Below are 57519 nucleotides of genomic sequence, written 5' to 3' on the forward strand. Positions count from 1 at the left end.
AGGTGTCTGGGGGCGCGCGGGGCCAGGCGGGGGGCGGTGGGGCGGTGCCGGGCGCGGCGGCCGGGGTGGGGGGGGCGCCGGCGCCGGGAGCCGCCCCCCACGGCCGCACCGTCAGTCGACCGGCTGTCCGGGCCGTCCCGGCACCCACAGCGGGACTGGGCCGCCGCGCGGCATGGCGCGCGCCGCGTCCTGCTCCAGCCACCCGTCGACCCGCTGCGGATCGCCCTCGCTGAGCTCCACCAGTGCGGCCGCGGCGATCCGGGCGCAGCCCAGCAGGAGCGCGAGGGTGTCCTGGCGGCGGTGCCGTTCCCGCACGTAGGCCTCACCGCGTTCCTCGATGCGCCGGCGGTGGTCCGGCGCCCCGTCCCCGGCGGTCAGCGCCTGGACGCCGTGCCACACCAGGGCGAGGGCGCAGGGCTCGGCCGGGTGGGCCAGGCCCTCCCGGTCCGCCCGCTCGCGGGTCTCGGCCGAGCGCAGTCCGAGCCACGCCAGTGCCGTGGGCGCGTCCTCCCCGCAGGAGCGCAGGAGCAGTTCGGCGGCCAGTTCCGCGACGCTCGGCAGCACCGCCGACGCCGGCAACCGCAGCCCGGGCGCGGGTATGTCGCCGAACGACAGCCAGGCGTCCGCGAAGGAGGCGGCCTGCAGCCCGCCCGTCCAGCCCGGCGCTCCACCCGTTGCCCCGCCCGTCCGGACCGGCGTCCCGCCCATCCGGCCCGGCGCTCCACCCGCTGCCCCGTCCAGGGCTCCGCCCGGCGCGACGCCCGTCGCTCCGAGCCACTCCCGGGCCCCCAGCCGGACCACTCCCACCGCGACCAGATGTGCCGCGTCCTCGTCCAGTGCCGGCAGCCGTCCACTCCGCACCACGTACCCCCACCTGCGCTCGTGACCCCGTTGATCCCATCCCATCACGCAGGGACGCGGACGAACTAGGCAGGGTCACGTCACAAATCGGAACCGATGGCGGATGCGGCCGGCCCCGTCCCGCCCGGCGAGGACGATCCGGGCGGGACGGGGCCGCGTGGGGGCGGGTGGAGGTCAGTGGCCGCCGTGGATCAGGTGGAGGGAGAAGTCGTCGTCGGTGGGGACGGGTGCCGTCTTGACGTGGGTCACCCCGGCGGCCCGGTCGAAGTACCAGCCGGAGGGGGAGGTGTCGAGCGCGGCGGCCGAGTCCACCCGGGGCAACGGGCCGCCCTGGGTGACGACCATCCGGGGGGCGGACCGGCCGTGCACCGTGAAGCGGTAGGAGCGGGCGTCGGGCTTGCCGCTGTAGCTCCCCTCGCTCGCGCCCACCTGGATGGTGGTGACCGGTCCGTGGGCGTGGACGTCCACCTGCTGGGTGGCCGAGGAGCCTGCCGCGAACTGCCGGGTGACGCCGTCGTCCTCGTAGAGGGTGTAGGAGGAGTCGCCCTGGGGGTAGAGGTCGTAGTCGAGTTCGCCGCGGTCGCGGTTCTCCCAGGACAGCGTGCCCTGGGGCCACATCGGCACGATCGAGCCGCCCTTGACGAACAGCGGCAGGGTGTCGAGCGGAGCGGAGTACCCGTTGACCGTGGTGGGGCCCTGGTAGGTGCGTCCGGTCCAGTAGTCGGTCCAGGTTCCCTCGGGCAGGTAGATGCCGTCGCGGACCGAGGTGTCGGAGTAGACGGGGGCCACCAGGAAGTCCGGCCCGGCCAGGAACTCGTACTTGGCGTTCGGGCCGAGCGCGGCCGGGTCGTCCGGGTACTCCAGGGCGAGCGGACGCACCGCGCCGATGCCGGTGCGGGTGGCCTCGGCGGACAGGGTGTACATGTACGGCAGCAGCCGTTCCTTGAGCTGCAGGTACTTGCGGTTGATCGAGGTGTAGGGCTCGCCGTCCAGCCAGGGCTGCTGGTCGCGCTGCTGCTTGCCGGACATGTCCCTGGCCCAGCCGTCCATGGTCATGATGGTCGGCAGGAAGGCCTTCCACTGGAGGTCGCGGGTGTACATCGCGGGATCGCGGCGGAAGATCGAGCCGACGTCGCCGGTGTCGTAGGCGATGCCGGACATGGTGGCGCCGGCGTAGGTGGGGATCTGCCAGCGGATGTAGTCCCAGGACAGGCTCTGGTCGCCGCTCCAGAGCACGCCGCAGCGCTGGGCGCCGGCCCAGGAGACGGGCAGCCAGACGAAGCCGCGGGCGTCGCTGTTGTCCTCGATGCCGGCCTTCGCCCGGTCGCAGGCGTTGAGCGCGAAGCCGTAGCCGTTGCCGACCCAGGCGACGTCGAGCTTGCGCACCCGGACTCCGGCCTTGACCTCCTCGGCCTGGTTGGGCAGGCCGTTCTGGGTCCACAGGCCGAGCTGGGCGTGGTCCTTGCGCAGGCCCTCGCCGGTCTGCGGGAGGTTCTCGTAGCCGCAGCCGTAGCCGTCGTTGACCAGCATCCAGCCGAGCGGCATCCGGTTCTGGACGTAGCCGTCGGCGACCTTGAGGGCGTCGGTGGTGTGGCGCTCGCCGCGGTTGGCGTTGTGCAGGTAGCAGTCGGAGTCGCCGGGCTCCAGGCCGTAGACCGGCGGCATGAAGGGTTTGCCGACCAGCGAGGTGTACTCGCCGATGACGGACTTGACGTCGCCGGTGAAGTAGTAGGCGTCCAGGCGGCGTTCCTGCTGCCCGGTGCGCACCGGTGAGCCGAAGTCGTAGATGCCGGGCGCGAAGGTGTTGCGGAAGACGCCGTAGCCGGCGGTGGAGACGTAGAACGGCTGGGAGTTGTTGTAGCCGCCCTCGTTCCAGTCGGTGCTGTTGGAGACGTGGACGGTGCGGTCGCGGTGGGAGAAGCTGCCGTTCTGCTCGCCGCCGCCGAAGAACTGCTCGTCGGCGCCGCGGGTCAGGCTCTGCCGCAGGCCGTTGGTGGACCAGCGCAGCGGGGCGGACTCCTGCCAGACGGCGGTCCGGTCGTCCGCCCGGTAGAGGCCGAAGCGCAGCGGGTGCTTGTAGACCCGCAGCACCAGGTGGCCGGAGCGGATGCCGTAGTAGTCGCCGGCGTCGAAGGTGGAGGTGCGGGTCTGGAGTGCGGGCTGCTGGCGGATGATGGCTGCGCCGACGGGGTCGGAGATGTCGCCGTCCGGGGCGGCGCGCAGACGCAGCTGGTCGTCGGCGAGGAAGTCGACCTTGGCCTTGAGGGTGCCCGCGGAGATGTCGTAGCTGCCTGCGCCGCCGCCGAAGGAGGTGAGGTCGCCCGCGTCGGTGGTGCGGGGGAGGTAGGCGCGGCCGGTGAAGGAGCCGCCCTTGACGTCGTACGGGACGACCAGCACGTGGTAGGTGCCGGAGGCCTTGGGGATGACGGTGGCCTCGGGGTCGGCGGTGCCGGCGCTCTCGGCGACCTCCTTGCCGTTGGCGTCGTAGACGTAGAGGTCGAAGTCGTCGGTGGGGTTCTGCCACTGGATCGAGACCGGTACGCCGCCCTCGGGGTTGTCGTCCCAGTAGCCGGACGGGACGTTCACCGTGAGGTCGAAGCGGCCGCAGACCGTGCCGTCCGGGTCCTGGGCGGCGGTGGGGCAGGAGGTGGCGCCGCCGAGGGTGCCCTTGGGGTAGGCGGGGCTCTGCCAGCTGACGTCCTGGTGGCCGCCGTCCAGGACGGCGGCGGGCGGGGCGGCGGCACGGGCCGGTACGACGGGGCCGGCCATGGCGGCGATGCTGGTGAGGGCCGCCGCGAGGGCGGCCCTTCGGAGGTGGGGTCGGAGCAGGCGCACGGGGGTTCTCCTGTCGACTCTTCGGGCGGATCTGCTCGTACGGGCGGCTACTTGACCGATCCGGCGGTCAGTCCGGAGACCACGTGCCGCTCGATCAGGGCGAACAGCACCACCACCGGGACGATCGCGACGACCGAGCCGGCGAACAGGTAGTTCCACTGGACGGTGTAGTTGCCGATGAAGCTGTTGATGCCGACGGTGAGCGGCTGGCTGCCCGGGTCGGTGGACAGGGTCAGGCCCATCACGAACTCGTTCCAGGCGGAGATGAAGGTGAAGATCACCGCGGTGACCACGCCGGGCAGGGCCAGCGGCAGCACCACCCGGCGCAGCGCCCCCACCCGGCCGAGGCCGTCCAGCATCGCGGCCTCCTCCAGCTCCACCGGGATCGAGGAGATGTACGCCGTGAGGATCCAGACGGCGAAGGCCAGGTTGAAGGCGGCGTTGCAGAGGATCAGCGTCCAGACCGAGTTGAGCATGTCCAGCTGGTAGAACTCGCGGTAGAGGCCCACCAGCAGGGAGGTCGGCTGGAACATCTGGGTGACCAGGACCAGCAGCAGGAACAGCCGACGGCCCTGGTAGCGGACCCGGGCGGTGTAGTACGCGGCGGGCAGCGCGACCAGCAGCGCCAGCAGGGTGGAGCCGCCGGCGACCAGCAGGGTGACCCGCAGGTTGCCGCCCAGGGTCGAGTCGCGCCAGACGCCGGTGAAGTTGGACCAGGCGAAGTGCCGTGGCAGGTAGGTCGCGTCGCGCAGCTCGTCGGCCGGGCGCAGCGCGGTGACGACCATCTCCAGGTACGGGAACAGGAAGACCGCCGCCAGCAGCCAGGCCGCCCCCGCGAGGGCCAGGGTGCGCGGTGCGATCCGACGCTTCCGGTGCTTCGTCAACTCTCCTCCTGGTTCCAGCGGCTGACCTTGAGGAAGGCCAGGACCATGAGCACCACGAGGGCGAAGTTGACCACCGACATCGCCGCCGACTCCCCGATGTCGGTGTCCTTCAGCTGGTACATGAACACCGTGCTGGTCGCGGTGTCGCTGCTCGGGCCGCCCTGGGTCATCCCCCAGATGACGGGGAAGGAGTTGAACACGTTGATCAGGTTGATCACCAGGCCGACCAGGAAGGCCGGGCGCAGCAGCGGCAGGGTGATCCGCCGGTAGGCCTGCCACGGCGAGGCGCCGTCCACCCTGGCGGCCTCGTACACCTCGGCGGGGACGGTCTGGAGGCCGGCCAGCAGGGTGTAGGTGGTGAAGGGCAGGGAGACGAAGACCGCGACGAACACCATCCAGGGCCAGGCCGTCGAGGGGTCGCCGAGCCAGTCCCGCGGGCCGTCGACCAGGCCGAGGTCGGTCAGCGCGGTGTTGAGCACGCCCGCCGTCCGGTCGAGCATCCAGCGGAAGCCGATCGCCGTCATCAGGACCGAGGCCGCCCACGGGGCGATCAGCGCCCAGCGGGCGTAACGTCGCCCGGGGAAGCGCTGGTTGAACAGCTGGGCCAGGCCGAGCGACAGCAGCATCGTGAGGGCGACCACGGCGGCGGTCCAGGCGACGGTGGCGAGCAGCACGTGGCCGAGGTCGGCCTCGCCGAAGAGCTTGCGGTACTTGTCCAGCCCGGCGGAGCCGCGGACGAAGCCGCTGGTGCTGACCCGCAGGAACGAGGTGCGGACCATCTCGTAGACCGGCCACAGCACGACGGCGAGGATCAGCAGCACGGCCGGGGCGATCCACGGCAGCGGGCCGAACCGGCCCGGCCGGCGGGCCTTCCGTACGGGGGAGTCGGAGGTCACCATCGGTTCGGCCGTCACTTGTTCGCGACGGCGTCCTGGGCCTTCTTCTGCAGGTCGCCCAGCACCTTGGCCGGGTCGCCCGAGACGGCGCTGCCGACGGACTTCTTGAGTTCGGCGGAGACCGCGTCCCAGGTGGTGTCGCCGAGCGGGTAGAACACGGCGTTCGGCAGCAGGGCGAAGAAGGGTTCGAGGTCCTTGTGCTTGCCGCTGCTGGTCATCTCGTGCAGCACGCTCCGGGTGACCGGCATCAGGTCGTAGGTCTCGTCGAAGGCGAGCTGGTTGTCCTTGGCGTAGGCGAAGTCGAGGAACTTCCTGATCTGGTCGCGGTGGCCGTTCTTCTTGAAGGCCATCATCCAGTCGGCGACGCCGAGGGTGGAGGTGAGCGGCCCGGACTTGCCGGGGATCGGGGCGACGCCGTAGTCGACCTTGCCGTCCTGGGCCATCTGGATCAGCGAGGGATGGCCGTTGAGCATGGCCGCCTTGCCGGCCGCGAAGTCGGCGAACGCGGTCTTGCGGTCGGTGGTGGCGGGGTTGGTGTAGGTCAGTCCCGGGTCCACCAGGTCGGACCTGAGCCAGCGGAAGGTGTCGATGTTCGCCTGGCTGTTCAGGGTGTACGCGCCGTCCTTGCCGGTGGGCCCGCCGCCGTTGCCGAGCTCCCAGATCATGCTCTCGCCCTGGGCCTCCTCCGGGCCGAGCGGCAGCGCGTACGGGGTGACGCCCGGGACCCTGGCCTTGAGCTGTTCGGCGTCCTTGCGCAACTCCTCCCAGCTGGTGGGGGGTTGGGTGATGCCGGCCTGCTGGAACAGCGCCTTGTTGTAGAACAGGGCGCGGGCCGAGGAGACGAACGGTATGCCGTACTGCACGCCCTTGACCTGGCCGGCCCGGGCGAAGCTGTCGATCAGGTCGGCCCGGGTGCCGGGCGACAGCACGTCCTCCGCCGTGTACAGCAGGTCGTCGGCGACCTTGTCGGCGTAGCCGCCGGTCTGCAGGACGTCCGGCACGTTGCCGCTCTGGATCATCGTCTTGACCTGCTTGTCGATGTCGTTCCAGTTCACCACCTGGACGTCGACCCTGATGTCCGGGTTGGCCGCGGTGAAGGCGGTGGCGACCTTGTTCCAGTAGGCCTTCGAGCTGTTGGACTCCTTGTCGCCGTAGTCCGCGGCGACCAGCTTCAGGGTCACCTTGCCGTCGGTGTCGGTCCCGCCGCCACCGCTGCCGCCGCTGCCGCAGGAGGTGAGGGCGAGCGCGCCGAGGGCGCACGCCGAGACGAGGGCCAGCACACGTTTGTCCACCGCAGTTACCGCCTTCGTGCGTGCTTGATCGGATGATCCAAGATGCTTGAAGAATGCTGGTTTTGAGCAGTTTCGAAAGAGCAGCTTGGTGCTTCGGGCGGTTCATGTCAATCGTGAGCGCAGTATCGAGCAAGAACGCGCCCCGTCCGAGGCCCGGCGGGAGGCGCTCTGCGCAGAAACGCTCAAAGCCCGGAGGTCCCGGCCGCACCGGACGCCCTGGAAGCCGCTCGCCCGCAGGTGGCAACTCGGAAGTCCTGGTGAGACCTTGATGATCCCTCTGGAGTCCTGGGGAGTGCCTCGGATGTCCGGCCCCGTAACGGTGGGTGTCCCGGACGTCGCGGTATTGTGGCGCGCGCAGCAGGGGCGGACGTGTGGGAGGGGAACGGCGTGGCCGGGGACGTGACGGTGCAGACGATCGACCTGGGGGACGGCACCACGGTGCGGGCCGAGGTCATCGGTGAGGTCGGCTTCGAGACGGCCGGGGACGAGGACGGCTTCGGGGACGTGGCGCTGCGGGATCGGGCCGCCCGGGTCGGCTCCGCGGTCGCGCTGTCGCTGGACCAGGTGCGCGGCACTGTGCAGGGCATCGGCCGCTGGGCGGCGGAGACGATCGCCCAGGGCGGATCCGGGGCGCCGGACTCGTTCGAGGTCGAGTTCGGGCTCAAACTGGCCGTGAAGTCCGGGCAGTTGCTCGGCATCATCGCGGAGGCCGGGAGCGAGGCGGGGCTGACCGTCAAGCTCTCCTGGGACCTCGCGGCCCGGCGCGAGCGGGGCAACGGCACGGCGGCCGACCCTGCTGTCTCGGAGTGACCGGCCCGCACCTCGATCGGGCCCGCGCCGAGGCGCTGCACCGCTGCGCCGTGCGGATCGAGGTGGCGAGCGGCTTCCGGGGCAGCGGCTTCCTGGTCGCCCCGGGGCTGGTGGTCACCTGTGCGCACGTCGTGCTCGACCGGCTCGGCGTGGCCGAGGGCCTGGTCGTCCGCCACGGGTCGACCGGCTTTCCCGTGCTGCCCGGCGCCGTCCGGGCCGAGCCCGGCACCGTGGGCAGCGGCTCGTTCGAGGCGTTCCCCGACCTCGCGCTGCTCGACGTCCCGGCGGCGGCCGCCACCGGCCACCCCGTCGCCCCGTTGGCGGACGGCGAGGCCGAGCCGGGCACCTGGCTCACCGCCCTCGGCCACTCCGAGGCGACCCCCTCCCCGGGCGCCAACGCCGACACGGTCGCGCTCCGAGTCGTCGGCCGGTCGGGGGAGTTCGTCCGGGTGAGCGGTTTCGTCCAGCCCGGTTTCAGCGGCAGCATGCTGGTCGGTCCGGACGGGCTGGTGCGCGGCGTGCTCAAGGGCAGCCGCTCGTACAAGCAGGACCTGGGCGGCTGGTACGTCCCGCTCGCCGCCCTGCTCGCCTTCCTCGGCCCGGCGGCCCCGGCCCCCGGGCTCGATCCGGCCGCCGGGGCGGGCCCGGCGCCTGAGCCGCCTCCCACCGACGCCGAGTTGGTGACGGCGCTGATGGCCGTCCGGTACACCGCGCGGGCCGACGGGCGCTTCGACCTGCTGGAGCGGATGGGCGAACACCTGGGACTGCCGCACTCCTTCGAGGTCGAGGAGCGCTCCGACCGTCGCGACCACCTGTTCCGCATCGTGCGCCGCTGCCGCTCCCACCGCGACGCCGCGGCCGCCCTGCGCGCGCTGTGCGCGGCGTTGGAGGAACTCGCCCCGGACGACGGCGCGTTGGAGCTGCTCCGGTCCCTGGTGGAACGGGTGACGGGCGGCGCGACGGCGAACGGTGCGACGGCGACCGGTGTGGTGGCGACCGGTGCGGTGGCCGAAGGCAGGGGGAGCGGGCACGGGTGATGGGCGCAGGGGCGTACGGCGGCTGGTCGCCGCGGACCGCCGTCGAGCCGGGGGCTGCCGCCGCGACCCCGTTCGAGGCGGCCGAAGGGCTGCTGGCCGAGATCCTGTTCGACTTCCAGGGGATCTCGCGACGGGAGTTCCGCCAGGGCGTCCTGGAGACGATGGGCCGCAGCCCGTCCTCCCGGCTGTTCCACCTGGACGTCAAGGAGGCCGACACCGCGCGGGAGCACGTCCGGGAGATCCTGCGCAGCATCCGCTGCGCCCGCGACCCCCGGGCCGTGCTCCGCTCGCTCGGCGAGGCGCTCCGGGACCACGACCCGTACGACGGCGCCCTGCCCTGGCTGGAGTTGGCCGTGCTGGCCCTGACCGCCGAGACCGGCCTGCCCACCGCCGTCCTGCTGCGCCTCATCGGCCTGCTGCGCGCGCTCACGCCCACGCCGGGCCCCGAGCGGCTCCTCGGCCACCTGCCACCGCGCGCTCCCGGCCGGAACCTGATCGACGGGCGGACGACCCTGCCGGAGATCCTCGGCCGGCTGCTGGACCACTTCGGCGGCCCCGACCCCGGCTACGCGCTGACCTTCCTGGACGGCCTGGTGCGGGACCCCGAGCTCGCCCCCCGGCATCCCCAACTCGCTGAGATCGGGGTGTTGTTGACCAGCCTCACGGTCGCCCGGCCGGCCCCCCGGGAGGTGGCGGCCGGCCGCCTCGTCGTGCAGATCCGGCTGGACCCGGAGACCCCGGAGCACATCGAGGCGAGCCGCTACCACCTGCGGGCCTCCTACTACCGCCAGCCCCTGGCCGGCGGCCCGATCGAACGCCTCAACGACCTGGTCGCCGGAGACTCCCTCGCCAAGGAGGACCTGGTCACCGAGGGCAGCGCCCGACTGGCCGGCTGGCAGGCGCTGTTCACCGAGATGGCCAGGAGCAAGCGCAGCCCGGTGCGGATCGAGTTCCTGCTGCCCAAGGCACTGCTCGGCCACAGCGCCGAACTCTGGTCCCCGACCCCCGGCGGGTACCGGCTCGGACTGCTGCACCCCGTCGTGGTCCGGTCCCTGGACCGCTACATCAACCCGTGGCTGCAGACACCCGACTGGTACGAACGGTGGGAGCACCTGTTCGCCGAGACGATGGAGTGCGAGGCCGTCGACCGGATCGGCTGGCCGCCCCTGCACCCCGAACGGGCCGCCGACCTGCCCGGCTGGCTCGACGGCCGGCCCACCCTGGCCTGCCTCGGCCTCGACACCCCGTACGACGACCTCGACCCCCGGGTGCGCACGGCGGTGCTCGACGCCATGGTGTTCGACGGCGTCCCGGCCATGCTGTGGCGCCGCACCCCCGGCGCCCCGACGGACCTGGTCGAGGCCCTGCGCCGCGACCGCCCCCGCTCGCTGGCCCACCTGCCGGAGGCCGTCCACCGGCACCGCAAGGTGACCCGGGCGGCGGAGAGCCAGGACGGCATCACCCTGTTCTGGGACGACCCGAACTGCGTGGACCCGGACCAGGACGCCGGGTTTCCGGGGATGGTGTGAGGCGAATGGTTCCGAACGAGCGCGACGACTTCGACGAGCGCAGCGACTTCGACGAGCGCGACGACTTTGACGAGCGCAGCGACTTCGACGAGCGCGACGACTTCGACGAGCGCAACGACCGTAATCACGAGGAGCAGGCGGTAACGATGCCCGAGAACTGGTGGATCTACCGGGGCACCGGCGTGCCCCACGACGGCATCGCCGCCCTCCCGCCGGCCCCGGCCTGGCGCTCCTTCGGCGACTGGGTCGACAGCGAGGAGGAACTGCCGCCGCCCCCGGCCGACGATGCCACCGGCCCCACCGCCCGCAGGCTCGGCCGCACCCGGCAGGCCACCGCCTACCAGGCCGACGAACGCGAGATCCACCTCGTCAACCTGGCCCTGCACCTGCGCCGCCCGCTGCTGATCACCGGCAAGCCCGGCGTCGGCAAGTCCACCCTCGCCTACGCCGTCGCCCACGAGCTCGGACTCGGCCCGGTCCTCCGCTGGTCCGTCAGCAGCCGCTCCACCCTGCGCGACGGCCTCTACACCTACGACGCCATCGGCCGCCTCCACGAGGCCGGCCTGCGCGCCCCCCGGCACGACGGCGACCCGGCCGGCGACCGGCAGCCGCCCGCCATCGGCCAGTTCCTGCGCCTCGGCCCGCTCGGCACCGCGCTGCTGCCCTGGCGCACACCGCGGGTCGTCCTCATCGACGAGATCGACAAGAGCGACATCGACCTGCCCAACGACCTGCTGAACGTCTTCGAGGAGGGCGAGTTCGAGATCCCCGAACTCCAGCGCCTCGGCCCCGGCCCCCAGGAGGTCGCCATCGCCGACCCCGGCCGGCGGGCCACCGTGCGCGGCGGCCACGTACGCTGCGCCCACTTCCCGCTGGTCGTCCTCACCAGCAACGGCGAGCGGGAGTTCCCCTCGGCGCTGCTGCGCCGCTGCGTCCGCCTGGAGATCCAGCCGCCCACCGAGGAGCGGCTGGCCGCGATGGTCGCCGCCCACCTCGGCGCGGACCGGTCGGAGGACGGCCTCCGGCGCGCCGAGCTCATCACCGAGTTCCTGCGCCGCCAGCGCGAGGACGGCGCCGACCTGGCCAACGACCAGCTGCTCAACGCCCTGCTGATGGCCGAACGCGGGCTGTGGGGCAGCGGACCCGGGCGCGACGTCATCCACGACGTCCTGCTGCGCCCGCTCAACGAGAGCTGAGGCGGCGGCCGGTGGGCGGGTTCGGGACGGGCGGAGGGTTCGGGACGGGCGGAGGGTTCGGGACGGCGGGGGAGTCCCCAGCGGCCGGCGAGTACGGTACGGGGGCGGACGTCGCGGGCACGGACGCCGCGGCGCGGTCCGTGCTGCGCCGGGCGCTGGCCGCGCTCGTCGCCCCCGAGGGCGAGCGGCCGGACCCGCAGGACCTCGCCGACGTGCTGTGGATCGCCCGGCTGGCCGGCCTCGCACCCGTGACCGACGGCCCGCCCGAACCGTCCCCCGAACGGCCGCCGGCCCCGCGACCGCCCGTGCCCCCGGAACCCGACCCCGTCCTGCCGCACCAGCGCACCGAGCGCGACCGCCCGCCCGCCCCCGAACCGCCCGCCCCCACGCCCCCGCAGCCCGAGCCCACGGTCGAGCTCCACCCCCGCTGCGCCCCCTCCGGCACCGAGCGGCCCGAGCCCGTCCCCCGCGGCGCCGAGGTCGTCCAGGTCACCCGGCCCACCGCCCTGCCCGGCGCCCTGGCCATCGCCCGCGCCCTGCGCCCACTGCGCCGCCCGCTGACCCAACGCCCGGGCGGTCACCGGCCGTTGCACCTCGACGAGGAGGCCACGGCGGCGGCGACCGCCGAAGCCGGTGTGCTGCTGCCGGTCTGGCACCGGGCCAAGCCCCGGTACGCCGTCGACCTGCTGGTCGACACCGGCGCCACCATGGCCGTCTGGCACGACCTCGCCGGCGAACTCGCCACCCTGCTGGAACGCCACGGCGCCTTCGAGGAGGTGCGCACCTGGTCCCTCGACACCGACCGGGACACCCCGCACCTCACTCCCTTCCGGCGCCGTCGCACCGCCACCCCACCGCCCGCCGACCCGGACCGCAACTGGTCCCGCCCGCTCGCCGACCCGCACGGGCGCCGCATCCTGCTCGTCCTCACCGACGGCGTCGGACCCGCCTGGTACGGCGACGAACTGGTGCCGTTCCTCGCCCGCGCCGCCACCACCGGTCCGGCCGCCGCCCTCCAGGTGCTGCCCCGCCGCCTCTGGCACCGCACCGCCCTGCGCGCCGCCCCGGTCGAGGCCCGGGCCGCCACCCCCGGCCGGCCCGCCCCCGTCCTGCGGACCGACACCGCCCTGCCCGGCATCCCCCGCGGCAGGGCCGGAGCCGCGGCCCGGGCCGCGGTGCGCTGGCTGCCCGTGCTGGAGATCGACGCCGACTGGCTCGCCCCCTGGGCCGACCTCACCGCGGGCCGCACGGCCGGCTGGACACCCCTGCTCGCCGCGCCGCTCAGCGGGGTCCCCCGCCCGCCGCGCCCGCGCGCCCGGGCCTCCGCCCCGCGCACCGCCGCCGACCGGGTCGCCGCCTTCCGGGCCGGCAGCTCCCCGAACGCGTACCGGCTCGCCTGCCACCTGGCGGCGGCACCGCTGAGCCTGCCGGTGATGCGGCTGGTCCAGCGGGCGACCGTGCCGCAGTCGGGGCAGCGGGAGCTGGCGGAGCTGTTCCTGTCCGGGCTGGTCGAGGTACGGGCGAAGGCCGCCGACCCGGACGAGGTGGTGTACGACTTCGTCGACGACGTACGGGAGGAACTGCTCGGGGAGCTCACCCGGACGGAATCGGTACGGGTGCTGGACCAGGTGCTCGCCAAGGTCTCGGGGCGGGTCGCGGCGACCTTCGGCGGGACGCTCGACTTCCGCGCGCTGGCGGCCTCGGCGGGGGAGGGGCGGCACCGGCTGCCGGACCGCAGCCGGCCCTTCGCGGAGGTCGCGGCGCGGGTGCTGGCGGGGGCGGGCGGTCAACACGCCTCGCTGGCAAGGACCCTGAGTGGGATGGTGAGCAACCGGCCCGCGATCCGGCGGAACGCGCTGACACCGGTGGCGCCGGTCGTGAGCCCGCCGGACCCGCCGCGAATGATCGGCCGGGCGCACGAACTCCGCCTGCTCGCACAGGCGTGCGCACCGGGTGGCATGAAGACCCGGGTGACGGTGATCGAGGGCACCGCAGGCATGGGCAGGCGCCGCCTCATTCAGGAGTACGTCCGGCTCCACGGTGACCGCCACTCCTTCATCCACTGGATCGACGCGCGCACCGGCGGAGCCCTGGCCACCGGCGTCGAACGGCTGAGGTACGCCCTTGGCGTGGATCGCTCCGTCTTCCTCGGCGAGGTGGTCGGCGACCACCCGAACTGGCTGATCGTCGTCGACGGTCTCCAGCCGGACACCTTCTACTCCCGTGAGCTCACCCGCCTGATCGCCTCCGAGTCGGGCCGCCTGATCGTCACCACTGATACACGCGAGGGGCTGAGCATCCTCGACTCCGCGACGACGATCACCCTCGGCCCCCTCACCGAGGCGGAACTGCGCGAGGAGATCCGCCACCGCCTCGGCGAGGACTACCAACGGATCGAGCACAACCAGGAGTTCGAGGCCCTGCTCGACCGGATGCCCAGGCGTCCGGACGAACTGGCGACCTGGCAGCTCGACGCCCAGCTGGCCGCTCTGGTGCTGCCTCCGAAGGCCGATGCGGCGAACGACTCGAAGAGCTTCCGGCTGCCCTGCCGGGCAGTGGCCCTGGCGGCAGTGCCAGGGCCGGACGGGCGCAGTGATCTCGCCGTCTACGGTGTGGACGGCCTGGTCCACTTCATCGACGCGGTGGACGGGCTGAAGTTCCGGAGCTCGCTGCTTCTCGACGTGACCTCCGACGTCGTGGCGATGGCCGCCTTCGGCGACGACCGGTTCGTCCTCTGCACCGCGGACGTCGACGGCGTGCTCCAGTTCTGGGACGCGGAGGACGGCTCCCTCACCGACAGCCAGAGCGGCCTCCCGTTCGAGCCGGTGGCGATGGCCGCCCACACCCATTCGGACGGGAGGCAGTATCTCTGGATCTCCGACCTCCAGGGCCGCATGAGCCTCTGGGACGTCCAGAACGCAGTCGAGGTGGAACTGCCGGGCATCGCCGGTGGCTACCGCGCCTGGGCGCTCACCTCCGTGCCCCACCTGGACGGGCAGACGGCCCTGGTCGGCGTCGACCAGTCCGGGACGGTGCGTCGGTGGCGGCCCGACGCGCCCGACAGTCCCGACTTCGTCAGCAGCGACGGGCTCGATCCCGATCTGGCGAGGACGATCGTCGGCATCGCCAGCGACGAGGACCACTGCGTCATCGCCTCGATCGGGGACCACGACGGCCAGGTCCACATCTGGGAGCTGGCGAACGGCCTGCGCGGCGGCGTGGACCAGGAGACCGGACCCCGCACTCTCGCAGGGCGCTTCCGCCTGGTCGAGCGGATCGCCCAGGGGCGGCAGAGCGAGGTCTGGCGGGCCAGGGACGAGCGGGACGGCGTGACCGTCGTGGTCAAGACCGTCGCGAGGGACCGCCTGGCGGTCGCCCTGGACGCGAACGAGTTCCTGGCGCAGGCCGCACGGCTCGCCGAACTCGACCACCCGGGCCTGGTCGCCTGCCACAGCGCCGGTGCCGATGCCGAACACCTCTATCTCGTCCACGAGTTCGTCGACGGACCCGACCTGCGGAGTCTGCTCGACGCGGGACCGCTGCCCCCTGCCGAGGCCGCGGCGATCGCCCACGGCGTGGCCGAGGCGCTGGAGTACCTCCACGGCCAGGGGCTCGCCCACGGCCGGATCGAGCCCGCCAACATCCTCATCCGCCCGGACGGCAGCCCGGCCCTCTGCGACTTCGGGATCCACCTCGGCGGGCCGGCCGTCCCGGTCGACCCGGCCGGTGACATTCACGCCCTCGGCAGGGTGCTTGAGGCGACCGGAGTGCCCGAGCCACTGCACGGGCTCGTCCGTGACCTGCTGCAGCCGGACCCGCGCCGACGGCCGTCCTCCGCCGCCGCGGTGGCCCGACGGATCGCCGACTCGGGCGCCCTGGGGCGGCTCAGGTTCAGGCTGCTGGGCGACGTGTGCGCCTGGCGCGGGGACGAGCCCGTCGAACTCGGCCCTCCCGAGCAGAAGTTGGTGCTCGCCGTACTGCTCAAGAACCACGGCCGGCCGGTTCCTCTGGAGGCCCTGGTTCATGCGGTGCTGCAGAGAGACGACGATCCCCTGGCGCCGACCGGCGGCCGGATGCTCGCGCATGTTCGCGAGATCCAGCGTGTCCTGAACCCGGCCCCGGCCCGGTTCGGAGTGCTGGAGGAGCTCTCCGACGGCCGCACCTGGGTGCTGAACGTCGCCTCCGAGCAGATCGACGCCGTCCTCTTCGAACAGGCCTTGGAACGTGCCGAGGCGGCACTGGCGGCCGCCGATGCGACCGCAGCCCGGCGGCACGCCGAGGCGGCCCTCGCCCTCTGGGAGGGCACACCGCTGGCGGACCTGCCCGGACCGTCGGCGGAACTGGAACGGTTCCGTCTCAACGAACTGCACGAACGCGCAGAGGAGTTGGCCGGGCCGCCGGTACGCTCCCGGCTGCGCTACTCGCTGCTCGGACCACTGCGGGTCTGGCGGGACGAGCAGCCGCTGTCCGTCCTTTCGGCCGAGGAGCGGGCGGTCCTCGCAGCCCTGCTCCTGCACGCCCCGGAGCCCGTCTCGACGGCGAGCCTGGCCCACGCGGTGTGGGGCGATCAGCCGCCGCCCCAGGCGGAGGGCGCGCTGCGCACCCACGTCCTGCGGCTGCGGTCGGCCCTGGGCGACGGCACCAAGCCGCGCGGCGCGGCCGAGACCGTGCACGTGGTGAGGGACGGCTACCGGCTGACGGTCGACCCGGGCTCGGTCGACGTGACCGTCTTCGAGGAGCAGCTCGCCGCTGCCGTGCAGGCGGAGAGGGCCGGCGACATGTCGGCGGCCCACACGCTGGTGCGGTCCGCGCTCGACCTCTGGGAGGGCCCCGCGCTGGACGGCGTTCCGGGGCCGTACGCCTCCTGGGAGCGCTCCCGGCTGAACGAGCGGCGGATGGCGGCCACCGAGGACCTGTATGCCACGGGGCTGGCGCTCGGCCGGCACCGGGAGCTCGTGACGGAACTCGAACCGATGGTCGCCGACAGTCCGTTGCGCGAGCGGTTGTGCGCCCTGCTGATGCTCGCCCTCCACCGCTGCGGGCAGCAGGCCGAGGCACTGGAGGCCTACGGCCGTCTCCAGGCGCGGCTGCGGCAGGAGTTCGGCGTCGAACCGGGACCGGCGGTGACGAGCATCCACCGGATGATCCAGGCGGACGACCTCCAACTGCGCAGGCCCGGCTGGGCGGAGGCACTCATCGTGCCGCAGGGCGGCACCGCCGCGTCCTCCGGTGTGGACGCGGACCGGCTACCGCGCGGCAACGCGCTGCAGGGGGTGGCGATCGGGTTGGATGCGGCCCAACAGAACCCGGTCTTCGTGGACTTCGACACCGATCCGCTGTTCGCCGTGTTCGGCGACGAGGGGTCCGGAAAGACCACGCTGCTCCGGCTGCTGGTCAAGCAGCTGACCGAGCGTTACTCCTCGGACCGAGCCGGCTTCCTGGTGGCCGATTTCCGCCGCACGCTGCTCGACGAGGTGCCCCCCGAGTACCTCATCCACTACGCGTCGAGCGCGACGGGCCTGGAGACGCTGGTGCGGATCCTGCGCGTCACCGCCACCAGCCGTACGCCGGGTGCACAGCAGAGCGCGGCCCGCTGGCAGCGGCACAAGGACATCTTTCTCATCGTGGACGACCTCGACCTCATCGCCGCGACCGTGCGGGACCCGCTGGCATCCCTCATCGAATTCCTCCCGCACGCCCGTGAGCTGGGCCTGCGTGTGATCGTCGCCCGCCGCTCCGAGGGCGCCGGCCGTGCCAGTGTCGTCAACCCCTTCCTGCGCGCGGTGTGCGACCTGGGCGGTCACGGAGTACTGCTCTCCGGCGACGGGCAGGAAGTCCCCCTCCTGGGCGCCGTGGCACCCCAGCCACTTCCCCCGGGCCGGGGAATTCGGGTGACCTCCGAAAATCCGTTCGGAACACTGTTTCAGACCGGCTGGCTGCCCACCAGGAACAGCGGATGATCGTGGTCCCGGAGGAGGAGACCGCAGACGCCGGACGCAGGTCCACCGGCCGATCTGCGGGATGACGCCTGAAGACGACGAAGAGACGGCGAAACACGCCCCCGAGGACTCGGACGAGCCGGCCACGATCACGGCCGGTGGATCACCCGGCGCATCCGCTGTACCTCGGGCCCGGAGCACCGGAAGGGGTGGTACGAGCACACGACGGTTGTGAACGGTTCGGGGACTCGGGTCGGTGGTCCCATCCCGTCGGACTTCTGACGGCCGGGTCGCAAGGCAGGGTTCAGCGCCTCAGGGGCGGACGGCGAAGACCCAGCGGTCGGCGGCGAGGGCGTCGTCCGGTTCGGGCAGCGGGCCGCGGCCGTAGTGGCGGGTGAACTCGTAGGGTGTGTGGACGGTGGTGGACCAGCCGCGTGCGGTGAGGTCGGCAGGGGTGTCGGGGCGGGGGCCGGCGTCGAGCAGGGCGGGCAGGTCGATGCCGGTCCGGTCGCGGAGCGCGGTGTGGAGCGGGTGGTCGCGGACCGCCGTGGACTCGGGGCCGAGCCTGGCCTCGTAGGCCAGGGTGGAGCCGGGGGCGCTCAACCGGTCGACGGCGGCGAAGAGTTCGCGTTCCTCCGGGCCGGGCAGGTGGAGCAGCAGGCCTTCGGCGAGCCAGGCGGTCGGGTGGTCGGGGTCGAACCCGGCGGCGGTCAGCGCCCCGGCCCAGTCGGTGCGGAGGTCGGCCTCGACGGCCGCCCGGTGGGCGGTGGGCAGGTCGGTCGCTGCGGCTTCCAGCCCGTCCAGTACGCGCTCCTTGAAGGCGAGCACCTCGGGCCGGTCGACCTCGTAGAGGGTGCAGTCGCCGGGCCAGTCGAGCCGGTACGCCCGTGCGTCGAGTCCTGCCCCGAGCAGGACGACCTGCCGGGCGCCGAGTTGGACGGCCCGCAGCAGCTGGTCGTCGAACGCCCGTGTCCGCAGCGCGAAGTAGCGGCCGAGTCGCCCCCACAGCGGGTCGGCCTCGCCGTCGGGGACGTCGCGGGGGTGGACGGGCCACTGCGCGGCGGCGGGGGCGGCGCGCACGAAGTGCTCGGCGTACCGGTCCCGGGCGAGGGCGTCGGGGCGGTGGGTCTCGATCGCCCGGGCGGCGGCGACCAGCAGGGTGGTGAGCTCCACGCCCCCGGTCACGCCGGGGTTCTCCGTCACGCCGACACTCATGCGCCGCTCCTGCCGCTGGGGGACGGGCGGTCCGTGCCCGATCGGTTCCCCACTATCCGTCACCGGGCGGAGATCAGCCCGACATGATCACCGGGGTTCACCCGATGGGGGGAACTCGGGCCGGTAGGAGCAACATTGGCGCGGCCGGTCAGTATGCGACGGTCGGCTGCCGGGCACCCGACTGTCAGGCACCCGGCTGCCAGTCGGCCGGCCCGGAGGGCGGCAGGTGGCCGGGCAGGCCGGACGTCCAGCGCTTGGAGCCGTCCGGCAGCACCGCGAGCGCCTCCACTCCCGGCCGGCGGGCCGCCCAGGCCAGCGCGCGGTCGGGGCCCATGGCGAAGGCGGCGGTCGCCCAGGCGTCGGTGCGGGCGATGCCGGTGCCCGGGGCGCCGACCAGGGTGAGCGAGGCCAGGCCGTCCGCCGGGCGGCCGGTGCGGGGGTCGAGGATGTGGGCACCGCGCTCGGCGGTGCCGGAGGTGGCGACGGCGAGGTCGCTGCCGGCCAGGACGGCGGCGAGCATGCCCGGTCTTCCGGGGTGGGCGACGCCGAGCCGCCACGGTCCGCCGCAGGTCTGTACGTCCCCGCCGCCGTTGACGCAGAACTGCCGGGCGCCGGAGGCGCGGAGCAGCCGGGCGGCCTCCTCGATCGCCCAGCCCTTGACCCAGCCGCTGGGGTCGAGCCGGCCGCCGGGCCGCTCGGTGAAGTAGCCGTCGGTCTCGGCCGCCACCTCACGGCAGGCGGCGAGCACCGTGCGCACCTCGGGATCGCAGTCCTCCGGGGCGATCTCGCCGCGCCCGAGCCGGCTGACGTCGCTGTCGGGCCGGTAGGTGGAGAACACCGCGTCGATCCGGTGCAGCCGTTCGACGATCCGCCGTACCGCCTCGGGGGTGTCCGGCCCGGGGTCGCGGACGGCGATCGAGAAGACGGTGCCCATCACGGGCTCGGCGTGCCGCAGCACCGGGGCCTCAGCCCTTCGCCCGGTCGAGGGCGCTCTGCAGCGAGCGGATGTAGCCGTCACTGGTGTAGGTCGCGCCGCTGACCGCGTCGATCCGAGCGTTCTGCGCGGAGATCGCCTCCTGGTTGAGCACGGGCAGGGCGTCGGCGTTGATCTCGCGGTCCCGGCGGTCCTGGGTCGGGTACTTGACCACGTCGACGGTGGTGATCCGGCTGCCGGCGAGGGTGACCTGCACCTGCACCGGGCCGTACCGGGTGTTCACGGTGTCCCCGCTGACCTTACGAGTGGCGCCGCCGCCACCGGTGGCGGGTGCGGGGGAGGCGGACGGGCCCGGCGAGGTGCCGGCGGAGCCGGACCCCGACCCTGAATCCGACCCTGACCCTGACCCTGAACCCGACGCAGATCCCGACCCCGACCCCGAGCTGATCACCGGCGCGGACCCGGTCGCCTCGTGCGGTTTGAGCGAGAGCAGCAGCACCACCCCGGCAGCGGTGGCGGCACTGGTGACGACGGCTCGGCGCATGGCAGGACAACTCCTCCGGAGACGTGGACGTGTAGGCGTGGAAAGGGGTCAGAAGACGAAGGACTCGCGGTGGATGCGTCCCGCCCGCACCCCGGCCGCCCGCAGCGCCCGTACGGCCTCCTCGGCGACGGCCTCGGGCCCGCACAGGTACACCTCGTGCTCGGCCAGGCCCGGCACCAGCCGCGCGAGCGCCGCGCCGAGGTCCCCGACCTGTTCCCGCGAGCCGAGCAGTTCGTGCACCACCCCGCCGCGCCGCCGGGCGACCTCGGCCAGCTCGGCCCGGAACAGCACGTCCTCCGCGCGCCGTGCCCGCTGCACCAGCGTGACCTCGCCCGGCAGGGTCTCGAACAGCGCCCGCAGCGGTGTGATCCCCACCCCGACCCCGAGCAGCAGCACCCTGCGCTGCCGCTGCTGCCGCCCGGTGAACGCCCCGTACGGCCCCTCGGCCCGCACCCGGGTGCCCGGCGGCAGCGCGGCGACGGCGGCGCTGTGCCCGCCGAGGTCCTTGACGGTGAAGCGGAGGAAGTCCGGGCGCGGAGGCGCGGACAGCGAGTACGGGTTGGCGGCCCAGCGCAGCCCGGGCGCCTGGAACTGCAGGCGGAAGAACTGGCCCGGCTCGGCGCGGAGTTCGTCGAGCCGTCGGCCGGAGAGGAACAGCGACACCACGCCGGGGCCCTCCCGCCGCACCTCGGCCACCCGCAGCCCGTGCCGCCGGTCGAGCAGCCACGGCCGCAGCAGCCGGAACCAGCCGATCAGCGCCGCCGTGCCGAAGTAGAGCGCGTACCACGCGGCCTGGCCGGGGCCGCCGCCGAGGTCGGCGCCGGTGGCCAGCTGGTGGGCGAAGGCGAGTGCGACGGCGAGGTAGGTCGCCAGGTGCAGGTAGTACCAGGTCTCGTAGGAGAGCCGGCGGCGGGCCGCCCGGGCGGAGACCAGGCCGGTGCCGAGCATCAGCAGGGTGCCCAGGGAGGCCTTGATCATCTCGGGGTAGTGGAAGACGATCTCCACGCCCTCCCCGACCGGCCCGCGCCCGTCGGTGAGCGCGTAGCCCCAGACCACGGTCAGCACGTGCACCGAGACCAGGGCGACCAGCCAGCGTCCGCCGTACGCGTGCCAGCGGGCCAGTCGGTCGGCGCCGACCCCGCGTTCCACCGGCGGCAGCCGGGCCATCAGCAGGAGCAGGACCGGCGCGGCGTACCCGGCGAGCAGCCCGGTGATCCGCCCGGCACCGGTCAGCCACCCGGCCGCGCCGACCACGGAGGCGGTGTTCACCCACCACAGCCCGAGCACGCCGAGCGCCCCGGCGCCGATCAGCGCGAGCGCGGCGTTCGGGGGCAGGGCGAGCGGCGGACGGGCCGCCGCCCGGCGGTGCGGACGGGCGGGCGCGGGCCGGGACTTCGGTGCGGTGGCAGTGGTCATCGGGGTCCTCCTCGACTCCCGGCGGCGGCACGGCCCCGCCGAGGCGGTCCACGATCGCACCGCAAGCTCTGAGTCACCTCTGAGGACGGCCCGTTCCGGGGCCCTCCTGAAGTGTTGTCGCCGCAGGTCAGAAGCTATGTCCGGGTTCACGAACCAGTTCCGGCGATCTCACGGCTTTCTCATCGCGGCGGGCCAGAATGACCGTTGCCCACCGCCCGACCGAGGGAGCCACCATGGACGACACCGCCGGCCGCCCGGACGACCGCCCCGACTGGCGCGTCCTGGTCGTCGACGACGAACCGGACCTGGTGGAGGTGGTCTGCGGCGCCGTCCGCTACGAGGGCTGGCACGCGCGCGGCGCGACCACCGGTCTGGAGGCCGTCCGGGAGGCGGCACGGTGGCGCCCGCACGCCGTGGTGCTGGACGTGATGCTGCCCGACCTCGACGGCCTGGAGGTGCTGCGCCGGGTGCACGCCGAGCAGCCCGAGGTGCGGGTGCTGTTCCTCACCGCCCGGGACGCCGTCGAGGAGCGGATCGCGGGCATCGCCGCGGGCGGCGACGACTACGTGACCAAGCCGTTCAGCCTGGCCGAGGTGGTGGTCCGGCTGCGCGGACTGCTGCGCCGGGCCGCCCCGCCCGCCGGCCCGGCGCAGCCGCCCGCGCACGCCCTGGTGCTCGGCGACCTCGTCCTCGACGACCTGGCCCGCGAGGTGACCCGCGACGGCGAGACCATCGAGCTCAGCCCGACCGAGTACGCGCTGCTCGCCCACCTGATGCGCCACCCCCGGCAGGTGCTCAGCAAGGCGCAGATCCTGGAGGCGGTCTGGTCGTACGATTTCGGCGGGCAGGCCCACATCGTGGAGCTGTACATCAGCTACCTGCGCAAGAAGCTGGACGCCGGCCGCAGCCCGATGATCCACACCGTGCGCGGCGCGGGCTACCTGATCAAGGCCGCGCCGTGAGCCGCGCCGTGAGCCGCGCCGTGAGCCGTGCCGTGCGCCTCCTGAAGCGGCTCTTCCCCCGGACCCTGCGCGCCCGGCTGATCGCCGGCCTGCTGGTGCTGCTGGTCGTCACCTGCGCCGCCGTCGGCTTCGCCACCGCCGCCGCCCTGCGCCACTTCCTGGTCGACCGGCTCGACCAGCAACTCGCCGAGACCGGCGGCCGCTACGCCGCCAGCCTGGAGCACACGGGCGCCGGCGCCGGCCCGGACACCCGGGCCCAGACCCCCGGCACCCTGGGCGTGCGGCTGCTGGGCGGCCGGGTGACCGCCGCCGGGGTGGTCGACGGGGACGCCGACGACGTCGGCGACCCCGGTGACGAGGACGACCGGGTCTCCTTCCCGCCCGACCGGCAGCGGGCCCTGGCCGCCCTGCCCGTCGGCGGACCGGCCCGAACCCTCGACCTCGGCGGCACCCTGGGCCACTACCGGGTCCGGGCGGTGGCCGGCCGGGACGGCGACGTACTGGTCAGCGGGCTGCCGGTGAAACCCGCCGAGGACACCGTGGAGCGGCTGGAGACCCTGGAGCTGACCGTCTTCGCGATCGCGGTCGCGGCGGCCGGCGCGGCCGGGGCCCTCTGGGTCGGCTTCTCGCTGCGCCCGCTGCGGCGGGTGGTCGGCATGGCCGAGCGGGTCAGCGCGCTGCCGCTGGCCAGCGGCGAGGTGATGCTCGCCGAGCGGGTGCCGGACGACGATCCCCGCACCGAGGTCGGCCGGGTCGGCGCGGCGCTCAACCGGATGCTCGGCCACGTCGGCGACGCGCTGGCCCGCCGCCACGCGGTGGAGGAGCGGCTGCGCGGCTTCGCCGCCGACGCCAGCCACGAGCTGCGCACCCCGGTGGCGGCCGTCCGCGGCCACGCCGAACTGGCGCTGCGCCACCCCGGGGAGGTGCCCGGCGAGGTGCGGCACTCGCTGGAGCGGATCGACGCCGAGGCGCTGCGGATGGGCGCGATCGTGGAGGACCTGCTGCTGCTCGCCCGGCTGGACGCCGGCCGCCCGCTGGCCGAGGACGAGGTGGACCTCACCCGGATCGTGCTGGGGGCGGTGGCCGACGCCCGGGCGGCCGGGCCGGACCACCGCTGGCGCCTGGTTCTGCCGGAGGAACCGGTGCTGGCGCGCGGGGACGAGCACCGGCTGAGCCAGGTGGTGGCCAACCTGCTGGCCAACGCCCGCACCCACACCCCGGCCGGTACCGCGGTCGAGGTGCGCCTCGAACTCACGGGTGGCGGAGTGGAGTTGAGTGTCACCGACGAGGGTCCCGGGATCCCGGCGGAGCTGCTGGAGCGGGTCTTCGAACGGTTCGTCCGGGGGGACCGCGCCCGCTCCAGGGCCACCGGCTCGACCGGGCTGGGCCTGGCCATCGTCCGGGCCGTGGTACGGGCGCACGGCGGCACGGTCGAGGCGGCCAGCCGGCCCGGACGTACCTCGTTCACCGTCCGGCTGCCGGCGGCGTGACGCGGTGCTCGTCCACGGTCCGGCCGGCGGGGCCGTCATGCCGCAGGCCGTTCAGGGGCCGGCCGGCGGCGGGACCGTGCGGAAGCGCCGCCGGTAGTCCGTGGGCGTGGTGTCCAGGCGGCGGCGGAAGGCGCGCACCAGGGTGTCCGTGGTGCCGAACCCGCAGGTGGTGGCGATGCGTTCGAGGGTGTCGTCGCCGGACTCCAGCCGGTGGCGGGCGAGTTCGACCCGGGCCGACTCGACGTAGGCGCTCGGGGTGGTGCCCAGCTCGGTCTTGAAGATCCGCACCAGCTGCCGTTCGCTGACGTTCGCGTGCGCCGCGAGGTCCGGCACAGTGAGCCGGCCGGAGAGGTTGCGCAGGGGTGGCGCAGTTCCTCGATCCGCCGGGTGGTGGAGACCGGCTCCAGCGGAACGCTGAACTGGCTCTGACCGCCGGGGCGTTTGAGGTACATCACCAGCTGCCGGGCGACCCGCAGGGCGAGCTCCTCGCCGAAGTCCTCGGCGACCAGCGCGAGCGAGAGGTCCAGGCAGGCGCTGATGCCCGCGCCCGTCCACACCTCGCCCTCGCGGATGAAGATCGGGTCGGCGTCCACCTCGATCTGCGGGTACTCGGCGGCGAGTTGGCCCGCGGTCGACCAGTGGGTGGTGGCCCGTTTGCCGTCCAGCAGCCCGGCGGCGGCCAGCAGGTGGGCACCGACGCAGACGGAGGCGACCCGGCGGGCCCGGGCGGCCAGGGTGCGGACGTGGTCGACCATCGCCGGGTCGGTGAGCGCCTGGACCCGTCCGCCGTCCACCTCCACCGCCCCCGGCACCAGCAGGGTGTCGATGCCGCCCTCGGCGGCGGCCCGGTCGAAGGTCAGGTCGGGCAGGATCCGCACCCCGGCTGCGGTGGTGACCGGCTCGGTGGTCGCGGCGGCCAGCACCACCCGGTAGCCGACCGCGTCGGCGGTCTCCCGCCGGACCAGCGAGAACACCTCCGGCGGTCCGGTGACGTCCAGCAGGTCGACGCCCTCGAACAGGACGATGACGATCAGCCGTTTCTCCACGCACTGCCCCCTCGATGTCGGAATCTGCATGTTAGACGGCATTGCCGCCATGCCGGGCCCGCCCGTAGCGTTCCGGAGGCAGGCCGCACCCGGCGTGACCTGCGAAGAACCCCTCCATGCGACGAAGGCGGTACAGCCGTGCCCACCACCACCCTGCGCACCCTCAACGGCCTCGACGACAAGCCCGCCGGGCTCGGCGGGGCGACGCTGCTCCTGATCGACTACCAGAACACCTACACCCGCGGGGTGATGGAACTGACCGGCTGGCGCGAGGCCCTGGACGCGGGCGCCGAACTGCTCGCCCGGGCCCGGGCTGCCGGTGCCACCGTCATCCACGTCGTCAACGACGGCGGCCCGGGCACCCCGTACGACGTCCGTGCCGAGATCGGACGGATCCACCCGGACGTCGCCCCCGCCGAGGGTGAGCGGGTGGTCGTCAAGCAGGCCCCGGACGCCTTCGTCGGCACCGGGCTGGGCGAGCTGGTGGACACGGCCGGACACCAGGACGTGGTGATCGCCGGATTCATGACCCACCTGTGCGTCGCCTTCACCACCGCCGGGGCCTTCCTGCGCGGCAACCGCCCCACCGTCGTCGCCGACGCCTGCGCCACCCGCCCGCTGCGGTCCGGCGGCGCGGAGCTCACCGCGGACCAGATCCACCGGGGCGCGCTCGCCACGGTCGGGGACCTCTACGGGGTGGTGGTGGAGTCGGCGGCCGACCTCGGCTGAGGCCGGCCGCCGGCGGTCGGGCCCGCCCGCGGCGGCGGGCCCGGTCCGTCACCCGCGCCCACCGCCGGTGGGACGAGTCTCGTTGTGCCCGTCCCGTTCCGCCATGGATTCGGTTCTCGCCGAACGGTCTTGCGGACCGGGCGCCCGCGGGGTGACGATCGCGACCGTGCTGCGAATCTTCTTCGGTACGGACGACCTGGACCGGATCCGGGTCGCGGAGCGCCCCGACATGTCGATGGAGCTGTCCCTCAGCGTCCACGCCCTGGTCAGCGGCCGCTGCGACCCGCGCTTCCAGGCCTGGCGCAACCGGCTGCGGGCGTCCTGGAACCCGCGCACCGCGCTGCTCTTCGACCTCTACACGCCCTCGGCGATCCCGGAGTTCCTCACCGTCCGGCGGGACCCGGGCGCCACCGAGAGCGCCACCGCCGGGGCCCCCGAGGAACCGCTCCGCGACCACCTGCGATCCGTCGGCGGAGAACGGCAGTTGAGCGCCTTCGCCCGCGGCGTGGCGGCGGGGGACCGGCGGGCCAGGAAGCTGCTCGGCAACGTCACCGCCGAGTACCAGACCCGCGCGATAGACCCCTACCGCCGGCAGATCGAGACCATCGTCACCACCGAGCACGGCCGCCGCCGCCGGATCACCGGACCGGACCAGGTCCTCAACTCGCTGCACCCGTCGGTGTCCTGGCGCCGCCCCGTGCTCAGCTTCCCGCTCGCGAACGGCTGCCGGCACGACATCCGGCTGGACGGCCGCGGACTCCTGCTCCAGCCCTGCGTGTTCGGCCCCCGCCGTCCCGTCATCGCCCGCTTCGAGGACCCGCGCCAACAGCCCGTCCTCCTCTACCCGGCGAGGATCAGCGGCCCCTTGCAGCCCGAGTCCGAACCCACCCCCAGCCGTACCCTCACGGCCCTGCTCGGCCAGACCCGGGCCGCCGCCCTGGCGGCCATCGCCACCCACGGCCCCTGCTCCACCAAGGACCTGGCCGCCCTCCTCGACATCTCCACCGCCTCCGCCAGCGAACACGCCACCGTGCTCGCCGACTCCGGCCTCACCGCCAAGGACCGCACCGGCCGCACCGTCACCCATCGCCCCACCCCCCTGGGCCAGGCCCTCCTCGCCGGCCACCTCCCCGTGCCACCCGTCGGGTAGCGCGCCGCGGAGCTCGCGAGGCGGGCCGACGCCTCCGGTTCCGGCCCGCTCCGGGGCCTGCCTCCGCTCGCCCCCTGCGGGGCGATACCGCGGCCTCCGGGCGGGAGGTGCACCCAGCGCAGCGGCTCCCGCCTCGGCCGGGCGACGCACTCACCCCGACGCCGTCCCGCCGTCCGCTCGGACGACGGGGAGAAGCGCACGGCCCACTGCCCGGGCCACCCGCACCGGCAGCGGGCCGGGACGAGGCGCCGACTACGGCCGTGCCCGGGCGAGGCCGGTACGGGGTGGGCCTCTTCCGCCGAACTCCGCCCCCACTCCCACGCACGGGGGCAGCTGCGGCAGGAATCAGCGGGGCGGGCCGGGGGCGGCCTCGCCCGGGATCAGGCGGGTGCCCCGTGTGTGGGCGCGGGGCGGGATTGGCGGGGGAGGGGGAGGGTGAGGGCTTCGGGGGAGGTGGACGGGAGGGCGAGGGCGGAGGCGGTTTCGGCGGGGAAGGGGTGGAGGCCGAGGAGCGCGGTGGTGAGGCGGGCGGTGGCGCGGTGCCAGTCGGGGATGCGCTGGAGCATCGCGTGGCCGCTGCCGGTGACGGTGTAGCCGCAGACGCGGGCGCCGGCGGCGCGGCTGCGGGCGGCGAAGGCGCGGGTGTCGGCGGGTGGGGTGACGGTGTCGCGGTCGCCGTGCAGGAGGAGGACGTCGCGGCCGGCGAGGTGGTCGCAGGGGTCCTCGGCGGGGCACCAGGGCGCGAGGGCGACCAGGCCGGTGACGGCCGGGTGGCCGCCGGCCCGCAGGGCGGCGCGGCCGCCCATGGAGTGGCCGACCAGGACGGTGGGCACCGGGCCGAGGGTCTCGGCGAGTTCGTCGAGTGCGGCGAGGGCGTCCCGGGCGGCGTCGGCACGGGCGCCGTTCCAGCCGCGGTGGCGGTAGCGGACGGTGCCGAGGGCGATGTCGGTGCCCGCCGTCGCCCTGGTCAGCGCGCGGACGAAGCCGTGCATGCGCAGCAGCGGGAGGTTGAGCGGGCGGGGGCGGGCGAGGTTGTGCTCCTCGCCGCCGTGGAGGACGAGGACGGCGGCCCGGGCCGCCGGGGGGCGCACCCGCCAGCGCAGCGCGTCGTGAGTGCCCGCGCCCGTACTGCTTGCCGTCACCTCTGCACCGTCCAGCTCCGTAACCAAGCGACCACCCGGGCCCGGTGACCCGCGAACCCCCGGGCCCCGGCCCGGACCGCCACTGTACGCGGGCGTACGGGCGGGGTGTTCACCCGAGGGAACCATCCCGGCCGACCGGGCGCGCGCGGGAGTGGCGGGGGGCTGCTATCCACGAAGGGTGGGGGGTCGACCGCGCCGTTCCGGCGCCGTGTCACCGAGTGGAGGACTCCGTGGCTCAGCAGCTCGCACTCTCCGTCGACTTCGGGTCGGGTTTCACCCAGGCCTGGTCCAAGATCGCCAAGGTCATTCCGCAGTTCATCGCCTTCCTGGTGATCCTGGTCATCGGCTGGTTCGTGGCCAAGGCGATCGCCGGGGTCCTGGACCGGGTGCTGCGCCGGATCGGATCGGAGCGGGTCGCCGAGCGGGCCGGGATGGCCCGTTACCTGAGCGGCTCGAAGTACGACATGACCGGCATCATCTGCAAGATCGTCTACTACGCGATCCTGCTGATGGCCCTGCAGCTGGCGTTCGGCGTCTTCGGCCCGAACCCGATCAGCGTGATGATCCACAGCATCGTCGCCTGGCTGCCCAGGGGCATCGTCGCGGTCGCGATCGTGGTGGTGGCGATGGCCATCGCCAACGCCGTGCGCGACATCGTCGGCAACGCGCTCTCCGGCGCCGCGTACGGCCGCACCGTCTCGACGGTGGCCTGGGGGTTCATCGTGGCGCTCGGCGTGATCGCGGCGCTCGGCCAGGTCGGGATCGCGACCGCGATCACCGGTCCGGTGCTGATCGCCGCGCTCGCCACCATCACGGGTGTGCTGGTGGTCGGCGTCGGCGGCGGTCTGATCATGCCGATGCGCCAGCGCTGGGAGCGGTGGCTGGACAGCGCCGAGCAGGAGACCGCCCGGCTGCGCGGCAGCGCGTACCAGGCCGGCCGCTCCGACGCGCTGGCCAACCAGCCGGTGCGGCCGACCACCGAGACCGGCCGGGGCTACCCGCCGGCCCCGGGCATCGACCCCGGTCAGGAGCGCTGAGGGCCGGCGGCCGTCACACCCCCAACAGGCCCTGCTCACGCACCAGCCAGCAGATCGCGGTCAGCCGGGTGACGGCGTAGTCGTAGCCGACCGGCTCCCGCCAGCCGATCTCGGTGAGCGCGTCCAGGAAGCCCAGCGCGTAGTCCGACAGTTCCTCACGGTCCAGGGGCCGGGGCGCCAGCTCCGGCCCCTGCGCGTACAGCAGTTCGCGCAGCATCGCCGCGTGCTGGTCGACCGCCGCGACGAAACCGGGCTCGAAGGCGAACTCGGCCAGCCGGGGCGTGAAGGCGGCCACGATGCCGGGCAGCGGGCAGCCGGCCGGCCCGTCGGGGGAGGGCCGGTAGGACTCGTCGGGGGTCGCGAACATCCGTCCACGGTAGGCGAGCCGCCGAGCGGGCAGGCCGGGCCGTGACGGTTCCGTGGTGAGACCTTGGCCACCTCCGGAACGTTCCGTGGCAAGGCCGGTTCCCTGTGTTTCCGAACCGGCGGTCCGTACCAGAATGGTCCGCATGGATCTTCGAATCTTCACCGAGCCCCAGCAGGGCGCGAGCTACGACACCCTCCTCCGGGTGGCCCGCACCGCCGAGGAGCTCGGGGTCTTCAGCGCCTTCTTCCGTTCCGACCACTACCTGAAGATGGGAGGCGTCGACGGCCTGCCCGGCCCCACCGACGCCTGGATCACCCTGGCCGGCCTCGCCCGCGACACCAGCACCATCCGCCTCGGCACCCTGATGACCGCCGCCACCTTCCGGCTGCCGGGCGTCACCGCGATCCAGGTCGCCCAGGTCGACGCGATGAGCGGCGGCCGGGTCGAGTTCGGCCTCGGTGCCGGCTGGTACGAGGCCGAGCACGCCGCCTACGGCATCCCCTTCCCGAAGGAGAGGTTCGGGCGGCTGGAGGAGCAGCTGGAGATCATCACCGGGCTGTGGCGGACCGAACCCGGCGACACCTTCGACTTCGCCGGGAAGTACTACACGCTCACCGACTCGCCCGCGCTGCCCAAGCCCGTCCAGGAGCGCATCCCGGTGCTGGTCGGCGGTCTGGGTCCGAAGCGCACCCCGGCGCTGGCCGCCCGCTTCGCCGACGAGTTCAACCTGCCGTTCGCCTCGCTGGAGGACACCGCCGCCCAGTTCGGCCGGGTGCGGGACGCCGTCGAGCAGGCGGGCCGTTCGGCCGACGAGCTGGTGTACTCCAACGCCCTGGTGCTCTGCGTCGGCCGGGACGACGCCGAGGTGGCGCGCCGGGCCGCCGCGATCGGCCGCGAGGTGGACGAGCTGAAGGAGAACGGCCTGGCCGGCACCCCGGACGAGGTCGTGGAGAAGATCGGCCGGTACGCGGCGGTGGGCAGCCGGCGGGTCTACCTCCAGGTGCTGGACCTGGGCGACCTCGACCACCTGGAGCTGGTCGCCTCCCGGGTCGCCCCGCAGCTGGGCTAGCGACCGTCCCCGCACCCGCCCTGACCACCGGCCTTTACTCGTTCTTGGGAATGCGCCATGCTCCAGGGACGGGAACGGCGGGGGAGGGACCGGGTGACGGGCGTACGAACACCGCGGGCGGCGGTGCCACGGGTGCCGCCGCCCCGCGACGCCGACGGCCGCGGCGCCGGCAGCCGGGTGGTCCGCAGCGGCGTGCACGGGCTGCGCGGCCCCGGACCGGCCGTCCTGCGCTACCCCGCCGGTGACCTGCTGATCGTCACCGGCCTGCCCGGCAGCGGCAAGAGCACCCTGATGCGCCGCTGCGTCCGCGCCCCGCTGGTCGACTCCCAGCTGGTCCGCGAGGAGTACGCGGCCCGGCTGCCCGGGCGGCTGCCGTACGCGCTCTACCGCCCGCTGGTGCGGCTCGCCCACTACCGGCGGCTGCGCCGGGCCGTCCTGGACGGCGGTCCGCTCGCGGTGCACGACTGCGGCACGCTGCCCTTCGTCCGGGCCTGGCTCGTCCGGGCCGCCGAACGGCAGGGCCGCCGGGTGCACCTGCTGCTGCTCGACGCCGACCCGGCCGAGGCCCGGGCGGGGCAGCGGCGGCGCGGGCGGCGGGTCTCGCGCTACGCCTTCGCCCGGCACCGGGGCGCGGCCGCCCGGCTGCGGCGGCTGCTGCTCGGGGCGGGGCGGGCGCCGGCGGGCTGTGCGTCGGCCGTGGTACTCGACCGGGGTGCCGCGCGCGCCCTGCGGGAGATCGACTTCTCGGCGTCGTAGTCTCGTGCGCGTCCGCGCCGGGCGCCGGGCGCCGGCGGTTGCCGGCGGGCGGGCCCGATGGGCGGCCGAAGCCCCGTCAACTCCCCCGTCAGGAGCGCCGATGCGCCGTACTGCCCGGGTGCGCTCGCGTGCCCCCCGCCTGTTCCCCTGCGCCGTCGCGCTGGTCGCCGCGGCAGGCCTGAGCCAGTTCGCGGCGCCGGCCCCGCACCGCGCGGTGGCGGCGGCCGTGTGCGGGGGCGGCGACGCCGCGGCCCGCAAACCGGCCGGCAGCCGGGCGGGCGGGGACCCGAACGCGGTGAGCGCCGACCGGGCCCGGGCGATGCAGGCGGACCTGGCGGACCGGCTCGCCGAGCTCGGCTCCACCCACGTCCCGCTGGCCGCCGCCCCGACCGGCATCCCGGTGTACGTCCACGTGATCCACGCCGGGGACGCCGGCCGGCTCGACGAGGGCGCCGTCGCGGCCCAGATCGAGCACCTGAACGCCACCTACGGAGGCCAGGGCCAGGGCAACACGCCGACCCCGTTCCACTTCCGGCTGGTGGGCACCGACTGGACCGACAACGCCGGCTGGTACAACGGGCTGATGCCCGGCTCCGCCGCCGAGCAGGCGATGAAGTCCGCCCTGCGCAAGGGCGACCAGGGCACCCTCAACCTGTACACCGCCCACCTCGGCGAGTCCCTGCTCGGCTGGTCGGCCTTCCCCGACGCCTACCGCACCCGGCCGACCGACGACGGCGTGGTCATCCTGGACGACTCGCTGCCCGGCGGCCCGGCCACCCACTACAACGAGGGCAACACCGCCACCCACGAGATCGGCCACTGGCTCGGCCTCTTCCACACCTTCCAGGGCGGCTGCCTGTTCCCGGGTGACTACGTGGACGACACCCCGCCCGAGCGCACCCCCGGCTACGGCTGCCCCGAGGGCCGCCACAGCTGCCCGGGCGGCGGGCTCGACCCGATCCACAACTTCATGGACTACAGCTACGACTCCTGCATGACCCAGTTCACCCCCGGCCAGGTCCAGCTGATGACCAAGTCCTGGACGGCGTACCGCAGTTGAGTCGCCGGAAGAGCGGTGGGGGTACCGGCCTGCGAAACGCCGGACCCCGCGCGGCAATTCCCGACCATTTGTCCGATTTGATCTATGTTCGGCGGGTGGGGACCGAGCAGGAGCAACCGAAGGAGACACGGCATGACTGGCAGCCCCCGGATCGTCGTCGGTGTGGACGGCTCGCCCGCCTCGGAGCAGGCGCTGCGCTGGGCGATCGACTACGCCAAGGCCGTCGGCGGGACCATCGACGCGGTCGCGGCCTGGGAGTACCCGGCCTTCTACGGCTGGGGCGGCACGACCGTGCCGGCCGATGTGTACAACCCGGAGGAGCTCGCCGGCAGGACCCTCTCGGAGAGCGTCCTCAAGGTCGTCGGCCAGGACGCCGGCGTGCTGATCAGGGAGAGCGTGGTGCCCGGCAACGCGGCGGGCGCACTGCTGCAGGTCGCCAAGGGCGCGGCGCTGCTGGTCGTCGGCAGCCGCGGCCTCGGAGGCTTCTCCGGCGTGCTGCTGGGCTCGGTCAGCCGCCACCTCACCGAACACGCACCGTGCCCGGTGGTCGTGGTGCGGGAGGGCTACGTCGAGGGCGGCGCCCACTCCGCGTAGCCGCCACCGGGGGCGGCACCGCGCCGGGCCGCCACGCGGACCAGAATGGAGTCATGCCAGAAGGTGACTCCATCTACCGCGTGGCGGCCCGGCTGCACGACGCCCTCGCCGGACAGCTGCTGACCAGCGCCGAACTGCGGGTGCCCGCGCACGCGACCGCCGCGCTCGCCGGGCGCCGGGTGCTGGAGGTCCGCCCGCGCGGCAAGCACCTGCTCACCCGCCTCGAAGGCGGTCTCACCCTGCACACCCATCTGCGGATGGACGGCCGCTGGGAGGTCTACCGGCCCGGCGAGCGCTGGAGCGGCGGCCCCGCCTGGCAGATCCGCGCCCTCCTCGGCACCGAGCACGGCACCGCCGTCGGCTACCGGCTCCCGGTCGTCGAGCTGCTGCGCACCACCGACGAAGGGCGGGCCGTCGGCCACCTCGGCCCGGACCTGCTCGGGCCCGACTGGGACCCGGTCGAGGCCGTCCGCCGCCTCCTCTCCCGCCCCGCCCGGCCCCTCGTCGAGGCCCTGCTCGACCAGCGCAACCTGGCCGGCATCGGCAACGTCTACGCCAACGAACTCTGCTTCGTGGCCGGGGTGACCCCGTGGACCGAGGTCGGCGAAGTCCCGCACCCCGACCGGCTGGTGGCGCGCGCCCGGCAGATGCTGGAGGCCAACAAGCTGCGCCCCGGCCACATCACCACCGGCGACACCCGGCCCGGCTACCGGCACTGGGTCTACGGCCGGGCCGGGCGGCCCTGCCCGCGCTGCGTCACGCCCGTCCTGACCGGGCGCCAGGGCGACGCCCCGCGCGACCGGGCGGTGTTCTGGTGCCCGTACTGCCAGCGGGGACCGGCCCCGGTGGGCAGGGGCTGACTGACCGGTGCCGGTCCCCGCCGGGACCGGCAAGGATCCGACCGGACCGGCCCTACGCGAGCTCCACCAGGGCGGGGTGCCGCGGGTCGTCCATCCGGACGACGACGTCGGCGGCCTCGGCCGGCCCGGTCTCCGCCTCGTAGCGGGCGAAGGCGGGCAGCGTCCACTGCCGGTCGGCCGGGGTACGGCGGGCCAGTGCGGCCGGGGTGAGCGCCAGATGGACGGTCAGCTCCAGCGGCAGCCAGCGGCCGAGCAGCAGCGCGCCGTCCAGCAACAGCACGCCCCCGGGCGGGAGTCGGACGTACGGCGCACGGGTCGAGCGGTCGGTCGCCGGGTCGCGCAGCGAGGGCAGCACTCGGCCGCTGCCACCCGGCTCCAGCGGGTCCAGCACCTCGCGCAGCAGGGCGCCGTCGTCCAGCCAGAGGTCGTGGAAGGCGTCGGAGTCCTGGTGGCCGTACTCCAGCCGGATCGAGGCCGGGCGCAGGAAGTCCTCCGCGGACACCCGCAGCGCGGGGCGGCCGCGCAGCCGCAGCGGCTCCACCAGGGCGTCGGCGAGCAGCTCTGGCCGGGCGGCCGCGGCGCCGTCCACGGCGATCCTCAGCCACCGCTCGCCGGCGCCGGGCAGCGCGGTGATCCGGTCGGCGAGCAGCTCGGCCAGCTTGTCGGGGGAGATCGGGCGTACCTGCACCAGGCCATCCTGCCGTTCGTCGGGCCGTCCGGGTCAACGGGGGCGGGCGTCAGGCGGTCGGGATCGCGTGCAGGACGTCGTCGTGGCCGGCGTAGAGGCGGGTCCCGTCGGTGGAGACGGTCCACACGTCGCGGCCAGGGCCGGAGTCGTGGAAGGTCCAGCGCGGGCGGCCCGTCGCGGCGTCGATCGCGCAGACCCCGACGGCCGCCGGTCCCGGGACGTACAGCGTGCCGCCGACGACCAGCGGGCGGCTACGGCTGTCAAGCGGGAACGGCAGCTTGCGGGACCACAGCACGGCGCCGGTGGCCAGCTCGTTGCAGGTGACGACGCCGCTGTCACGCGGGACGAACACCCGGGCGCCGTCCGGGACGGGCGGCAGCGCCCGCCAGGACTCGCCCCGGGCGGGGGAGTGCGCCCAGCGGGGCTCTCCGCCCGGGCCCAGCATGCGCACCCCGCCGGTGCCGTCGGGGACGAGGAACCCCTCCCCGACGGCGACGCACCAGCGCAGGCCCTCCGGGCCGGGGGCGGTCCACAGTTCCCGCCCCGTGGCGGCGTCCCGGACGGCCAGCTCGGAGCCGTCGCCGAGCGAGCGGGCGCAGGCCAGCAGGCCCGCGCCGCCCCCGGTGGCGGCGGCGAGCGGCCGCTCCTGGCGCGGAGCGGCGACGGACCAGAGCACGGTGCGCTCGTCCAGCCCGAGGGCGAAGAGCCGGGTGCCGGGGAAGAGCTCCTCCTGACGGAACGGGGCCCAGGCGAAGCCGTAGAGGACGCCGGTCGTCGTGCAGGTGAGCTGGAGCCGGGTGGACAGCTCGTCGGGCAGCGGCAGGCTCCAGTCCCCGGCCGGATCGCTGAGGTGACGGGCGTCCAGGTGGCCCTTCGACTCGGCGCTGAACAGGTGGTCCGGCCCGATCGCGACCTTCCCGCCGGACGGCTCGGCGTCGCTCGGCCAGTCCGGGGGCGTCGGCGGGTCGAACACCAGCAGCCTGCCGGGGCCGCCGCCGACCGGGTCGAGGACCTGCAGGCCGGCCTTCGACAGGAACACCGGGCGCCGCGGCGCGGCGACCAGCCGCTCGGGGGTCATCGCCTGCGCGTCCCGGTACGTCCAGAGCGGCGTCGGCCCGGACAGCGCGGTCGGTACCGGGAGGGGCGGCCGCGGCACCGGCCCGCCGTCCGAGCGGCCCAGCGCCCACACCGCCCCGCCGACCGCCAGCAGCCCGGCCCCGGCCAGCAGCCCCCGCCGGCTCAACCGCGGCCCGCCCCCGCCCCCGGCCCCGCCGAGCACGTCCGCGGGCGCCTCGGCCCCGCCGTCCGCCTCGTCCCACTGCCACGAACCCTCCCGCGCGGCCTCCTCGGACGACGGCGACTGCATACCGCTCCCACCTCCACCCCTGGCGGCCTGGGCGCCACCGCTCGCCGGGAGGATATCGAACGGTCCCCGAACCATCCGAGGACATCGCCGTGCTGCACTAGGCTGTGGCGCAGCACAGGCCCGCGCAGGAGACCGGGGAGGTACGCCGTGACGGCCGAGATGATCGCACCCGAGTGGATGCACCGGCAGATCACCAGTGAGGAGTACGACTCCTGGACTGAGGAACAGTGTGCGGGGATCGAGATCGTCGACGGGATGGTCGTTGTGAGCCCCAGCGCCTCAAGGCGTCACAACCGGATCGGACGCCTTCTGGCGAACGCCCTTGACAGGGCGGGCGGTGAGGAGTGGATCGCGGACACCGACTTCGACGTGCGGCTCCAGGACGTGCCGCTCAACAACCGTCGGCCCGACGTGGTGGTCTACCGTGTTGACGCTTTCGACGCGCCGCTCATCAGACCGGAGCACGTACTGCTGCTGGTGGAGGTTGTCTCGCCGGGCTCGGAGACAACCGACCGGCTGGTCAAGCTCGACCAGTATGCGAAGGCCGGCATCCCCTTCTACTGGCGGGTCGAGCAGGCGGCGGGCCGGGTGCCGGTCGTCCACACCCATCTGCTGGACGCGGAGAGCGGGACCTACCGGGCCGGTGAGGTGTTCACCGGACTGGTGAAGGCCGCGGTGCCTTACCCGGTGGAGGTCGACCTCACCCAGCTGCCGTAGGCCCGTCACCTGCTCGGGGGAGTACGTCCCTCGGGTGTTCGCGGCGTTCGGGCTGGTGCGTTGTGGGGTCCGTGGGCCTTCCGGGGCGGTGGCGGCTCGCCTTGACAGGGTTCCGGGCCGGACGTAGCAAGGGAGCATGCGCCATCCGCAGGCGGCCGGCGGGGCCGCCGAGCCGGTCCGCGGGACGGGCCCGGAGACGGCTTCGGAACCGGTCCTGGAAACGGCTCCGGAACCGGTGCCGGTGGCGCCCCCGGAAGGCGACGCACTGCCCGACGCCGACGCCGACGCCGACGCCGTGCACGAGCGTGACGCGTTGCTGGCGAAGGCCGTGCGGCGGGTGCTGGGGTCCACCGGGGCGTACGCGGCGATGGTGTACCTGCGGTCGCGGGACCGGCGGTCGCTGGTGCTGCGCACCGTCGCGGGCGTGCCGCTGTCGATCATGAGTCCGTTCCGGCGGATCGCGGCCGCCGGGCCGTTGCCGGTCGCGGTGTGCTTCCGGACCGGCCGGAGCGTCACGCTGTCCGATCCCGAGGACACCATGCGGCGCTTCCCGCAGCTCGCGGTCGGGCTGCCCTACGACTTCGTCTCGGCCTTCGTGCCGGTGGAGCACGGCGGGGAGCGGTTCGGGGTGCTGAGCGTGCTGTGGCCGGCCTCGGACGACGGCGTGCCGGCCCACGAGGGCGAGCAGCTGGCGCCGATCGCGTCCCGCTTGGGCGCCGGGCTCTCCGAGCTGGCGGCGGCCGGGCAGTCGGTGGAGCCGGGGGGTGACGCGGTGGTGGTGGAGCTGCCGCCGCCGTCCGCGCCCACCACCCGGGTCGGGCTGTTCGACTGGGACGTGGCCACCGGGGCGCTGGCGGCGGACGCGCAGTTCCGGGCGATCTTCGGTTTCGCGCCCGGTGAGTTCGACGGCACGGTGGGTTGTCTGACCGGGCGGATCGCCCCCGGGGACCTGCCCGAGTTCCGGGCCGCCGCCCGGACCGCCCTGGAACGCGGTGAGGTGCTGGCCGCCCGGCTGCGGGTGCTCGGGCCGGGCGGGCGCCCGTACCCGGTGGAGCTGTGGGCCCGGGTGCCCGGCGCGGTGCCCGGCGCGATGCCCGGGGGCGGGACCCACCTGGTGGGCGCGGTCCTGGACGTGCGCACCCTGACCGCCGCCGCGGCCGCCGTGGAGCGGCTGCGCGAGGGCGTCTTCTCGCTCGACCCGGACGGCCTGGTCAGCTACGTCAACCGGGCCGCCGAGCCGCTGCTCCGGGCGACCCGGGAGGAACTGGTCGGCCACCACCCCTGGGAGGTGCTGCCCTGGCTCGCCGACCCCTTCTACGAGAACCGCTACCGCGCGGCCCTGCTCTCCCAGCAGCCGACCACCTTCCTGGCCGCCCGCCCGCCGGACGCCTGGCTCGCCTTCTCGCTCTTCCCCGACGGGCACGGCATGACCGGCCGGGTGGTCGCCGCCGAGTCCCCACCGGACGCGGTCGAAGCGCCGGCCGGACCCGGACCGGGCGCCGGCCGGGGAGACGTGGGCAGTACCCACCACCTGCTCCAGCTGGCCAGCGCGCTCACCGAGGCGGTCACGGTACGCGACGTGTGCCGGGCGGTGGCCGAGGAGATCCTCCCGGCGTTCGGCGGCCAGGAGCTCGCCATCTACGGGGTGCACGGGCAGCGGCTGCACCTGGTCTCGCAGGCCGGTTACCCGGACGGCTTCCTGGACGGCTTCGAGGGCACCCCGATCGACGCCCGCGTTCCCGGCGCCGAGGCGCTCAGCACCGGCACCCCGATCTTCTTCGAGTCGGTCCGCCAACTCGCCGCCGCCTACCCGGGCCTCGCCCTGGACGAGATGGGCGCCTGGGCGTTCCTGCCGCTGATCGCCTCCGGCCGTCCGGTCGGCAGCTGCATCCTCGGCTTCGACCGCGCGCGCTCCTTCACGCTGGAGGAGCGCGGGCTGCTCACCGGTCTGGGCGGCTTCATCGCCCAGGCGCTGGAGCGCGCCCGGCTCTACGACGCGGAGTTCGCCCTGGCCCGCGGCCTCCAGCAGGCCCTGCTGCCGCACCGGCTGCCGCGGGTGCCCGGCATCCGGACCGCCGCCCGCTACCTGCCCGGCACCCAGGGCATGGAGATCGGCGGCGACTGGTACGACGCGATCGTCACCGGTGCGGACCTCACCCTGGTGATCGGCGACGTCGAGGGCCACAGCGTGGCCGCCGCCGCCGCGATGGGCCAGCTGCGCAGCGCCGTCCGCGCCTTCGCCAGCGGCGGCGAGCCGCCCGACCAGGTGCTCGCCCGTACCAACCGGCTGCTGCTGGACCTCGATCCCGGGCTGCTCGCCAGCTGCTGCCTCGTCCGCCTGACCCCGGCGGACGGCACGGTGCGGATCGGCCGGGCAGGGCACCTGCCGCCGCTCCTGCGCGACCCGGACGGGCGGGCCGAGGCGCTGTACGTCCCCGGCGGGCCGCTGCTGGGCGTGGACGAGCGGGCCGGGTACCCGGTGAACGAGCTGCGGCTGCGGCCCGGCTCGCTGCTCGTCCTCTACACCGACGGGCTGGTGGAGGACCCGGCGCTGGCGATCGACCAGGGAGTGGACCGGCTGCGGGCCGCGCTGGCGCACGGCCGGGCGGGGGAGGAGCTGGAGGAACTGGCCGAGCGGCTGCTGCGCGAGGTCGGCTCCACCGGGCGGGTGGACGACGTGGCGCTGCTGCTCACGGCCTTCGAAGGCACCGGGCGGGCCGGCGGACCGGCGACTTTCGTCGGCGCGGGCGGCGACGAAGGGTGACCGCGGCCGCGCCGGCCGGCCGGTTAGCCTCGACGGGTGGAAGCAATGGCACGGGCCTGGTCGAAGGCGGTACGGACGGCGCTGCCGGGGCCCTGGCGGCCCCGGCGGGTGGTGGGCGAGGCCCTGCTGGCCGTGTTGGTGGGCGTGGTCGCCGCTCTGCTGGAGGTGCTCTCCCGGACCGACCTGGCGGTGCCGTTCGGGCTCGCGGTCGCCGTGTTGTGGGTGCTGCGGAAGGGTTTCCCGGCCACCGTGCTGGTGCTGACCGGCGTGATCGCGGGCTGGTCGCTCGGACCGATCGTGCTGCTGGCGTGCGCCGGTTGGGCGGCCGGGGCGCGGATCAGCCGGGTGTGGCGGCTGGTCGGCGCCTTCGTCCTGAGCTATCTGATGTTCTCCACGTTCGGGATGCTCAAGGACGGTGCCTCGGGCGCCTCCAAGCTGATCATCGGACTGTCGCTGGGCTTCTTCCTGGTCTTCGCCGTCCTGCCCGCGCTCTACAGCCGCTACCGGGCGCAGCGCCGCGCACTGCTGGACGCGCTGCGGGAGCGCAACGACCAGCTGGTGCGCGAGCGGGCGATGGTGGTCCACCAGGCGCGGCTGCGCGAGCGGCACCGGATCGCCCAGGACATGCACGACAGCCTCGGCCACCAGCTCGCGCTGATCTCCGTGCACTCGGGCGCGCTGGAGGTGGACCGCACCCTCAGTGACCGGCAGCGCGAGGCCGTCGGGGTGCTGCGCCAGGCGGCGGTCGCGGCGATGCGCGAGCTGCGCGAGGTGGTCGGGGTGCTGCACGACGAGTCGACGGCGCTGCCGCCGGCCGTCGGCGCACCGGGGGTACCGGGCGTACCGGGGGCCCCGGGCGCGCCGCCGGCCCGCGGCGGGGTGGACGGGGTCGAGGGGCTGGTGGACTCCTCCCGGGCGGCCGGGGCCGAGGTGGCGTTCTCCACCGAGGGCGAGCGCTGTCCGCTGGCGGCCGCGGTCGACCACGCGGCCTACCGGATCGTGCAGGAGGCGCTCACCAACGCGCACAAGCACGCCCCCGGCGCGCCGATAGCGGTCGCGCTCCGCTACGAGCCGGACGCGCTGGTGGTGGAGGTCACCAACCCGCGCGCGCCGGCGCTGGTCGGCGCGCACTCCGGCGCGGGCTCGGTGGTGAGCGGCGGGCAGGGGCTGACCGGCTTGCGGGAGCGCGCCCGGTTGGTCGGCGGCATGGTGCACGCCGGGCCCACGCCGGAGCAGGGCTTCCGGCTGGCGGCCGTTCTCCCGTACCAGGGGGCGGAGGCCGAGGGCGGCGCCGCCCCGGCGGGCGAGGAGGACTGGGAGTTCGGCGGCCTGCCGTCGGGGGACGGGACGGACGGCCGGCGGCGCCGCCCGGCGCTCGGCTGCGCGGCCGGGGTGGGCGCGGTCACCCTGGTGCTGGCGGGCCTGGCGGCCTGGGGCGTGACGGCCTTCGTCCGGGGCGCCGGCGACTCGACGGTGTCGCAGTCGGTCTACGACGGGATCCAGCCGGGCCAGTCGCGGGCCGAGGTGCTGCGCCGGCTGCCGCCCGGCAACGACTTCTTCACCGCCGACTACCAGGACGCCGGGCCGCCCCGGCCGGAGGGTGCGCACTGCCGCTGGTACTCGCTGGCCAAGGACGAGCCCGGTGACTCCTGGTTGGACAACCACGTGGCGCGGTTCTGCTTCAGGGACGGGACGCTGGCGGAGAAGGTGGAGTACGTCGCCAAGGACTGACCCCGCGTCCGCACCGGCCCGCATCCCGGCCGCCCCGTCCTCCGCCCCCGCCGCCGCCCCGGCCCGGGAGGGAGGCGGGGCGGCCGGGATGTGAGGATGGTGCCCCAGTCGCAACACCGTTCGAGGGGAATGACCAGCGTGATCCGAGTCCTCGTCGCCGACGACGAGCCGCTCATCCGGGCCGGGATCAGGATGATCCTCGGATCGGCCGACGACATCGAGGTGGTCGCGGAGGCCGCCGACGGCCGGGAGGCGCTGGACCTGGCCCGGGCGCACCGGGTGGACGTCGTCCTGCTGGACATCCAGATGCCGGTGATGGACGGACTGACCGTGCTCCGGGAGCTCGGGAGGGTCGCACCCGGCGCACGGGCGATCATCCTCACCACCTTCGGGGAGCGCGAGAACGTCCTGCGCGCCGTGAGCGAGGGCGGTGCCGGGTTCCTCCTCAAGGACACCGCGCCGAACGAGCTGATCCAGGCCGTCCGGGCGGCGGCCGGCGGGAACGCCTTCCTCTCCCCGGCCGCGACCCGGCACATCGTCGACTCGCTGGCCTCCGGGCGCAGCGCCTCGGCGGCCGCCCGCGGAGCGGAGGCGCGGCGCCGGCTGGAGGTGCTCACCGCGCGCGAGCTGGAGGTGCTGGGGCTGCTCGGGGAGGGCCTGTCCAACGCGGACGCGGGGACCCGGATCCACATGAGTGAGGCCACGGTGAAGACGTACGTCAGCCGGATCCTGGCGAAGCTGGGCTGCGAGAACCGGGTCCAGGCGGCGCTGCTGGCGCGCGACGCGGAGCTCGACGGACCTCACTGAGGGAGTTCGCGTCGTCACGGAGCGGGTTGGCAGTGGCGGATGCCACTCAACTGCCGCCCCGAAGCGGGAACTCCGAATACCGGGGTGACGGTGTGTCAGCGGCTGGTCGCGGACGGTCGATGGTGTGCGGGACTTCACGGATGGACAGATGTGAGCGTTGGCACGGAAATTGATCGTTAGGCATCGAAGATGCGGTCAAACCCGGTCAAACCGGGCGCGATTTCTTGATCGATACCGCCGGTAACAGTCAACTGACCTGCGAAGACCAAGAATTGCTTGCTGCGCCCCGGACATGCCCCCTAGCTTTCTTGGCGGCGCAACGAGCGCCACCCGGGTTCACCCCGACGCACGGCCCGCCGACTGACCCCCGGCGCGAGGGCGGTGCCCGCCGACGAGACCGGCTCGAAGAGGGCCGTCGGCGAGCGGAGGTGACCGGGGCGGCACGGCACGTCCGACACGTGTCCGGCCGCCCGACGAGTGAGGTTGAGCGTGACCGACCGGCCCATGTCCCGGGCCTGGTTCCGCCTGCCCGCCCGGGGCTTGTCGAGAGGACATTCATGACTTCCCGTCACGAGACCGCCGCTGCCACCGACACCACCGCTACCAGCAAGCGCAACCGCCTGCGGATGGCGGTCGTCGCAGGTGCCGCAGTCGCGGCCCTGCCGGTGGCCGGCCTCGTCACGGCCACCTCGGCCTCCGCCGCACCCTCCTCCACCTGGGACGCCGTCGCCCAGTGCGAGAGCGGCGGGAACTGGAGCATCAGCACCGGCAACGGCTTCCACGGCGGACTGCAGTTCACCCCCTCCACCTGGGCCGCGTACGGCGGGACCGCCTACGCCTCCCAGGCCAGCCAGGCGACCAGGGCGCAGCAGATCGCCGTCGCCGAGAAGGTGCTCGCCTCGCAGGGGCCGGGCGCCTGGCCGGTCTGCTCCAAGAAGGCGGGCCTGAGCAAGGGCGGCGCCCCGGCGGCCGTCGACACCTCCTCCGACCAGGGCTCGGCCGCCACCCAGCCGGCCGCCAAGCGCGCCGCGAAGGCGGCGCCCAAGGCCCCGCAGCAGGCCGCCCCGAAGGCGAAGCCGCAGGCTCCGAAGGCCGCGCAGGGCCGTCCGTCGGCCAAGCCGGTGCAGTCGGCGCCCGCGGCGGCGAAGAACACCTCCGGTGGCAGCTACACCGTCAGGAGCGGTGACACGCTGAGCGGCATCGCCGCCAAGTTCGGCGTCGACACCGACAGTCTGTACGGGAAGAACGTCCGCACCATCGGTGCCGACCCGAACCTGATCTTCCCGGGTCAGACCCTCACCGTCTGACGACCGGCGCGGTCCGGCGCGGTCCGGCGCAGCCGAGTGGCCACCCCCGCTCAGGGGTGGCCACTCGGCGCGTTGGGTGAACCCCGTGTCAGTAGGGTTGGCTGATGGTCCGACTGGTCAGTGACAGTGAGCTCACCGCCTCCTCGGTGGTGGCCAACAGCACGATGAACCGCGAGCGCGGGCTCAGCGGAGTGAACAGCTACGCCCGCGAGCTCGGCTTCGACCCCGCCGCCTGGTTGCGGGAGCACGGTGGGGCCGCGCCCGGTTGGCTGGACCTGTGCAGCGGGGAGGGCCGGGCGCTCGCGGAGGCGGCCCGAGTGCTGCCCGCGGCGGCCGAGCTGACCGGGGTCGACCTGGTCGGTCCGGTGGGGCCTGCCTTCCGGATCCCGCACCCCGGTCCGCGGCTGCGGCTGGTGACGGCGGCGCTCGCGGACTGGGCCCCCGAGCGGTCGTACCACCTGATCACCTGTGTGCACGGCCTGCACTACCTCGGCGACCAGCTCGGCGCGATCGCCCGCGCCGCCTGCTGGCTCACCCCGGACGGCCGGTTCGCCGCCCACTTCGACCCGGAGTCGGTGCGCCGGCCCGACGGCTCCAGTGCGGCCCGCCCGGTGGTGGCCGCGCTGCGGGCCGCCGGGTTCGACTACCGGGCGCGCCGTCACCTGCTGCTCCTGGACGGCGGACGGCCGGTCCGGCTGCCGTTCGAGTACGCGGGAGCCGACCCGGCGGCCGGTCCGAACTGGACCGGGCAGCCGGCGGTCGGTTCGTACTACCGCTGCGCGCCCCCGGAGCGCGCGGAGTCATAGTTGAACGTTGAACGCGACGTCCGAATACCGCCGGAGACGTCAAGGAATCCGGAACAGGATCGACTCGCACACCGAGAGCGGGACGCCGGCCGGAACACCGGCCGGGGCCGCGATCGGTACACGTGATCGAGGAGACCCGGAGAGATGACGATGAACGGTGCGGCGGCGCTCGACGGCAAGGTGGCCCTGGTGACCGGCGGCAGCCGGGGGATCGGGGCGGCGGTCGCGCTGCGGCTGGCCGAGGACGGCGCCGACGTGGCGCTGACCTACCAGGGTTCGGCCGAGCGGGCCGAGGAGGTGGTCGCGAAGATCACCGCGATGGGACGAACCGGCTGGGCCGTGCGCGCCGACAGCGCCGACCCGGAGGCGGTGCACGCCGCGGTCGCCGCCGTCGCCGAGCGGTTCGGACGGCTGGACATCCTGGTGAACAACGCGGGGGTCGGCGCCGGCGGGGCGATCGAGGAGGTCGCGATCGAGGAGCTCGACCGGGTGCTGGAGGTGAACGTCCGCGCGCCGTACCTCTACGCCCAGGCGGCGGTGAAGCACCTGACCGAGGGCGGGCGGATCGTCGGCATCGGCAGCTGCATCGCCCAGCGGGTCGTCTTCCCCGGTGCCGCGCTCTACGCGACCAGCAAGGCTGCGCTGATCGGCCTCACCAAGGCGCTGGCCAGGGAGCTCGGCCCGCGTGGGATCACCGTCAACCTGGTCCACCCGGGACCGATCGACACCGACATGAACCCGGCCGACGGCCCGTCCGCCGACTTCCAGCGCGGCTTCGTCGCCCTCGGGCGGTACGGCCGGGCGGAGGAGGTGGCGGGCGCCGTCTCCTACCTGGTGGGCGAGGACGGCCGGTACGTCAGCGGTGCGGAGCTGTCGGTGGACGGCGGTTTCGCCGCCTGACCCTCCCGCCCGGCTCTTCCGCCCGAACCTTCCGCCCGGCTCCTCCGCGCGGCCTCCCCCCGGACCGGGGCGGCGGCGTCGGGCCGGGCGGTCGGGTGTCGTGCCCGGCGGTCGTCGGCGCCCGCGCTTACGATCGCCCGGCACGACCCGTGCGCCCCCGACCGAGAGGTGTGCCATGACCGCGGTGGACGACCCGATCGAGCTGCTCGCCCGGGCCCTCGCCCAGACGGCGGGCCTGATCGACGGCACCGGCGTCGAGCTGGCCGGCCACCCGACCCCCTGCCGCTCCTGGGACGTCGGCGACCTGGTCAGCCATCTCCTGTTCGACCTGCGGCAGTTCACCGTGCGGGCCGAGGGCGCGCAGCCGGACCGGTCGCAGTCCTTCGAACGGGTGGAGGAGGACTGGCTGCACGCCTTCGAGGCCGGCGCGGAACGGCTGGTCGCCGCCTGGCGCGCCGCCGGGGACCTCACCGGCACGACGCCGGCCCCCGGCGGCGCCATCCTGCCGGCGCGTTTCCCGGTAGACCAGCAGATCGCCGAATTCGCCGTCCACGCCTGGGACTTGGCACACGCGACCGGCCAGTCGACCGAGGGCCTGGACCGCGAGGTCGCGCTCGCGGCGCTCGACTGGGCCCGGGGCGCCCTCAGGCCCGAGTACCGCGGTGACGAAGCGGAGCACCGCGCCTTCGGCCCCGAGGTCCCCGCCCCGGCGGGCGCCCCGGTGTACGACCGGCTGGCCGCGTTCTTCGGCCGAGACCCGCGGGCGGCCGTCGAACACTGACTCCCCGAACTCCCCTCCCTGGTAGCCTCCTTGACCATGGGGGAGAACGAGAACAGGGTGTTGGAGGCGGCGCGCGCGTTCGTCGCGCTGCTGCGGGCCGAGGACTTCGCCGGGGCCGTCGAACTGTTCGCGCCACCGCTGCGGGCCGCCGTCCCGGCCGAGGCGCTGCGGCTCGCCTGGACGACCGAGACGGACGGACGGGGCGGGGTGACCGCGATCGGGGAACCGGTCGCCCGGCCCGGGGACGAGCCGGTCCGGGTGCACCTCCCGGTGAGCTGCGGGGACGGCGGATTCACCGTGGTCACCTCGGTCGGCGCGGACGGGCTGCTGCACGGTCTGCGGCTCGATCCCGGCGAGGCCGCCGCCTGGTAGCCGCCGCCGTACGCGGACCCGGCGCGCTTCACCGAGACCGAGGTCCGGCTCGGCGGCGGACCGCTCGCCGTCCCCGGCACGCTCAGCCTGCCGGTCGGCCCGGGGCCCTGGCCCGCCGTGGTGCTGCTCAGCGGCGGCGGCGCCTTCGACCGGGACGGGAGCAGCGGCCCCAACAAGCCGCTCAAGGACCTTGCCTGGGGTCTCGCCGGCCGGCAGGTGGCCGTTCTGCGCTTCGACAAGCCGACCTTCGCCCACCCGGACCGGCTGCCCGCGGACTTCACCATGGTCGAGGAGTACCTGCCGCCCGCGCTGGCCGCCGTCGACCTGCTCCGCGCCCGGCCGGAGGTCGACCCGCACCGCGTCCACCTGGTCGGCCACAGCATGGGCGGCAAGGTGGCGCCCCGGATCGCCGCCGCCGCCGAACCACCCCTCGCGGGACTGGTACTGCTGGCCGCGGACGCCCAGCCGATGCACGAGGCGGCCGTCCGGGTCGCCCGCCACCTCGCGGCGCTGACCCCCGGGCCCGGGGCGACGGAGCTGGTGGCGGCGTTGGTCCGCCAGGCCGCGGTGGTGGCCGGCCCCGACCTGGCCCCGGACACCCCGGCGGAGTCGCTGCCCTTCGGGCTCTCCGCCGCCTACTGGCTGGACCTGCGCGGCTACGACCAGCTGGCCACGGCGGCCGGGCTCGGCCTCCCGATGCTGATCCTCCAGGGCGGCCGGGACTACCAGGTGACCGTCGAGGACGACCTGACGCGCTGGCAGCAGGCGCTCGCGGGCCGGCCCGGGGTGAGCATCCGGGTCCACCCGGACCTCAACCACCTCCTCATGCCGGGCACCGGGCCCGCCACCCCGGCCGAGTACGCCCGACCGGGGCACGTGGCGGCCGCGGTGGTGGAGGAGATCGCCGACCGGCTGCTCGGGCGCTGAAGATGCCGCTGCGCGAGGGCGCGGCTGCACCCAGGGCCGTTCACCTGCACCCCGGCCTCCGTGGGGAACGGCGGCGCCGCCCCGTCAGTGCACCTGTCCGCCCGCCGCGGCGCGCTTGATCGCCTCGCGGATGCGCGGGTAGCTGCCGCAGCGGCAGATGTTCTGGATCTGGTCGATGTCCGCGTCCGTCGGGTCCGGTGTGCGGCGCAGCAGCGCGACGGCCGTCATGATCTGGCCCGGCTGGCAGAAGCCGCACTGGGCGACGTCGCAGTCGATCCAGGCCTCCTGGACGGGGTGGAGGGTGTCGCCGTCGGCAAGGCCCTCGATGGTCGTGACCGTGCGGTCCGCGCAGTCCTTGACGGAGCGGGTGCAGGGCTGGAACTCCTGGCCGTCGAGGTGGCTGGTGCAGGCCCGGCAGACCCCCACCCCGCAGCCGTACTTGGGGCCGGTGACGCCGAGCTTGTCGCGGAGCACCCAGAGCAGCGGCATGTCGTCCGGGGCTTCGACGGTCACGGGCTGCCCGTTGAGGACGAAGGTGTGGGTGGGCATGGGGAGTCGATGTCCTTGGTTCCGGGCGGTCAGGGGGTGGCGCTGGTCAGAAGTTGATCGGGAAGGAGCGCGGGCTGGTACCGGTCGCCCGGGCGTAGGCGTTGGCGACCGCGGCGGAGGCGGCCGGGACGCCCAGCTCGCCGGCCCCGCCCGGGGCCCCGCTCGGCGGCATCAGATGGATCTCGACCGTGGTCGGGGTGTTGCGCTGCCGGGCGTAGTGGAAGTCGGCGTAACTGCCTTCCCGGAAGGCGCCGTTGTCGAGGTGGTTGCCGGCCTGGAGGATCACCGAGATGCCGTCGCTCAGGGCGCCGGTCAGCTGGGCCTCCAGGCCGCGGGGGTTGATGACCTGACCGACGTCGGCGGCGACGACGGCCTTGGTGACCCGGGGGTTGGCCCGGTCGGTGGCGTCGAGTTCGACCAGGTAGGCGACCCGGCCGCCGTTCTCGTCGTGGTAGCCGATGCCCTGGGCCTGGCCGGCCGGCATCGGACGGCCCCAGCTGCCGGCCGTGGCGACGGTGTCCAGCACGGCCCGTCCGGCGGCGTCGCGCAGCCGGGCACGCCGGAAGGCGACCTCGTCCTGGCCCATCCGACGGGCGAGTTCGTCCATCATGATCTCGTCGGCGACCCGGACCGTCCCCGAGTAGACCGAGCGCCAGCTGCCGGTGTGCATCCGCAGCGGCAGCTCCGCGAGCAGCTGGGTGGGGATGCCGACGTCGTACGGGTTCTTCTCGGTGAGTAGGAAGAAGGCCTGGGCCAGGCTGATCCCGGCGACCGAGAGGTTGAACCCGGCACCGGTGAGCGCCTCGCCGAGCCCGTGCGAGAGGTCGGTCCGGACGGTGGCGACGCGGTGCTCCCAGGTGAGCACCTGGCCGAGGCCGTAGGTGGCGCGGATCCGGTGGTGGCTGGCGGGGCGCATCCGGCCGTGGCGCATGTCGTCGTTGCGGGTCCACATCAGCTTGACCGGACGCCCCGCGGCCTTGGAGATCTGGGCGGCCTCCAGGGCGGCGTCGAAGAACAGCCGACGCCCGAAGGAGCCGCCGCCGCGCACCACGTGGACGGTCACGGCGCCCTGCGCCAGGCCGAGTTCGGCGGCGATGGTCTGCTGGGCGATGATCGGGCTCTGTGCGGCGAACCACAGCTCGGCGCGGCCCGGCCGGACGTCGGCGACGGCGGTCAGCACCTCCATCGGGGCGTGGTTGACGAAGGCGAAGTCGAACTCACCGTCCAGGTAGGGGGTGAGCAGCGGCGGCAGCAGGAACGGCGCGTGGGCGGCGCGCAGCTTCGCCCGGACGTCGGCGTCGGACAGGTCGGCGACCGGGCCGGGGTTCCAGGTGGTGCGCAGCGCGTCGCGGGCCTTGAGCGCCTGGTCGAAGGTCTCGGCGAGGACGGCGACGCCGGTGGGGATCTGCACCACGGCGAGCACGCCCGGCATGGCGCGGGCGACGGAGGCGTCCAGGGACTTGAGGGTGCCGTTGACGGTGGTCGGGCGGGCGACCACGGTGGGCGCGGCGCCCGGGATCTGCAGGTCCCCGGCGTACTCGGCGCGTCCGGTGACGATGTCGCGGGCGTCGATGCGTCCGGTCGGCCGGCCCACCAGGCGGCGCTGGTCGGCGGACTTGGGGGTGGCGGGCACGGCCGGCACGACCACCGAGGCGGCGTCGGCCGCGAGTTCACCGAAGCCGAGGCGGCGGCCGTCGGGGGCCAGGACGGCGGAGTCGGCGGTGCGCAGTCCGCCCGCCGGAACGTTCCAGCGCCGGGCGGCGGCGGTGACCAGCCGGGCGCGGGCGGCGGCGGCCGCGGCGCGCACCGGGTCGTAGAGCGAGCGCACCGAGTTGGAGCCGCCGGTGAGCTGGTTGAAGAGCAGTTCGGGGCGGCCGTCGGAGAGCGGCACGTCCACGTCGGTGAGCCTGGCGTCGAGCTCGTCGGCGACCAGCACGGCGATCGCGGTGGTCAGGCCCTGGCCGACCTCCAGTCGGGGCAGGTGGAGCGCGGCACGCCCGGTGGGGGTGATTTCGAGCACCAGCAGGTGTGCGGTCGGCAGCCCGGCCAGGATCATCGCGTCGCCGAGGTCGAGGACGTCCGGGATGCCCGGCAGGCCGAGCAACTGCGGGGGCGCGGAGGCCTCCTGGGCGGCCGCGGCGGCGCGGACGGCGGCCCGCGCGGAGGCGGGCGCGGCGGCGTCGAGGCCGAGCCGGGCGGCGACGGTGAGGGTCGGGGCGGCCAGCAGGTAGGTGAGGAAGCGGCGGCGGCCGCTGGCCTCGGCAGGGCCCGGGATGCCCTCGGGGGCTGCGGCGCCGGCCGCTCCTCCGCCGTCGCCCGGGTGGCCGGCGGAGTCCGAGGGGGCGGTGGAGGTGCTGATGGGAGGAAACCCTTCGAGCCGGAGACGGCGCCGGATCGGGCGGGCACGGACGGCCCCGGCCCCGGTGCCGGATCGCGAACGCCGTTGAGCATAGGAGGGCACTACTGACGGGTCAACATGACCAAACTTGGCCCTCCGGTCGGGTGGTGGAGGGCTTCCGTCCGCTTGCGGCGGCGGCGTCGGAACGGGTACGGACGGCGCTTCGGACGGGCGGGTGAGGCCGGTCCGGGGCGGAGCTTCCGGGCAACCGTCCGTCCTCGTACGGGAGTTCACGGCTCGCCCGGCGGTGCGGCGGAGGCCGGCCGACGGCTCGTTGAGTGGCCCAGGAAAATTCAAGATCATTGGATCTGTCTGCCGGTCCATTCGGCCCCTAGGCTGGGCGGTGCCCCGCTGAGAGCCGCCCCGGACGGTTGTGAACCTCCGGCCCGCGCGCCGCCCGTCCGACAGGAGAGAAGTGCCGAACCAGAGCGCCGCAGGCTTCGCCCTGCTGCCCCCCGCCGGCCCCCAGCGCACCCTGGCCGCAGCCCAGTTGGCGAGCTCGGTGGGCGACGGCGCCTACTACACCTGCTCCGCGCTCTACTTCACCCGGGTCGTCGGGATGTCCCCGACCGCCCTCGGCCTCGGCCTCGCGATCGCCTGGGCGCTCGGCTCGGTGGCGGGCGTGCCGCTCGGCCACCTCGCCGACCGGCGCGGCCCCCGCCGCACCGCCGTGGCCCTCGCCCTCGGCACGGCGGCCGTGGTCGCCGCCCTCCTGGTGGTGCGCTCCTACGGGCCGTTCCTGCTCGCGGTCTGCCTCTACGCCACCGCGCAGTCCGGCCTCACCGCCGCCCGGCAGGCGCTGGTCGCGGGCCTGGTACCGCGCGCCGAGCGGACCGGACTGCTCGCCCACCTGCAGTCAACCCTCAACGGGGGACTGGCCGTTGGCGCCGCCATCGGCGGCATCGCGCTGACCGTCGGCACCCGGAGCGCCTACCTCGCCGCCTTCGCCGTCACCGCGGTCGGCTTCCTGGCCGGGGCGCTGGAGCTCCGGCGGCTGCCCGAAGTCCCGCCCGCGCCGCAGGAGCCGGGCACCGGCCCGCGCCTGGCCGTGCTGCGCGACCGCCGCTACGCCGCCGTCACCCTGGTCAACACCGTGCTCCTGCTGCGGATGCCGCTGCTCAGCCTGATCCTGCCGCTGTGGATCGCCCAGCGCGCCTCCGGCCTCGGCTGGCTCGGCTCGGTGCTCTTCGTGCTCAACACCCTGGCCGTGCTGGCCTTCCAGGTCCGGGTGGCCCGCGACGTCAGCGGACTGGACTCGGCGGTCCGGGCGGTGCGCGCCTCCGGAGTGCTGCTGCTCGCCTCCTGCGTCGTCTGCGGACTCTCGGCCCTGACCATGCCGGTCTGGGCGTTCGGCGCGCTGCTGGTCGTCGCGGCCGTGCTCCAGGTGGCCGGCGAGATGCGGCAGTCGGCCGGCTCCTGGCAGCTCGGCTTCGACCTCGCGCCGCCCGAGCGGATCGGCCAGTACCAGGGCTTCTTCGGCACCGGCGTCGCCGTCGCCCGCACCCTCGGACCGCTGCTGCTCACCGCGCTGCTGCTGGAGGGCGGGCTCGCGGGCTGGCTGGTGCTGGGCGGGGTGTTCCTGGCCGCCGGGTACGCGATGGGACCGGTCGCCCGCTGGGCGGCGCGCGACCGGCAGCCGGCGCCCGTGCCGGTCGTCCCGGCCGCCTAGGGTCCTTCCGACCCCCGGGCGGGCGGCGCGGCCCGGAAGCCTCACCGCCGGCGGCGGACGGAAAACGGTGGCCCCGGCCCGCCCCCCGCTGGCATGCTGGCCGCGTGGACCGACCCCAGATCTGGCTCGACTTCGCCCCTGAGCTGCACCTCTTCGTCTCCGCGCCCCGACGGGCCGGCCGTACCGCGCTGCGTACCGACGGCACTTCCACCCTCGGTCACGTGGTCGAGTCCCTGGGCGTCCCGCTCACCGAGGTCGGCACCCTGCTGGTGGACGGCAGGCCCGTGCCCGACTCGCACGTTCCGGCCGACAGCGAGCACGTCAGTGTCGGGGCGGTGGCCCGCCCCCAGCCCTCGCCCGCCCCGCCGCGCTTCCTGCTGGACGTCCACCTCGGCACCCTCGCCCGCCGACTGCGCCTGCTCGGCGTCGACGCCGCGTACGAGAACCCGGACATCGGCGACGCGGCCCTGGCCGCCCGCTCCGCCGCCGAGCAGCGGGTGATGCTCTCCCGCGACCGCGGCCTGCTGCGCCGCCGCGAACTGTGGGCCGGCGCCTACGTCTACAGCCACCGCCCCGCCGAGCAACTGCGCGACGTGCTCTCCCGCTTCGCCCCGCCGCTCGCGCCCTGGAGCCGCTGCACCACCTGCAACGGCGCGCTGCGCACGGTGAGCAAGACCACCGTGCGCGAGCAGCTCCACGACGGTACCGAGCGCTCCTACGACGCCTTCGCCCAGTGCACCGACTGCGGCCAGGCGTACTGGCGCGGCGCCCACCACGCCCGGCTGGAGTCCATCGTCACCGAGGCGGTGCGCGAGTTCGGGGGCGTCCCGGGGTAGTCCGGGGGCGTTCCCGGGTAGAGAGGAAACTCTCCGTCGCACGAGAGGCCGGATCCTCGGATGAGCAATCAAGCCGTACCGCCCGCCCACCAGCCCTTCGAGAGCGCCGAGGCCGCCGACGCCCCGGTGGTGACCGCCCCGGACGGCGCCGTGGTCCGCCCGCTGCTGGTGCTGGACGGGCTGGGCAGCCTCGCCGTCTTCGAGCTCGTCCCCGGGCAGGTCAGCCACGCGGTGTCGCACGCCACCGTGCAGGAGCTGTGGCAGGTCACCGCGGGCAGCGGCGAACTGTGGCGCCGCCAGGACGGCCGGGAGCAGATCCTCCGGCTCGTGGCCGGGACGGCGGCGTCGATCCCGCTGGGCACCGCCTTCCAGTTCCGGGCCGACCCGGACGCCGAGGGACCGCTGCGCATCACCGCCGTCACCATGCCGCCCTGGCCGGGAACGGACACCGAGGCGCGGCCCGAGCAGGGCCCGTGGGAGCCGACCGGCCGTTGAGCGGCGCGCCGGCGGCTACCGTCCGACCAGGCCGAGGGCCCAGGTGTGGGTGGTGTAGTCGCCCATCCGGGTCGGGTGGCGCTCGACCAGCGTCACGGTCAGCCCCTCGGCCGTCCGGCTCAGCGCACCGGTGAAGCGGCGCTGCTCCTCAGGCGCGACCGGCAGCAGTTCGGCGAGCACCGTGTCGTCCAGCTCCGGTCCGACCGCGCGCAGCACCCCCGCGTCCAGCACCAGCAGGGTGCCGTCGGGCAGCGTCAGCGGCTCCGGTGCCCGGGCGTCGCTGAGCAGCGGGCCGCGCTCCACCGCCCCGCCCGGCAGCAGCCGCACCACCCGGCTCCCGGTGGGGTGGCGGCGGTCCGTCTCGACCACGCGCAGGCCGTCGCCGACCACGTAGTGGCCGTAGCTGCGCCAGGAGTCGGTGACGGCGCCGTCCCGGTCGTGGGCCCGGGTGTCGAAGGCGCCGTGGCCCTCCTGCCCGAGGAGGAACCGCCCGCCGCCGATCGCCGCGCCGCGCTCGCCGGGCAGCTCGGCGACCGGTGCGCCGTCGGCGAGGTCCAGCAGCAGGGCCGGGCCGAGGTGGCCCAGGGCCGTGTGCTCGAAGGAGTCGGTGGTGACGAGCACCCGGTCGGCGGAGAGGTGCGCCGCGTTCGGCCGCCCCGGGCAGGGCCGCCGCCAGCGGACCAGACCGGTCGGGTCGACGCAGCTGAGCTCGCCGTGCCCGCCGTGCACCTCCCACCCGTCCCGCCGGGCCAGCGGCCCCTCCGGGCGGCCCTGCGGACGTCCGCCCGGCGTGCGATGGTGGTGCATGACCGTGACCCGCCAACTCCCCATGGCCCGGATGCTAGCGGCTGACCGTGAACCGCGGAGGCCGTTTCGACGGTGCCGGGGGAGTCCGGACGGCGGACAATCTCCCCACGAGCCGAGGAGGAGGCCACCGGTGGAACCCGCCGAGTTCGACGTGATGATCGAAATCCCGCAGGGGTCGCGGAACAAGTACGTGATGGACTTCGACGCGGGCCGGATCCGCCTCGACCGCACGCTCTTCACCGCCACCCGCTACCCCGCGGACTACGGCTACGTCGAGGGCACGCTCGGCGGCGACGGCGAGCCGCTGGACGCCCTCGTCCTCGGCGGCGAGCCCGCCGTGCCGGGCTGTGTGCTCACCTGCCGGGCGGTCGGCATGTGGGTGATGCGCGACGAGCGCGGCCCCGACCAGAAGATCCTCTGCGTCCCGGCCCACGACCCGCGCTACGCCGCCCTGCAGGACATCGGCGACCTGCGCGAGTACGACCTGCTGGAGATCACCCACTTCTTCCAGGTGTACAAGGACCTCGAACACGGCAAGTCCGTCCGGGGCTCCCACTGGGCCGGCCGCGAGGCGGCCCGCACCGAGATCGCCGAATCCCGCGCCCGCGCCGCGGGGACCCGCTACTCCCGCGCGGCAGGCGCCCGCTTCGCCCACCCGGCCTGAGCCCTCTCCCCGGCAGACCGGCAGACCGGCAGACCGGCAGCCCGGCCGCCGGGGGGAGGGACCGGGCCCGTGCCGCCGTTGCTCAGAGCCGGGCGCTGCCCAGGATGGCGCGGACCTCGTCGGAGATCGCGGCCTCGTTGTGCTCGAACTCCGGTGAGGTGACCTGGTCCTGGTGGTCGGGCAGACCGGTGAGCACGGGGGTGTGGAGGTGGCCGCCGGGCAGGCCGGGGCCGAGGGCGAGGCGAAGGCGGTTGGAGCGGTAGGCGACCTCGTTGGAGAGGTAGCCCCCGCCGCCTCCGGCGACGGCGCGGGAGCCGGGGGTGGGGCCGTCGGTGCGCTGGACCGGGGCGGTGGCGCCGGCGGGGATCTCGACGACCGGGGTGTTGAGCAGAACGGGGTACGGCTGCTGGACGGCCGTCATGGCGCCGGTGGGCAGGGTGGTGCGGATGAACTGCGGGCCGGCGGCCAGGCCCGGGGCGTCCACCGGGTGGGTCGTGGTGCCGCCGGAGAGCGCACCGACGTTGTCGGTGGCGGGGTCGGCGGAGCGGGCGCGCCCGGCCCAGGCCTCCAGGGTGAACGTGCCGGGGTAGCCCTGGCTGATGCTGGTGATCAGGTCGGCGGACTGCGGGCCGCCGGGCCGCAGGTGGGGGCCGAAGGCGCGCTCCACGATGCCGTCGTCGAAGTCCCCGTAGCGCACCGGCAGGACGACCGCCCGCACCTCGGCGGTGCTGCCGTCGGCCAGGGTGATCCGCCGGCCGTCCAGTTGGAGGACGGCCGCGCCGGAGGGATTGGCCCGGCGCGGCTCGGTGTCCAGGCCGTACGGGTCGAAGCCGCTGACGAAGATCCGCCGGATGCCGGAGCCGGAGTCGGGGCCGGACTCGTCGCCGAAGCCGTCGTCCAGCCCGCGGGAGGCGTCCTCGAAGCGGGCCCGGAGTTCGGCGTGGTCGACGTCGAACCCGGGCTGCCAGTGGGCGAGTTGGACGGTCATGGCGAGCCGGGTCCAGTACAGCGGACGGTCGTCGAGGGCGGGCAGCTCGCCGCCGGGCCGGCGGCCCTGGGCACGGTCGAGGCCGGCCTGCCAGAGCCTGCGGCCCCAGGCGTCCACCACCCGCTGGGCGCGGTGGGCGGTGCGGGCGGAGCAGAGCGCGGCGGGGAAGCCGTGGAGCAGGTCGTCGAGGCCGGAGCGTTCGGTGAAGACGGCGGTCCGGGGGTCCTGGAGCCGGGCCTGTTCGGCGTCCGGCGGCGCGGTGGTGACGGTCCGGCAGCCGGCCGGGGCGGCCTGGGCGGCGGCCGGGGCGAGCAGGGCGGCGAGGGTCCCGGCGAGGGCGGTGGCTGTGGCGGCGGCCCGGCCGAAGGCGCGTCCGGTGGCACGCCCGGCGGCACGTGCGGTGCGGTCGGCGGCGCGGCGAGTGTTTGTCATGAACTCTGACAATAGGTGCGGCGCTGACGCCCCGCCAGAGTGCCTTCCGAGGCCCCGTAGGCTGATCGCGTGACACCCCTCGACCCGACCGTGAAGTCCCTGCTCACCGACCCCTACGGCGCCTACGCCGAACTGCGCGCCGAGGCGCCCGTCCGGCGGATCGTCGGCCCGGACGGACTGCCCGTCTGGCTGGTGACCCGCTACCCGGACGTCCGCCAAGCCCTCGCCGACCCCCGACTCGCCCTCGACCGGACGCACGCCGCGCCCGGCAACTACCGGGGTTTCGCGCTGCCGCCCGCGCTGGACGCCAACCTGCTCAACATGGACCCGCCGGACCACACCCGGATCCGCCGCCTGGTCGTCCAGGCCTTCACCCCGCGCCGGGTGGCCGCCCTGCACGCGCCGATCGAGCGCGTCGCCGAGCAACTCCTCGACGCCGTCGAGGACACCGCCGGGCCGACCCGGCGCGTCGACCTGCTCGCGAGCTACGCCGCGCCGCTGCCGATCACCGTCATCTGCGACCTGCTCGGCGTCCCCGAGGACGACCGGCACGACTTCCGGGCCTGGACCGACACCCTGATCACCCCGGACCCGGACCGCCCCGAGCAGGCCCGCGACGCCGTCAGGGCGATGCTCGCCTTCTTCACCGGCCTGATCGAGCGCAAGCGCGCCGAGCCGGCCGACGACCTGCTCTCCGACCTGATCGCCGTCCGGGACGAACAGGACCGGTTGAGCGAGGAGGAACTGACCTCGCTCGCCTTCCTCATCCTCTTCGCCGGCTACGAGAACACCGTCCACCTGATCGCCAATGCCGTCCTCGCCCTGCTCACCCACCCCGAGCAGCTCGCCGCCCTGCGCGCCGAACCGGAGCTGATCACGGGCGCCGTCGAGGAGTTCGCCCGCTTCGACGGACCGGCCCCGCTGGCCATCCGCCGATTCCCGCGCGAGGACGTCACCATCGGAGGCGTCGGCGTCCCGGCGGGGGAGACGGTGCTGCTCTCCCTCGCCTCCGCCAACCGCGACCCCCAGCAGTTCGGCGACCCCGACCGGCTCGACCTGCGCCGCCGGGAGAACGGCCACCTCGCGCTCGGCCACGGCATCCACTACTGCCTGGGCGCCCCGCTGGCCCGGACGGAGACCGCGCTCGCGCTCACCGCCCTGCTGCGCCGCTTCCCCGCGCTGGCCCTGGACGTCCCGGCCGAGCGGCTTCGCCACCGGCCCACCATGAGGGCCCGTGGCCTGCTGGAACTCCCCGTCCGGTTCTGATCGGGGCACCGGGAACCGGCGTGGCGTCCACGGCGTTGTCGTGGTCGAACAGCGTGATTCGGACGGTGGTGGAGGAAACCCCATGAGTGTGGCCCTGACGAAGGGCGGCAACGTCTCCCTGAACCGGCAGGCGCCCGGCGTGCGATCCGTCCGGGTCTGCCTCGGCTGGACGGCCGGCCCCGGGTACGACCTGGACGCCAGCGCCCTGCTCTGCGGCGCGTCCGGGAAGGTCCTCACGGACCAGCACTTCGTCTTCTTCAACAACCTGCAGAGCCCGGACGGCGCGGTGCGCCACCTCGGCGCGGACGGCGGGGGTGGCGGGGGCGAGGACCGGGAGCGGATCGAGGTCAGGCTCGCGGACGTCTCGGCCGAGGTCCAGAAGGTCGTCTTCGCGGTGGCGATCTACGACGCGGCGCAGCGCCGACAGACCTTCGGGCAGGTGCGCGGCGCGTACGTCCGGCTCACCGACGCGGACGGCGGCGCCGAGGTGGCCCGTTACGACGTGACGCCGGAGGCGGGCAGCGAGACGGCGATGGTGTTCGGCGAGCTCTACCGCAACGGCGCGGACTGGAAGTTCCGCGCCGTCGGCCAGGGCTACG

General features: G+C 74.6%; 48 protein-coding genes and 1 pseudogene (1 of these 49 only partly in view). 31 read left to right on the forward strand and 18 right to left on the reverse strand.

Annotation, left to right across the window (positions count from 1 at the left end; genetic code table 11):
- Window positions 1–111: 111 nt before the first annotated feature.
- From ACIRVF_RS28155 to ACIRVF_RS28175, 5 genes are all read right to left on the reverse strand, one after another.
- Entirely contained in the window at window positions 112–864 is a 753-nt protein-coding gene (locus ACIRVF_RS28155) for a hypothetical protein (RefSeq protein WP_402823559.1), read from the reverse strand.
- A gap of 171 nt (window positions 865–1035) precedes the next feature.
- Window positions 1036–3696, reverse strand: a complete 2661-nt coding sequence (locus tag ACIRVF_RS28160; protein ID WP_402823562.1) for a TIM-barrel domain-containing protein — start codon at window positions 3694–3696, stop codon at window positions 1036–1038.
- 47 nt (window positions 3697–3743) lie between these two features.
- Window positions 3744–4580 (reverse strand): carbohydrate ABC transporter permease, encoded by an 837-nt coding sequence (locus ACIRVF_RS28165; RefSeq protein WP_402823565.1) that lies wholly within the window; start codon window positions 4578–4580, stop codon window positions 3744–3746.
- The gene (locus ACIRVF_RS28170) at window positions 4577–5479 is read right to left on the reverse strand and encodes a carbohydrate ABC transporter permease (RefSeq protein ID WP_402823568.1); all 903 of its coding nucleotides are present in this window, start codon (window positions 5477–5479) and stop codon (window positions 4577–4579) included. Before ACIRVF_RS28170 ends, ACIRVF_RS28165 begins: the two co-directional genes overlap by 4 nt.
- Window positions 5480–5490: 11 nt before the next feature.
- Entirely contained in the window at window positions 5491–6768 is a 1278-nt protein-coding gene (locus ACIRVF_RS28175; protein ID WP_402823570.1) for an extracellular solute-binding protein, read from the reverse strand.
- 387 nt (window positions 6769–7155) lie between these two features.
- Between ACIRVF_RS28175 and ACIRVF_RS28180 the strand changes: the two genes are divergently transcribed.
- From ACIRVF_RS28180 to ACIRVF_RS28200, 5 genes are read left to right on the forward strand one after another with little or no spacing between them, the layout of a single operon-like run.
- Complete coding sequence (locus ACIRVF_RS28180) at window positions 7156–7578, forward strand: CU044_2847 family protein (protein WP_402823572.1); 423 nt, start codon at window positions 7156–7158, stop codon at window positions 7576–7578.
- Window positions 7575–8615, forward strand: a complete 1041-nt coding sequence (locus ACIRVF_RS28185) for a trypsin-like peptidase domain-containing protein (RefSeq protein WP_402823574.1) — start codon at window positions 7575–7577, stop codon at window positions 8613–8615. The genes ACIRVF_RS28180 and ACIRVF_RS28185 overlap by 4 nt, the downstream gene beginning before the upstream one ends.
- Window positions 8615–10144 (forward strand): hypothetical protein, encoded by a 1530-nt coding sequence (locus tag ACIRVF_RS28190; RefSeq protein WP_402823576.1) that lies wholly within the window; start codon window positions 8615–8617, stop codon window positions 10142–10144. The genes ACIRVF_RS28185 and ACIRVF_RS28190 overlap by 1 nt, the downstream gene beginning before the upstream one ends.
- Before the next feature lie 5 nt (window positions 10145–10149).
- Window positions 10150–11340 carry an AAA family ATPase gene (locus tag ACIRVF_RS28195; protein ID WP_402823579.1) on the forward strand — a complete coding sequence of 397 codons (1191 nt, stop codon included), beginning with the start codon at window positions 10150–10152 and terminating at the stop codon, window positions 11338–11340.
- A gap of 11 nt (window positions 11341–11351) precedes the next feature.
- A complete protein-coding gene (locus ACIRVF_RS28200) occupies window positions 11352–17300 on the forward strand; it encodes an SAV_2336 N-terminal domain-related protein (RefSeq protein ID WP_402823582.1) in 5949 nt (1982 codons plus the stop codon).
- A gap of 291 nt (window positions 17301–17591) precedes the next feature.
- Here the strand turns inward: ACIRVF_RS28200 and ACIRVF_RS28205 are convergent, their stop codons facing one another.
- The 4 genes from ACIRVF_RS28205 to ACIRVF_RS28220 form a co-directional block, all read right to left on the reverse strand.
- Window positions 17592–18494, reverse strand: a complete 903-nt coding sequence (locus ACIRVF_RS28205; protein WP_402823585.1) for an SAM-dependent methyltransferase — start codon at window positions 18492–18494, stop codon at window positions 17592–17594.
- Window positions 18495–18678: 184 nt separating this feature from the next.
- Window positions 18679–19428, reverse strand: a complete 750-nt coding sequence (locus ACIRVF_RS28210) for an FAD:protein FMN transferase (RefSeq protein ID WP_402823931.1) — start codon at window positions 19426–19428, stop codon at window positions 18679–18681.
- A gap of 31 nt (window positions 19429–19459) precedes the next feature.
- On the reverse strand, window positions 19460–19711 hold the full coding sequence (locus ACIRVF_RS28215) for an FMN-binding protein (RefSeq protein WP_402823588.1): 252 nt from the start codon (window positions 19709–19711) through the stop codon (window positions 19460–19462).
- Window positions 19712–20020: 309 nt separating this feature from the next.
- Window positions 20021–21388 carry a ferric reductase-like transmembrane domain-containing protein gene (locus ACIRVF_RS28220; RefSeq protein ID WP_402823591.1) on the reverse strand — a complete coding sequence of 456 codons (1368 nt, stop codon included), beginning with the start codon at window positions 21386–21388 and terminating at the stop codon, window positions 20021–20023.
- Window positions 21389–21621: 233 nt separating this feature from the next.
- Between ACIRVF_RS28220 and ACIRVF_RS28225 the strand changes: the two genes are divergently transcribed.
- The gene (locus tag ACIRVF_RS28225) at window positions 21622–22350 is read left to right on the forward strand and encodes a response regulator transcription factor (protein WP_402823594.1); all 729 of its coding nucleotides are present in this window, start codon (window positions 21622–21624) and stop codon (window positions 22348–22350) included.
- A gap of 41 nt (window positions 22351–22391) precedes the next feature.
- A complete protein-coding gene (locus ACIRVF_RS28230; RefSeq protein WP_402823934.1) occupies window positions 22392–23840 on the forward strand; it encodes a sensor histidine kinase in 1449 nt (482 codons plus the stop codon).
- Between the two features lie 51 nt (window positions 23841–23891).
- Here the strand turns inward: ACIRVF_RS28230 and ACIRVF_RS28235 are convergent.
- A pseudogene (locus ACIRVF_RS28235) lies at window positions 23892–24916 on the reverse strand (GlxA family transcriptional regulator).
- 108 nt (window positions 24917–25024) lie between these two features.
- On the opposite strand from ACIRVF_RS28235, the gene ACIRVF_RS28240 reads away from it, so the two are divergent.
- Both ACIRVF_RS28240 and ACIRVF_RS28245 read left to right on the forward strand, forming a co-directional pair.
- Entirely contained in the window at window positions 25025–25615 is a 591-nt protein-coding gene (locus tag ACIRVF_RS28240; protein WP_402823597.1) for an isochorismatase family protein, read from the forward strand.
- Between the two features lie 166 nt (window positions 25616–25781).
- Window positions 25782–26765 (forward strand): hypothetical protein, encoded by a 984-nt coding sequence (locus ACIRVF_RS28245; RefSeq protein ID WP_402823600.1) that lies wholly within the window; start codon window positions 25782–25784, stop codon window positions 26763–26765.
- Between the two features lie 380 nt (window positions 26766–27145).
- Here ACIRVF_RS28245 and ACIRVF_RS28250 read toward each other — a convergent pair whose 3' ends face one another.
- On the reverse strand, window positions 27146–27907 hold the full coding sequence (locus tag ACIRVF_RS28250) for an alpha/beta hydrolase (protein ID WP_402823603.1): 762 nt from the start codon (window positions 27905–27907) through the stop codon (window positions 27146–27148).
- Window positions 27908–28137: 230 nt separating this feature from the next.
- Here ACIRVF_RS28250 and ACIRVF_RS28255 point away from each other — a divergent pair, with 230 nt between their 5' ends.
- On the forward strand, window positions 28138–28944 hold the full coding sequence (locus tag ACIRVF_RS28255) for a hypothetical protein (RefSeq protein WP_402823605.1): 807 nt from the start codon (window positions 28138–28140) through the stop codon (window positions 28942–28944).
- Window positions 28945–28957: 13 nt separating this feature from the next.
- On the opposite strand, the gene ACIRVF_RS28260 is transcribed toward ACIRVF_RS28255, so the two are convergent.
- Entirely contained in the window at window positions 28958–29311 is a 354-nt protein-coding gene (locus ACIRVF_RS28260) for a DUF6401 family natural product biosynthesis protein (protein WP_402823608.1), read from the reverse strand.
- A 142-nt stretch (window positions 29312–29453) separates the two neighbouring features.
- Here ACIRVF_RS28260 and ACIRVF_RS28265 point away from each other — a divergent pair, with 142 nt between their 5' ends.
- The 5 genes from ACIRVF_RS28265 (at window position 29454) to ACIRVF_RS28285 (ending at window position 33650) form a co-directional block, all read left to right on the forward strand.
- A complete protein-coding gene (locus ACIRVF_RS28265) occupies window positions 29454–30380 on the forward strand; it encodes an LLM class F420-dependent oxidoreductase (protein ID WP_402823611.1) in 927 nt (308 codons plus the stop codon).
- Window positions 30381–30512: 132 nt separating this feature from the next.
- Window positions 30513–31136: an AAA family ATPase gene (locus tag ACIRVF_RS28270; protein ID WP_402823614.1), complete on the forward strand. Its 624-nt coding sequence runs from the start codon at window positions 30513–30515 to the stop codon at window positions 31134–31136.
- 100 nt (window positions 31137–31236) lie between these two features.
- Window positions 31237–32196 (forward strand): zinc metalloprotease, encoded by a 960-nt coding sequence (locus tag ACIRVF_RS28275; RefSeq protein ID WP_402823617.1) that lies wholly within the window; start codon window positions 31237–31239, stop codon window positions 32194–32196.
- 132 nt (window positions 32197–32328) lie between these two features.
- Window positions 32329–32790: a universal stress protein gene (locus ACIRVF_RS28280; protein ID WP_402823620.1), complete on the forward strand. Its 462-nt coding sequence runs from the start codon at window positions 32329–32331 to the stop codon at window positions 32788–32790.
- A gap of 53 nt (window positions 32791–32843) precedes the next feature.
- Entirely contained in the window at window positions 32844–33650 is an 807-nt protein-coding gene (locus ACIRVF_RS28285) for a DNA-formamidopyrimidine glycosylase family protein (RefSeq protein ID WP_402823623.1), read from the forward strand.
- Window positions 33651–33702: 52 nt separating this feature from the next.
- On the opposite strand, the gene ACIRVF_RS28290 is transcribed toward ACIRVF_RS28285, so the two are convergent.
- On the reverse strand, window positions 33703–34338 hold the full coding sequence (locus tag ACIRVF_RS28290; RefSeq protein ID WP_402823626.1) for a uridine kinase: 636 nt from the start codon (window positions 34336–34338) through the stop codon (window positions 33703–33705).
- Between the two features lie 49 nt (window positions 34339–34387).
- Window positions 34388–35704, reverse strand: a complete 1317-nt coding sequence (locus ACIRVF_RS28295; RefSeq protein ID WP_402823629.1) for a PQQ-binding-like beta-propeller repeat protein — start codon at window positions 35702–35704, stop codon at window positions 34388–34390.
- Window positions 35705–35851: 147 nt separating this feature from the next.
- On the opposite strand from ACIRVF_RS28295, the gene ACIRVF_RS28300 reads away from it, so the two are divergent.
- From ACIRVF_RS28300 to ACIRVF_RS28345, 10 genes are all read left to right on the forward strand, one after another.
- A complete protein-coding gene (locus ACIRVF_RS28300; RefSeq protein WP_402823631.1) occupies window positions 35852–36421 on the forward strand; it encodes a Uma2 family endonuclease in 570 nt (189 codons plus the stop codon).
- A 136-nt stretch (window positions 36422–36557) separates the two neighbouring features.
- Complete coding sequence (locus ACIRVF_RS28305) at window positions 36558–39185, forward strand: SpoIIE family protein phosphatase (RefSeq protein ID WP_402823634.1); 2628 nt, start codon at window positions 36558–36560, stop codon at window positions 39183–39185.
- Window positions 39186–39230: 45 nt separating this feature from the next.
- On the forward strand, window positions 39231–40916 hold the full coding sequence (locus ACIRVF_RS28310) for a sensor histidine kinase (protein ID WP_402823937.1): 1686 nt from the start codon (window positions 39231–39233) through the stop codon (window positions 40914–40916).
- A gap of 138 nt (window positions 40917–41054) precedes the next feature.
- The gene (locus ACIRVF_RS28315) at window positions 41055–41723 is read left to right on the forward strand and encodes a response regulator (RefSeq protein ID WP_402823940.1); all 669 of its coding nucleotides are present in this window, start codon (window positions 41055–41057) and stop codon (window positions 41721–41723) included.
- A gap of 557 nt (window positions 41724–42280) precedes the next feature.
- Complete coding sequence (locus tag ACIRVF_RS28320; protein WP_402823637.1) at window positions 42281–43030, forward strand: transglycosylase family protein; 750 nt, start codon at window positions 42281–42283, stop codon at window positions 43028–43030.
- Between the two features lie 104 nt (window positions 43031–43134).
- Window positions 43135–43836, forward strand: a complete 702-nt coding sequence (locus ACIRVF_RS28325; RefSeq protein WP_402823639.1) for a class I SAM-dependent methyltransferase — start codon at window positions 43135–43137, stop codon at window positions 43834–43836.
- Between the two features lie 144 nt (window positions 43837–43980).
- Window positions 43981–44736: a 3-oxoacyl-ACP reductase family protein gene (locus ACIRVF_RS28330; RefSeq protein WP_402823645.1), complete on the forward strand. Its 756-nt coding sequence runs from the start codon at window positions 43981–43983 to the stop codon at window positions 44734–44736.
- A gap of 175 nt (window positions 44737–44911) precedes the next feature.
- Window positions 44912–45517 carry a TIGR03086 family metal-binding protein gene (locus ACIRVF_RS28335; RefSeq protein ID WP_402823648.1) on the forward strand — a complete coding sequence of 202 codons (606 nt, stop codon included), beginning with the start codon at window positions 44912–44914 and terminating at the stop codon, window positions 45515–45517.
- Window positions 45518–45553: 36 nt separating this feature from the next.
- Complete coding sequence (locus ACIRVF_RS28340) at window positions 45554–45889, forward strand: hypothetical protein (RefSeq protein WP_402823651.1); 336 nt, start codon at window positions 45554–45556, stop codon at window positions 45887–45889.
- Window positions 45890–46006: 117 nt separating this feature from the next.
- Window positions 46007–46816 (forward strand): alpha/beta hydrolase, encoded by an 810-nt coding sequence (locus ACIRVF_RS28345; protein WP_402823654.1) that lies wholly within the window; start codon window positions 46007–46009, stop codon window positions 46814–46816.
- An 84-nt stretch (window positions 46817–46900) separates the two neighbouring features.
- Here the strand turns inward: ACIRVF_RS28345 and ACIRVF_RS28350 are convergent, their stop codons facing one another.
- Together ACIRVF_RS28350 and ACIRVF_RS28355 are read right to left on the reverse strand one after the other, a co-directional pair.
- Window positions 46901–47365 (reverse strand): (2Fe-2S)-binding protein, encoded by a 465-nt coding sequence (locus ACIRVF_RS28350; RefSeq protein ID WP_402823657.1) that lies wholly within the window; start codon window positions 47363–47365, stop codon window positions 46901–46903.
- Between the two features lie 46 nt (window positions 47366–47411).
- Window positions 47412–49826, reverse strand: a complete 2415-nt coding sequence (locus tag ACIRVF_RS28355) for a molybdopterin cofactor-binding domain-containing protein (RefSeq protein ID WP_402823660.1) — start codon at window positions 49824–49826, stop codon at window positions 47412–47414.
- Between the two features lie 352 nt (window positions 49827–50178).
- On the opposite strand from ACIRVF_RS28355, the gene ACIRVF_RS28360 reads away from it, so the two are divergent.
- The 3 genes from ACIRVF_RS28360 (at window position 50179) to ACIRVF_RS28370 (ending at window position 52763) form a co-directional block, all read left to right on the forward strand.
- Window positions 50179–51432 (forward strand): MFS transporter, encoded by a 1254-nt coding sequence (locus tag ACIRVF_RS28360; RefSeq protein ID WP_402823663.1) that lies wholly within the window; start codon window positions 50179–50181, stop codon window positions 51430–51432.
- A 104-nt stretch (window positions 51433–51536) separates the two neighbouring features.
- Entirely contained in the window at window positions 51537–52268 is a 732-nt protein-coding gene (locus ACIRVF_RS28365) for a Mut7-C RNAse domain-containing protein (protein WP_402823666.1), read from the forward strand.
- Window positions 52269–52328: 60 nt separating this feature from the next.
- Window positions 52329–52763 carry a cupin domain-containing protein gene (locus ACIRVF_RS28370; protein ID WP_402823669.1) on the forward strand — a complete coding sequence of 145 codons (435 nt, stop codon included), beginning with the start codon at window positions 52329–52331 and terminating at the stop codon, window positions 52761–52763.
- 15 nt (window positions 52764–52778) lie between these two features.
- Here the strand turns inward: ACIRVF_RS28370 and ACIRVF_RS28375 are convergent, their stop codons facing one another.
- Window positions 52779–53594, reverse strand: coding sequence for a hypothetical protein (locus ACIRVF_RS28375; protein ID WP_402823672.1), 816 nt, complete (start codon window positions 53592–53594; stop codon window positions 52779–52781).
- Between the two features lie 130 nt (window positions 53595–53724).
- Here ACIRVF_RS28375 and ACIRVF_RS28380 point away from each other — a divergent pair, with 130 nt between their 5' ends.
- A complete protein-coding gene (locus tag ACIRVF_RS28380) occupies window positions 53725–54234 on the forward strand; it encodes an inorganic diphosphatase (RefSeq protein ID WP_402823943.1) in 510 nt (169 codons plus the stop codon).
- Window positions 54235–54316: 82 nt separating this feature from the next.
- Here ACIRVF_RS28380 and ACIRVF_RS28385 read toward each other — a convergent pair whose 3' ends face one another.
- Window positions 54317–55654 carry a pyroglutamyl peptidase gene (locus tag ACIRVF_RS28385; RefSeq protein ID WP_402823675.1) on the reverse strand — a complete coding sequence of 446 codons (1338 nt, stop codon included), beginning with the start codon at window positions 55652–55654 and terminating at the stop codon, window positions 54317–54319.
- Window positions 55655–55723: 69 nt separating this feature from the next.
- Between ACIRVF_RS28385 and ACIRVF_RS28390 the strand changes: the two genes are divergently transcribed.
- A complete protein-coding gene (locus ACIRVF_RS28390; RefSeq protein ID WP_402823678.1) occupies window positions 55724–56920 on the forward strand; it encodes a cytochrome P450 in 1197 nt (398 codons plus the stop codon).
- Between the two features lie 82 nt (window positions 56921–57002).
- Window positions 57003–57519, forward strand: the beginning of a protein-coding gene (locus ACIRVF_RS28395) for a TerD family protein (RefSeq protein ID WP_402823681.1). Its footprint extends 521 nt past the window's final position; 517 of the gene's 1038 nt are visible here — the first part of the coding sequence; it begins with the start codon at window positions 57003–57005; its stop codon lies off the right edge, out of view.

Origin of the sequence: Kitasatospora sp. NPDC101157 (assembly GCF_044768255.1) — a bacterium.
In the GTDB taxonomy this organism is placed as follows: Bacteria; Actinomycetota; Actinomycetes; order Streptomycetales; family Streptomycetaceae; genus Kitasatospora.

Bases quoted from the DNA above. Each gene is read 5' to 3' on its own strand.
- ACIRVF_RS28170 (WP_402823568.1), bottom strand. From the start codon at position 5,479: ATGGTGACCTCCGACTCCCCCGTACGGAAGGCCCGCCGGCCGGGCCGG.
- ACIRVF_RS28190 (WP_402823576.1), top strand. From the start codon at position 8,615: ATGGGCGCAGGGGCGTACGGCGGCTGGTCGCCGCGGACCGCCGTCGAG.
- ACIRVF_RS28195 (WP_402823579.1), top strand. From the start codon at position 10,150: ATGGTTCCGAACGAGCGCGACGACTTCGACGAGCGCAGCGACTTCGAC.
- ACIRVF_RS28205 (WP_402823585.1), bottom strand. From the start codon at position 18,494: ATGAGTGTCGGCGTGACGGAGAACCCCGGCGTGACCGGGGGCGTGGAG.
- ACIRVF_RS28210 (WP_402823931.1), bottom strand. From the start codon at position 19,428: ATGGGCACCGTCTTCTCGATCGCCGTCCGCGACCCCGGGCCGGACACC.
- ACIRVF_RS28220 (WP_402823591.1), bottom strand. From the start codon at position 21,388: ATGACCACTGCCACCGCACCGAAGTCCCGGCCCGCGCCCGCCCGTCCG.
- ACIRVF_RS28225 (WP_402823594.1), top strand. From the start codon at position 21,622: ATGGACGACACCGCCGGCCGCCCGGACGACCGCCCCGACTGGCGCGTC.
- ACIRVF_RS28260 (WP_402823608.1), bottom strand. From the start codon at position 29,311: ATGTTCGCGACCCCCGACGAGTCCTACCGGCCCTCCCCCGACGGGCCG.
- ACIRVF_RS28265 (WP_402823611.1), top strand. From the start codon at position 29,454: ATGGATCTTCGAATCTTCACCGAGCCCCAGCAGGGCGCGAGCTACGAC.
- ACIRVF_RS28275 (WP_402823617.1), top strand. From the start codon at position 31,237: ATGCGCCGTACTGCCCGGGTGCGCTCGCGTGCCCCCCGCCTGTTCCCC.
- ACIRVF_RS28280 (WP_402823620.1), top strand. From the start codon at position 32,329: ATGACTGGCAGCCCCCGGATCGTCGTCGGTGTGGACGGCTCGCCCGCC.
- ACIRVF_RS28285 (WP_402823623.1), top strand. From the start codon at position 32,844: ATGCCAGAAGGTGACTCCATCTACCGCGTGGCGGCCCGGCTGCACGAC.
- ACIRVF_RS28295 (WP_402823629.1), bottom strand. From the start codon at position 35,704: ATGCAGTCGCCGTCGTCCGAGGAGGCCGCGCGGGAGGGTTCGTGGCAG.
- ACIRVF_RS28305 (WP_402823634.1), top strand. From the start codon at position 36,558: ATGCGCCATCCGCAGGCGGCCGGCGGGGCCGCCGAGCCGGTCCGCGGG.
- ACIRVF_RS28310 (WP_402823937.1), top strand. From the start codon at position 39,231: ATGGCACGGGCCTGGTCGAAGGCGGTACGGACGGCGCTGCCGGGGCCC.
- ACIRVF_RS28320 (WP_402823637.1), top strand. From the start codon at position 42,281: ATGACTTCCCGTCACGAGACCGCCGCTGCCACCGACACCACCGCTACC.
- ACIRVF_RS28325 (WP_402823639.1), top strand. From the start codon at position 43,135: ATGGTCCGACTGGTCAGTGACAGTGAGCTCACCGCCTCCTCGGTGGTG.
- ACIRVF_RS28330 (WP_402823645.1), top strand. From the start codon at position 43,981: ATGACGATGAACGGTGCGGCGGCGCTCGACGGCAAGGTGGCCCTGGTG.
- ACIRVF_RS28335 (WP_402823648.1), top strand. From the start codon at position 44,912: ATGACCGCGGTGGACGACCCGATCGAGCTGCTCGCCCGGGCCCTCGCC.
- ACIRVF_RS28340 (WP_402823651.1), top strand. From the start codon at position 45,554: ATGGGGGAGAACGAGAACAGGGTGTTGGAGGCGGCGCGCGCGTTCGTC.
- ACIRVF_RS28350 (WP_402823657.1), bottom strand. From the start codon at position 47,365: ATGCCCACCCACACCTTCGTCCTCAACGGGCAGCCCGTGACCGTCGAA.
- ACIRVF_RS28370 (WP_402823669.1), top strand. From the start codon at position 52,329: ATGAGCAATCAAGCCGTACCGCCCGCCCACCAGCCCTTCGAGAGCGCC.
- ACIRVF_RS28375 (WP_402823672.1), bottom strand. From the start codon at position 53,594: ATGGGGAGTTGGCGGGTCACGGTCATGCACCACCATCGCACGCCGGGC.
- ACIRVF_RS28380 (WP_402823943.1), top strand. From the start codon at position 53,725: ATGATCGAAATCCCGCAGGGGTCGCGGAACAAGTACGTGATGGACTTC.
- ACIRVF_RS28385 (WP_402823675.1), bottom strand. From the start codon at position 55,654: ATGACAAACACTCGCCGCGCCGCCGACCGCACCGCACGTGCCGCCGGG.